The organism is Pleomorphomonas diazotrophica, assembly GCF_002844595.1.
GTDB lineage: Bacteria > Pseudomonadota > Alphaproteobacteria > Rhizobiales > Pleomorphomonadaceae > Pleomorphomonas > Pleomorphomonas diazotrophica.
The window spans coordinates 1-44,906 of record NZ_PJNW01000010.1; the positions used below are offsets into that span (position 1 = coordinate 1).

53 protein-coding genes are annotated in these 44,906 nt (G+C 65.7%); 23 read left to right on the forward strand and 30 right to left on the reverse strand.

Annotated elements, in window-relative coordinates; genetic code table 11:
- Positions 1-212 precede the first annotated feature (212 nt).
- Positions 213-485 (forward strand): usg protein, encoded by a 273-nt coding sequence (locus CXZ10_RS13160; RefSeq protein WP_101289812.1) that lies wholly within the window; start codon positions 213-215, stop codon positions 483-485.
- Between the two features lie 69 nt (positions 486-554).
- Here the strand turns inward: CXZ10_RS13160 and CXZ10_RS13165 are convergent, their stop codons facing one another.
- Both CXZ10_RS13165 and ftrA read right to left on the reverse strand, forming a co-directional pair.
- Positions 555-929 carry a VOC family protein gene (locus CXZ10_RS13165; RefSeq protein WP_101289858.1) on the reverse strand — a complete coding sequence of 125 codons (375 nt, stop codon included), beginning with the start codon at positions 927-929 and terminating at the stop codon, positions 555-557.
- Positions 930-958: 29 nt separating this feature from the next.
- Complete coding sequence (gene ftrA, locus CXZ10_RS13170; RefSeq protein ID WP_210199923.1) at positions 959-2,023, reverse strand: transcriptional regulator FtrA; 1,065 nt, start codon at positions 2,021-2,023, stop codon at positions 959-961.
- A 68-nt stretch (positions 2,024-2,091) separates the two neighbouring features.
- On the opposite strand from ftrA, the gene CXZ10_RS13175 reads away from it, so the two are divergent.
- Positions 2,092-2,490, forward strand: a complete 399-nt coding sequence (locus tag CXZ10_RS13175) for a rhodanese-like domain-containing protein (protein ID WP_101289814.1) — start codon at positions 2,092-2,094, stop codon at positions 2,488-2,490.
- Positions 2,491-2,499: 9 nt separating this feature from the next.
- Here the strand turns inward: CXZ10_RS13175 and CXZ10_RS13180 are convergent, their stop codons facing one another.
- The 4 genes from CXZ10_RS13180 to CXZ10_RS13195 form a co-directional block, all read right to left on the reverse strand.
- A complete protein-coding gene (locus tag CXZ10_RS13180) occupies positions 2,500-3,528 on the reverse strand; it encodes a L,D-transpeptidase family protein (protein WP_101289815.1) in 1,029 nt (342 codons plus the stop codon).
- 96 nt (positions 3,529-3,624) lie between these two features.
- The gene (locus tag CXZ10_RS13185) at positions 3,625-3,918 is read right to left on the reverse strand and encodes a HigA family addiction module antitoxin (protein ID WP_210199924.1); all 294 of its coding nucleotides are present in this window, start codon (positions 3,916-3,918) and stop codon (positions 3,625-3,627) included.
- A 44-nt stretch (positions 3,919-3,962) separates the two neighbouring features.
- On the reverse strand, positions 3,963-4,346 hold the full coding sequence (locus CXZ10_RS13190) for a type II toxin-antitoxin system HicB family antitoxin (protein WP_101289816.1): 384 nt from the start codon (positions 4,344-4,346) through the stop codon (positions 3,963-3,965).
- A 298-nt stretch (positions 4,347-4,644) separates the two neighbouring features.
- Complete coding sequence (locus CXZ10_RS13195) at positions 4,645-5,271, reverse strand: TetR/AcrR family transcriptional regulator (RefSeq protein WP_101289817.1); 627 nt, start codon at positions 5,269-5,271, stop codon at positions 4,645-4,647.
- 85 nt (positions 5,272-5,356) lie between these two features.
- Between CXZ10_RS13195 and gap the strand changes: the two genes are divergently transcribed.
- Positions 5,357-6,358, forward strand: a complete 1,002-nt coding sequence (gap, locus tag CXZ10_RS13200) for a type I glyceraldehyde-3-phosphate dehydrogenase (RefSeq protein ID WP_101289818.1) — start codon at positions 5,357-5,359, stop codon at positions 6,356-6,358.
- A gap of 304 nt (positions 6,359-6,662) precedes the next feature.
- Here gap and CXZ10_RS13205 read toward each other — a convergent pair whose 3' ends face one another.
- Entirely contained in the window at positions 6,663-7,313 is a 651-nt protein-coding gene (locus CXZ10_RS13205) for a TetR/AcrR family transcriptional regulator (protein WP_180335984.1), read from the reverse strand.
- 307 nt (positions 7,314-7,620) lie between these two features.
- Here CXZ10_RS13205 and CXZ10_RS13210 point away from each other — a divergent pair, with 307 nt between their 5' ends.
- Both CXZ10_RS13210 and CXZ10_RS13215 read left to right on the forward strand, forming a co-directional pair.
- Complete coding sequence (locus CXZ10_RS13210; protein WP_101289820.1) at positions 7,621-8,865, forward strand: HlyD family secretion protein; 1,245 nt, start codon at positions 7,621-7,623, stop codon at positions 8,863-8,865.
- A 56-nt stretch (positions 8,866-8,921) separates the two neighbouring features.
- Complete coding sequence (locus CXZ10_RS13215; protein ID WP_101289821.1) at positions 8,922-10,487, forward strand: DHA2 family efflux MFS transporter permease subunit; 1,566 nt, start codon at positions 8,922-8,924, stop codon at positions 10,485-10,487.
- Between the two features lie 39 nt (positions 10,488-10,526).
- On the opposite strand, the gene CXZ10_RS13220 is transcribed toward CXZ10_RS13215, so the two are convergent.
- From CXZ10_RS13220 to CXZ10_RS13240, 5 genes are all read right to left on the reverse strand, one after another.
- Positions 10,527-10,943: a carboxymuconolactone decarboxylase family protein gene (locus CXZ10_RS13220; RefSeq protein WP_101289822.1), complete on the reverse strand. Its 417-nt coding sequence runs from the start codon at positions 10,941-10,943 to the stop codon at positions 10,527-10,529.
- Entirely contained in the window at positions 10,879-11,307 is a 429-nt protein-coding gene (locus CXZ10_RS13225) for a MerR family transcriptional regulator (protein ID WP_101289823.1), read from the reverse strand. The genes CXZ10_RS13220 and CXZ10_RS13225 overlap by 65 nt, the downstream gene beginning before the upstream one ends.
- A 139-nt stretch (positions 11,308-11,446) precedes the next feature.
- Entirely contained in the window at positions 11,447-11,878 is a 432-nt protein-coding gene (locus CXZ10_RS13230; protein ID WP_180335985.1) for an SRPBCC family protein, read from the reverse strand.
- A gap of 23 nt (positions 11,879-11,901) precedes the next feature.
- Positions 11,902-12,876, reverse strand: coding sequence for a squalene cyclase (locus CXZ10_RS13235; RefSeq protein ID WP_101289825.1), 975 nt, complete (start codon positions 12,874-12,876; stop codon positions 11,902-11,904).
- 83 nt (positions 12,877-12,959) lie between these two features.
- Positions 12,960-13,742, reverse strand: a complete 783-nt coding sequence (locus tag CXZ10_RS13240) for a helix-turn-helix domain-containing protein (protein ID WP_101289826.1) — start codon at positions 13,740-13,742, stop codon at positions 12,960-12,962.
- A gap of 132 nt (positions 13,743-13,874) precedes the next feature.
- On the opposite strand from CXZ10_RS13240, the gene CXZ10_RS13245 reads away from it, so the two are divergent.
- On the forward strand, positions 13,875-14,255 hold the full coding sequence (locus CXZ10_RS13245; protein ID WP_101289827.1) for an iron chaperone: 381 nt from the start codon (positions 13,875-13,877) through the stop codon (positions 14,253-14,255).
- Between the two features lie 3 nt (positions 14,256-14,258).
- On the opposite strand, the gene CXZ10_RS13250 is transcribed toward CXZ10_RS13245, so the two are convergent.
- Complete coding sequence (locus CXZ10_RS13250) at positions 14,259-15,158, reverse strand: alpha/beta fold hydrolase (RefSeq protein WP_210199925.1); 900 nt, start codon at positions 15,156-15,158, stop codon at positions 14,259-14,261.
- 231 nt (positions 15,159-15,389) lie between these two features.
- Positions 15,390-15,782, reverse strand: coding sequence for a YybH family protein (locus CXZ10_RS13255; RefSeq protein WP_101289828.1), 393 nt, complete (start codon positions 15,780-15,782; stop codon positions 15,390-15,392).
- A gap of 75 nt (positions 15,783-15,857) precedes the next feature.
- Between CXZ10_RS13255 and CXZ10_RS13260 the strand changes: the two genes are divergently transcribed.
- Positions 15,858-16,211 (forward strand): winged helix-turn-helix transcriptional regulator, encoded by a 354-nt coding sequence (locus CXZ10_RS13260; protein WP_101289829.1) that lies wholly within the window; start codon positions 15,858-15,860, stop codon positions 16,209-16,211.
- 54 nt (positions 16,212-16,265) lie between these two features.
- On the opposite strand, the gene CXZ10_RS13265 is transcribed toward CXZ10_RS13260, so the two are convergent.
- Positions 16,266-16,703, reverse strand: a complete 438-nt coding sequence (locus tag CXZ10_RS13265; RefSeq protein ID WP_101289830.1) for an ester cyclase — start codon at positions 16,701-16,703, stop codon at positions 16,266-16,268.
- Positions 16,704-16,822: 119 nt separating this feature from the next.
- Here CXZ10_RS13265 and CXZ10_RS13270 point away from each other — a divergent pair, with 119 nt between their 5' ends.
- Entirely contained in the window at positions 16,823-17,191 is a 369-nt protein-coding gene (locus tag CXZ10_RS13270; protein ID WP_101289831.1) for a winged helix-turn-helix transcriptional regulator, read from the forward strand.
- Positions 17,192-17,252: 61 nt separating this feature from the next.
- Here CXZ10_RS13270 and CXZ10_RS13275 read toward each other — a convergent pair whose 3' ends face one another.
- Positions 17,253-17,684, reverse strand: coding sequence for a nuclear transport factor 2 family protein (locus tag CXZ10_RS13275; protein WP_101289832.1), 432 nt, complete (start codon positions 17,682-17,684; stop codon positions 17,253-17,255).
- Between the two features lie 56 nt (positions 17,685-17,740).
- Between CXZ10_RS13275 and CXZ10_RS13280 the strand changes: the two genes are divergently transcribed.
- Positions 17,741-18,361 (forward strand): TetR-like C-terminal domain-containing protein, encoded by a 621-nt coding sequence (locus CXZ10_RS13280; RefSeq protein WP_101289833.1) that lies wholly within the window; start codon positions 17,741-17,743, stop codon positions 18,359-18,361.
- A gap of 21 nt (positions 18,362-18,382) precedes the next feature.
- Here CXZ10_RS13280 and CXZ10_RS13285 read toward each other — a convergent pair whose 3' ends face one another.
- Together CXZ10_RS13285 and CXZ10_RS21820 are read right to left on the reverse strand one after the other, a co-directional pair.
- On the reverse strand, positions 18,383-18,952 hold the full coding sequence (locus CXZ10_RS13285; protein WP_101289834.1) for a dienelactone hydrolase family protein: 570 nt from the start codon (positions 18,950-18,952) through the stop codon (positions 18,383-18,385).
- Positions 18,953-19,079: 127 nt separating this feature from the next.
- Positions 19,080-20,003, reverse strand: coding sequence for an alpha/beta hydrolase family protein (locus CXZ10_RS21820; protein WP_101289835.1), 924 nt, complete (start codon positions 20,001-20,003; stop codon positions 19,080-19,082).
- Between the two features lie 138 nt (positions 20,004-20,141).
- Here CXZ10_RS21820 and CXZ10_RS13295 point away from each other — a divergent pair, with 138 nt between their 5' ends.
- Entirely contained in the window at positions 20,142-20,780 is a 639-nt protein-coding gene (locus CXZ10_RS13295; protein WP_101289836.1) for a TetR/AcrR family transcriptional regulator, read from the forward strand.
- Between the two features lie 2 nt (positions 20,781-20,782).
- Here CXZ10_RS13295 and CXZ10_RS13300 read toward each other — a convergent pair whose 3' ends face one another.
- The 6 genes from CXZ10_RS13300 to CXZ10_RS13325 form a co-directional block, all read right to left on the reverse strand.
- On the reverse strand, positions 20,783-21,415 hold the full coding sequence (locus CXZ10_RS13300; protein WP_101289837.1) for a hypothetical protein: 633 nt from the start codon (positions 21,413-21,415) through the stop codon (positions 20,783-20,785).
- A 348-nt stretch (positions 21,416-21,763) separates the two neighbouring features.
- Positions 21,764-24,136 (reverse strand): glycoside hydrolase family 3 N-terminal domain-containing protein, encoded by a 2,373-nt coding sequence (locus CXZ10_RS13305; RefSeq protein ID WP_101289838.1) that lies wholly within the window; start codon positions 24,134-24,136, stop codon positions 21,764-21,766.
- A gap of 37 nt (positions 24,137-24,173) precedes the next feature.
- Complete coding sequence (locus tag CXZ10_RS13310; RefSeq protein ID WP_101289839.1) at positions 24,174-25,292, reverse strand: ABC transporter ATP-binding protein; 1,119 nt, start codon at positions 25,290-25,292, stop codon at positions 24,174-24,176.
- Positions 25,293-25,309: 17 nt separating this feature from the next.
- The gene (locus CXZ10_RS13315) at positions 25,310-26,149 is read right to left on the reverse strand and encodes a carbohydrate ABC transporter permease (protein WP_101289840.1); all 840 of its coding nucleotides are present in this window, start codon (positions 26,147-26,149) and stop codon (positions 25,310-25,312) included.
- Positions 26,150-26,151: 2 nt separating this feature from the next.
- Positions 26,152-27,078, reverse strand: a complete 927-nt coding sequence (locus CXZ10_RS13320; protein WP_210199926.1) for a carbohydrate ABC transporter permease — start codon at positions 27,076-27,078, stop codon at positions 26,152-26,154.
- Between the two features lie 75 nt (positions 27,079-27,153).
- Positions 27,154-28,437, reverse strand: coding sequence for an extracellular solute-binding protein (locus CXZ10_RS13325; protein ID WP_210199927.1), 1,284 nt, complete (start codon positions 28,435-28,437; stop codon positions 27,154-27,156).
- A 313-nt stretch (positions 28,438-28,750) separates the two neighbouring features.
- Between CXZ10_RS13325 and CXZ10_RS13330 the strand changes: the two genes are divergently transcribed.
- The 3 genes from CXZ10_RS13330 to CXZ10_RS13340 are packed head-to-tail and all read left to right on the forward strand — an operon-like array spanning position 28,751 to position 30,310.
- On the forward strand, positions 28,751-29,803 hold the full coding sequence (locus CXZ10_RS13330) for a LacI family DNA-binding transcriptional regulator (protein ID WP_210199928.1): 1,053 nt from the start codon (positions 28,751-28,753) through the stop codon (positions 29,801-29,803).
- Positions 29,804-29,805: 2 nt separating this feature from the next.
- The gene (locus CXZ10_RS13335; RefSeq protein WP_101289842.1) at positions 29,806-30,093 is read left to right on the forward strand and encodes a helix-turn-helix domain-containing protein; all 288 of its coding nucleotides are present in this window, start codon (positions 29,806-29,808) and stop codon (positions 30,091-30,093) included.
- 28 nt (positions 30,094-30,121) lie between these two features.
- A complete protein-coding gene (locus CXZ10_RS13340; RefSeq protein ID WP_101289843.1) occupies positions 30,122-30,310 on the forward strand; it encodes a hypothetical protein in 189 nt (62 codons plus the stop codon).
- An 11-nt stretch (positions 30,311-30,321) separates the two neighbouring features.
- Here CXZ10_RS13340 and CXZ10_RS13345 read toward each other — a convergent pair whose 3' ends face one another.
- Both CXZ10_RS13345 and CXZ10_RS13350 read right to left on the reverse strand, forming a co-directional pair.
- Positions 30,322-30,753, reverse strand: a complete 432-nt coding sequence (locus CXZ10_RS13345; protein WP_101289844.1) for a PIN domain-containing protein — start codon at positions 30,751-30,753, stop codon at positions 30,322-30,324.
- Positions 30,753-30,992, reverse strand: a complete 240-nt coding sequence (locus CXZ10_RS13350) for a type II toxin-antitoxin system Phd/YefM family antitoxin (protein ID WP_101289845.1) — start codon at positions 30,990-30,992, stop codon at positions 30,753-30,755. Before CXZ10_RS13350 ends, CXZ10_RS13345 begins: the two co-directional genes overlap by 1 nt.
- A 641-nt stretch (positions 30,993-31,633) precedes the next feature.
- Between CXZ10_RS13350 and CXZ10_RS13360 the strand changes: the two genes are divergently transcribed.
- The 3 genes from CXZ10_RS13360 to CXZ10_RS13370 all read left to right on the forward strand — a co-directional run bounded on the left by CXZ10_RS13360 (position 31,634) and on the right by CXZ10_RS13370 (position 33,676).
- A complete protein-coding gene (locus tag CXZ10_RS13360) occupies positions 31,634-32,368 on the forward strand; it encodes a class I SAM-dependent methyltransferase (RefSeq protein ID WP_101289847.1) in 735 nt (244 codons plus the stop codon).
- Positions 32,369-32,515: 147 nt separating this feature from the next.
- Complete coding sequence (locus tag CXZ10_RS13365) at positions 32,516-32,998, forward strand: YccF domain-containing protein (protein WP_244617233.1); 483 nt, start codon at positions 32,516-32,518, stop codon at positions 32,996-32,998.
- A gap of 147 nt (positions 32,999-33,145) precedes the next feature.
- Positions 33,146-33,676, forward strand: coding sequence for a YccF domain-containing protein (locus CXZ10_RS13370; RefSeq protein ID WP_101289848.1), 531 nt, complete (start codon positions 33,146-33,148; stop codon positions 33,674-33,676).
- Positions 33,677-33,751: 75 nt separating this feature from the next.
- Here CXZ10_RS13370 and catB read toward each other — a convergent pair whose 3' ends face one another.
- Positions 33,752-34,381, reverse strand: a complete 630-nt coding sequence (gene catB / locus CXZ10_RS13375) for a type B chloramphenicol O-acetyltransferase (protein ID WP_101289849.1) — start codon at positions 34,379-34,381, stop codon at positions 33,752-33,754.
- A 520-nt stretch (positions 34,382-34,901) separates the two neighbouring features.
- Between catB and CXZ10_RS13380 the strand changes: the two genes are divergently transcribed.
- From CXZ10_RS13380 to CXZ10_RS13390, 3 genes are read left to right on the forward strand one after another with little or no spacing between them, the layout of a single operon-like run.
- Positions 34,902-35,228: a PadR family transcriptional regulator gene (locus CXZ10_RS13380; protein ID WP_101289850.1), complete on the forward strand. Its 327-nt coding sequence runs from the start codon at positions 34,902-34,904 to the stop codon at positions 35,226-35,228.
- Positions 35,225-35,803, forward strand: a complete 579-nt coding sequence (locus tag CXZ10_RS13385) for a DUF1700 domain-containing protein (RefSeq protein ID WP_101289851.1) — start codon at positions 35,225-35,227, stop codon at positions 35,801-35,803. The genes CXZ10_RS13380 and CXZ10_RS13385 overlap by 4 nt, the downstream gene beginning before the upstream one ends.
- Positions 35,800-36,507 (forward strand): GIN domain-containing protein, encoded by a 708-nt coding sequence (locus CXZ10_RS13390; protein WP_101289852.1) that lies wholly within the window; start codon positions 35,800-35,802, stop codon positions 36,505-36,507. The genes CXZ10_RS13385 and CXZ10_RS13390 overlap by 4 nt, the downstream gene beginning before the upstream one ends.
- Positions 36,508-36,526: 19 nt before the next feature.
- On the opposite strand, the gene CXZ10_RS13395 is transcribed toward CXZ10_RS13390, so the two are convergent.
- Together CXZ10_RS13395 and CXZ10_RS13400 are read right to left on the reverse strand one after the other, a co-directional pair.
- The gene (locus CXZ10_RS13395) at positions 36,527-37,162 is read right to left on the reverse strand and encodes a LysE family translocator (RefSeq protein ID WP_101289853.1); all 636 of its coding nucleotides are present in this window, start codon (positions 37,160-37,162) and stop codon (positions 36,527-36,529) included.
- A gap of 169 nt (positions 37,163-37,331) precedes the next feature.
- Positions 37,332-37,637: a hypothetical protein gene (locus tag CXZ10_RS13400; protein WP_101289854.1), complete on the reverse strand. Its 306-nt coding sequence runs from the start codon at positions 37,635-37,637 to the stop codon at positions 37,332-37,334.
- Between the two features lie 490 nt (positions 37,638-38,127).
- Between CXZ10_RS13400 and rpsU the strand changes: the two genes are divergently transcribed.
- The 3 genes from rpsU (at position 38,128) to CXZ10_RS13415 (ending at position 40,005) form a co-directional block, all read left to right on the forward strand.
- Positions 38,128-38,406: a 30S ribosomal protein S21 gene (gene rpsU, locus CXZ10_RS13405; protein ID WP_101289855.1), complete on the forward strand. Its 279-nt coding sequence runs from the start codon at positions 38,128-38,130 to the stop codon at positions 38,404-38,406.
- Between the two features lie 70 nt (positions 38,407-38,476).
- Positions 38,477-38,998, forward strand: coding sequence for a DUF6653 family protein (locus tag CXZ10_RS13410; RefSeq protein WP_180335987.1), 522 nt, complete (start codon positions 38,477-38,479; stop codon positions 38,996-38,998).
- A 251-nt stretch (positions 38,999-39,249) separates the two neighbouring features.
- Positions 39,250-40,005: a hypothetical protein gene (locus CXZ10_RS13415; protein WP_101289856.1), complete on the forward strand. Its 756-nt coding sequence runs from the start codon at positions 39,250-39,252 to the stop codon at positions 40,003-40,005.
- 110 nt (positions 40,006-40,115) lie between these two features.
- Here the strand turns inward: CXZ10_RS13415 and CXZ10_RS13420 are convergent, their stop codons facing one another.
- The gene (locus tag CXZ10_RS13420) at positions 40,116-42,170 is read right to left on the reverse strand and encodes a putative bifunctional diguanylate cyclase/phosphodiesterase (RefSeq protein WP_210199929.1); all 2,055 of its coding nucleotides are present in this window, start codon (positions 42,168-42,170) and stop codon (positions 40,116-40,118) included.
- A gap of 648 nt (positions 42,171-42,818) precedes the next feature.
- Between CXZ10_RS13420 and CXZ10_RS13425 the strand changes: the two genes are divergently transcribed.
- The gene (locus tag CXZ10_RS13425; protein ID WP_210199930.1) at positions 42,819-44,444 is read left to right on the forward strand and encodes a methyl-accepting chemotaxis protein; all 1,626 of its coding nucleotides are present in this window, start codon (positions 42,819-42,821) and stop codon (positions 44,442-44,444) included.
- The last annotated feature ends 462 nt before the right edge of the window (positions 44,445-44,906 follow it).

Here is a 44,906-nt window from a genome sequence, read left to right on the forward strand (position 1 = left end):
GCGAAAGCGAGGACCTCAGGACGAGAAGGCGAGGGGGCCATATCACGCTCCATCCGCACCGACACCGCCGCACTGCTTCCTTGGCACCAATGAACTGGCAGCAGACACCATAACTGAGTGCTAACTCATTGATAATACTCATGTATATTCTTGATTTTCTGCCCGCAGATTGTTAGCCTGCTCCTGTTTTTGGCGAACATGCGAGGTGCCAGATGCTGGTTTCCCCAGAGTTCCGTAAACAGCTTGAAGGCTACGGTCTGACCACTGCCGAAATCCTCTACTACCGCCCCGATGCTCCGAGCCTGCTGCAGACCTACATCTGGCAGGATCTCGATATCTTCCCTGATTTCCCGACGCTCCGGCGCTTCCTGGATTTCTGGACGCGGAAGCTCGACGGCCCCTTGCACTCGGTGCAGGTCGCCCACAACCGGCTGATCAAGCCGGCCGAGTTCGTCATGCGCGACGGGACCTATACGATCAACTGAGCCATCCGCCCGATCACCCGGTAACGCTCCGGCCAGATGCCGGGGCGTTCGCCCGCGGCCGCCGTCTTCCTACTCGGAGACGACGCAGAAGTTGTTGCCCTCGATATCCTTCAGCACGGTGTAGCCGTCGCCCTCACGGACGAAGCTGGCGCCCAGCGCCTTGAGCCGTGCGATCTCGGCGGCGGCATCCGTTGCGGCAACGTCGAAGTGAATGCGGTTGCGCTCGGGACGCGGCCCCGTTCGGAGGTGAAAGCAGATGCGCGTCCCCGGACCGACGACCATGACGCTCGGATCGGTCTCCGGCGTCAGGCCCAGCGCCGCCAGCCGGGCGATTTCCGCATCGTCATAGGGCAGGATGTCATAGCCGTCGAGCACCTCGCTCCAGAAGCGGGCCATCTTAGAGGGCACGTCGCAATCGACCACCACTTCCTTGAACCGCGCCATGACCATAGCCTCCCTGCCAATGACCGGACTCAACCGTTAAGGTCCATCACAGGGTCAGGTTTTGCAAGCCGCATGGTCTCGCTCAACCCCCGCTCCAACTTGAGAAACCGCGAACGATACTCGGTCGGCGTCAGGCCCACCTTCCTGCGGAAATGATGGCGGAGCGCATGGGCGCTGCCGAAGCCGACGGCGGCGGCCACTGCCTCGATGGCGTGATCGTGTGACGACAGCAGGTTTTTCGCCGCCTCGACGCGCTCGGAGATCAGCCAGTCGCCGGGGCTAGCGCCGGTGGATTCCTGGAAGCGGCGCAGGAAGGTACGAAGGCTCATGCGGCAGGCCCGTGCCATCGCCTCGGTCGTCCAGTCGCGGTCGAGCGTCTCGCGCATCCTGTCGAGGAGAGGCGCCACCTCACCGGTGGGGCGGGCCGGCACCGGCCGTTCGAGGAACTGCGCCTGCCCGCCGGAGCGATGGGCCGGCACCACCAGCCGCCGCGCCACCGAGTTGGCGGCCTCCGCCCCGAAATCCCGCCGCACGATCTCGATGAGAAGGTCGATGCCGGCCGCGCTGCCGGCCGAGGTGAAGACGCGGTCGTGCTCGCGATAGAGCGAGGCGGCGTCCACCGTCACCGCCGGAAAGCGCCGCTGCAAGGCCTCGGCATAGCGCCAGTGGGTGGAGACCGTGCCGCCGTCAAGAAGCCCGGTCGCCGCCAGCACGAAGGCGCCCGAGCAGATCGAGACGAGCCGCGCGCCGCGGGCATGCGCCGCCCGGAGCCGCGCGCGCAGTTCCTCCGGCACCGGCACGTCGGCGCCCTTCCAGCCGGGCACGACGATGATATCGGCCTGATCGACCGCCTCCGGCCCCTCGTCGGGCGTTATGGTGAAGCCGCCATGCGCCCTGAGCGGCCCGGCATCGATGGCCGCGCTCGAAAAGCGATACCAGGAAGGCCCCATCTCCGGCCGGTAGAGGCCGAACACCTCGGAGACGATGCCGAACTCGAAGGTACAGAGCCCGTCGTAGAGCAGCGCCACGGCGAGTGGACCTTCAGGAATGATGCAGGCGTGATCCTTTGGCATGATCTTTACGTACAATGTCATCCACGCCAATTGCAAGCCGGGGCCACCGGCGGCACGATCCTGTCATCCACTTGAGACAGGAGAGACCAATGAAATCAGCGGTGACCGAGATCCCCGCCGCGCCGAGCGACATCGCCCGCGAACATTTTTCGGCCGAGTTCACCTTCGAGACCGATTGCTGGGACGTGCATGACGCGCTGTCGAAAGGCGCCGACTTCGTGCTCATGGACGTGCGCAGCCCCGCCCTCTTCGCCAAGGGGCACGTGCCCGGCGCCATCAACCTGCCTCATGGCAAGATCATCCGCTCCAAGCTGACCGAGTGGCCGGAGGAGACGCTGTTCGTCACCTACTGCGCCGGCCCGCATTGCAACGGCGCCGCCCGCGGCGCCCTGCGCCTCGCCGACCTCGGCCGCCCCGTTAAGATCATGACCGGCGGCCTCACCGGCTGGATCGACGAGGGCTTCGAGCTGGAAACCGCTGACTCTTAATCAGCGTGATCAGCTGGCGCCGCTGGCCGTGAGCCGGGCCGGCAGGTCGGGCGTGTAGGGGTCGGCCAGCGCCGCGTCGGGCTGGCTGACCGGCGTCTTCTCCGAGGTCATCTTGGAGAGCTTCTGGACACCCTTGTCCTGGAGGATGGCGCGGAAGGCCGGGTGCATGCCGCCGTCGACATAGCTCATGGCGGGCATCGCCGGGTTGGCGGCGGCGATCGCCACGGCGGCCGCGTCGTCCTGGGCGGCCTTGGCGGCGACGGCGGCGGAGAGCGTCGCATCCGTCTGAAGCGGCGGACAGGGGGCGAGCGGGTCGGCCTCAGGATCAAGACCCTCGGCGTTGAACACGTAGCGCCGTCCGCAATAGCCAACCTGCGGCGCCTTGCGCGTCAGCTCGAAGGCGTCGCTGCCTTCCTTGAGGTTGCGCCAGAAGGGCATGTTGGGATCGTCGCGGTGCAGCGCCAGATTGGCCGGCGTCATGCGGAAGGGCAGCGCCTCCACCTGGAAGGCCGGCTGGCCGCCCTTGAAGGCCTCGCGCGCCAGGGCGTAGATCTCGAAGGCGGCGTTGTCGGTCACCGCGTAGCAACCGCGCGACGAACAGGCGCCGTGGATCATCAGCGCCGACCCCTCATAGCCGAGCGCCGCCTCCAGCCTGTTGGGGAAGCCGAGGTTGAAGGAGAGGTAATAGCGGCTGTCGGGGTTCATCTGCGACGGCGCCACCGAATAGAAGCCCTCGGGCGTCTGGCGGTCGCCTTCCGTCGTCTTCGGCCCCAGCTTTCCCGACCAGCGGCAGATCGGATAGGTCTTCAGAAGCGCATAACGGCCGGTGCGGTCCATCTTCCACAGTTCGAGCTCGCTCTCCTGCTTGAACACGCGGATCAGGATGGGCGAGGTGGCGCTCATGCCCTTGCTCGACATAGCCGAAACCAGCTTGGGCGGCAGCGGCCGCTCCGATCGCTTGAGGTCGTCTCCGAACAGCGCGCAGCCCGAGAGCGCCGCCGTGGCGAGAAGAAGGAACGCGGCCGAACGCAAATTCACGGAAACAAGCCTTTCATCAAGCCAGGCACAATCCTCGCACCCGTCGCGGACGCGCTAGCGCATCCGGCTGTGATTTGGCAACCATCGCCCGCCCGGTCAGGCCGCCTCGCAGGGCCGGATGCGCTCGAGCGCCTCGGCCATGTCCTCGGCCGCGGTCGAGAGGTCGTATTTGGACTGCATGGTCATGAACCACTGCGGATCGAAGGCAAGGTATCGACCGAGCCTCAGGGCGATGCTCGCCGACATCCCCTGCCGGCCGTTGCAGATCTCGCCCATCAGGCTGCTGGAAACGCCGATCGCTTCGGCCAGCGCCTGGACGGAGATCCCCATCGGCTTGAGGAACTCCTCCCTGAGGACGATGCCGGGATGCAGCGACATATCGCGTGGCATGGTCGTGGCCTCCTGAATGATCGTCGATGACGGAAGAGAAGGGCCTAAACCTTCAAGCTGGCGCGGATAGCCTCGGCGATCTTCTCCGAGCGGGTGGCGCCGCTGGCCCTCGCGGCGCGGTCGAGCGCGGCGAGCAGGTGCTCGTTGAGGGTGATCTGCACCGGCACGGACTTGCCCGGCAGGTCCACCGGCACGGCGGCAATGATCGCCTCGTGCAGTTCCTGGGTGCGGCGGATGTCGTCGAGCGTCCTGAGGATCGGCATCTTGCCCGCGTCGAGGTTCTTCACATGGGCGGCCAGCGCCACGGCGGCCCGGGCGATCGCGTCGTTGAGGTTGGTTGCCGCCGAATGGCAATCGGGGAAATCCGGGAAAGACACGCCAAAACTGCGGTTTTCTTCTTCATGAATCAGCGCGACGGCGTAGGCCATGTGAGCCTCCTGGCTCGGAAGTGGACAACGAATGGGGAGTTCCCGCGAAGGGAAGACGACCGCGGCGAGAAGCCAACCAACAGGGCTTCCTCGCAAAGCGAAAACCTCGGAGCCGGCAACGGCGCGCCCAGTATCGGCCCGAGACGGTTAACGGTCGCAAAACAAAGTAAACAAAATCTTAATCTGAGGCCAGAAGTCATTTTATACCGCTTCGCTTTATAAGAAAAAATACGACGGTTTCCCGGGAACCGTGGCAAGGATGTGCCAACCGAAGCGAACCGAGCCATTCGGCCGTCGCTCATGACCGGCCGGCACCCGCCGCCTTGAGCACCAGCGCCACATGTGCCCGGGCGATGGCGATGAGCTCCGGCCGGGGCGTGCCGGCGCGGGCCCGGAGCGCCAGGCTGTGCTGCAGCGCCGCCAGCATGGCCGCGAGCCCCCGGACATCGGCGTCGGCGGCGATCTCCCCCGCCTCGGCGGCGATGGTCATGCGCCGCTGGAGCAGGCTGTCGGACCTGCCGATGGCGGCGGCGAGCTCCGCCCCGATGACGGGATCGGCCGCCGCCTCGCCGGAAATGACGCTGAGCACCGGGCAGCCGAGCGGCTCGCCGTCACCCGAGAAATAGGCGTCGATGATCGCGGCGAAATAGTCCTCGAGGCCCTTTTGCAGCGACGGTTCCTCGAACAGGGCATGCCGCCGTCGCTCGGCCGTCTGCTCGGAATAGCGCGTGACGGCCCGGCGGTAGATCTCGAACTTGTTGCCGAAGGCGGCATAGAGGCTCGGCCGCGCCATCTTCGTGGCGTCCGACAGATGGTCGAGCGAGGTGGCGGTGTAGCCGCGCCGGCGGAACTCGCCGAGGGCGGCCGTCAGCGCCGCCTCCGGATCATACTCCCTGGGCCTGCCACGGGTGGGTTTGCTTTTCATTTTGTACCGCTTCGCAAAAAATTAATCGACGACCCATTTTATGCGACCTAGTATGAAAATGTGAGAGGAAAAATGGAGATTGCAAATGGCTGACAAGCTTCGCATCGGCATCAACGGTTTCGGCCGCATCGGCCGCATGGTTTTTCGCGCCGCGAGGTCCCGCGACGATCTGGAGGTGGTGGCGGTGAACGACCTGCTGCCCATCGACCACCTCGCCTATCTCCTGAAATACGACAGCGTGCACGGCGCCTTCCCCGGTACGGTGGAAACGGCGGACGGCGCCCTCGTCGTCGACGGCCGGACCGTCCTGGCCTTCGCGGAAAAGGACCCGGCGGCCCTGCCCTGGGCCAAGGCCGACGTCGATCTGGTGATCGAGTCGACCGGTCGCTTCCTGACCCTCGACAGCACTGAGGGGCACATCAAGGCCGGCGCGAAGAAGGTGGTGATCTCGGGTCCGCCCACCGACAACACGCCGGTTTTCGTCATGGGCGTCAATGCCGCCGCCTATGCCGGCGAGACGATCGTTTCCAACGCCTCCTGCACCACCAACTGCGTGGCGCCGCTCGCCAAGCTGATCAACGACCTCTACGGCCTCGAAGAGGCGCTGATGCTGACCGTCCACGCGGTCACCGCCAGCCAGAACCCCGTCGACGGCGTGGCGCGCAAGGACTGGCGCTTCGGCCGCGGCATCCTCAACAATATCATCCCAGCCACGACCGGCGCGGCGCGCATGGTGGGCAAGGTCATTCCCGAACTGAGCGGCCGCATCAACGGCATGGCGGTGCGCGTGCCGGTGGCCGACGTGTCGATGGTCGACCTCACCTGCCGCTTCCGCACCAAGGTTTCCTATGACGAGATCAGCAAGGCGATCCGCGACGCCTCGGCCGGCGCCTACCGCGGCATCCTGCAATGGTGCGACGACCCCGTCGTCTCCACCGACCTCCGCGGCAATCCCCACAGCGCCATCTTCGACGTCGCCGCGGGCATGCAGACCTCCGAGGGTCTGACCAAGCTGATCGCCTGGTACGACAACGAATGGGGCTACGCCAACCGCTGCCTCGATCTGGCAGCACACATGATGAAGTAAGGCTGATCGTGGGCGGGCTTCCTCATCAAAAGGGAGCCCGATCCCAGCCGCGCCGGCCTTTCCTGCCCAAGGTCCACCTTGAATTCACGTGTGAATTCAAGGTGGACCTCAGGCAGAACGAGGCGCAACGCCGATATCATGCTCCCGTATGAAGGGCTCCAAGGGGCTGAGCCGAAATTCGCTGGGGTGAGGCAGTTGGCGACGGCTTCGAGAACCGAAGCGGAGCGGACTTCCTGTCCGTGAGCACCGGAAGCGCAGAAGACTAAGCCAAATGCCCGCCCCAGTAGAATTTCCGGTCAGGCCCTCAGTCCCGCGCGCTGTAGTAGCTCATGAACACGTCCAGCCCATTGTCGACGATACGCTTGGCCTCCTCCGACGTCGGCCGGAGTGCGCCGCCGAACAGCGCCTTCTTCATCACCTCGGACGTACAGAGGGCGATGAAGTGGTGGGCGGCGACGGTGGGGTCGCAGGGCTTCAGGCGGCCGTCGGCCACGGCCTCACCGAACACCTCGGTCAGTCGCGTCGTGCCGCGCTCGGCGCCGGCGCGGAAGAACATGGCGCCGACGGCGGGGAACTTCTCCACCGCGCCCACCACCATGCGAATGGTCGACATATGGTTCTCGCCGGTGAGCAGCTCGTTGAAGCTGATGGCAAAGGCGCGGAGGTTCTCGCGAAAGCTTTCCGCGGTCGGCTGGAAGGCGTCGAGCGCGGCGGCCAGCTCCTGCTTCTCGTCGGTGATCAGCCGCTCGAACAGCTCGTCCTTATTGGTGAAATAGACGTAGAGCGTACCCTTGGAAACGCCGGCCGCCTTGGCGATGGCGTCCATTGAGGCGCCCTCATAGCCCTTGGCGCGGAACACCTCGCGGGCGCCATCAAGGATCTGCCGGCGTTTCTCGCTGTCCTGACCCTCACCGCCGGCCGCCGTCTCGCCGGGCCGCGCCGATACCTTGCTCATCCACCCCTGCCCTCGCGGCGCCCTGTCAGCCCGCGTTGTTTCATTGTCGGCGCCCTGGCCGGAGAGGGCCATGCTGCCTTTGGCGATCGCCGTTCACGGAAATCCGGCCGGCCGATCACGTTTTGCTGAGACTGCCCCCGAAAGGGCCAAATCGTCAACCAAGCGCCAATACTGCGATTGACCGAACGGTTCGGTCATGAGATAACACTTTCGACGCTTAGGAACAATACCTAAGACTTTCGGATTAGAGCGCCGGTAACAGACGCTCTCGCATCAAGGTCCGACGGCGGACCAACGGAGATTTCCAATGGCCAAGCGCGAAGCCAACGCCGCCCATGACAGCGACGGCTCGGAAGCCACTGTCACCCAGATCCGCCCGGCCGCCGAGGCCGCGCCCAAGCACGTCGACGAGGCGCCCGAGGCGCCGCGCCATGCCGCGGGCGACGGCAAGCCGGCCGCACAGCCGAAGAAGCCGCGCAGCGTGGTGAGCCGCCTCGTTCTCATCGCCCTTCTCGGCACCGCCGCCTGGTTCGGCGGCAAGACCGGTTATGCCTGGTGGACCGACGGCCGCTTCCTGGTCACCACCGACGACGCCTATGTCGCCGCCGACATCACCACGCTGGCCGCCAAGGCCTCCGGCTACGTCACCGAGGTGATGGTGGCCGACAATCAGGCCGTGAAGAAGGGCGAGGTGATCGCCCGCGTCGACAGCGGCGACTATGTGCTGGCCGTCGCCCAGGCCGAGAACGCGCTCGCCGGCAACCTTGCCACCATCGCCCGCATCGACAAGCAGATCGCCGCCGGCGAGGCGCAGGTGGCCCAAGCCAAGGCCGGCGTCGCCTCCGCTCAGGCGAGCCTTGAATCCAAGGACATCAACTTCGCCCGCCAGTCGACGCTGGTGACGAACAAGGTGTCGGCCCAGTCGCAGCTCGACGACGCCCGCACCGACCGCGACGCCGCCCGCGCCACCGTCGCCTCCGCCGAGGCGGCCGTCGCGGTGGCCGAGGCCAATATCGAGGTGCTCCGCGCGCAGAAGGCCGAGGCGGAAGCCACCGGCCGCACGTTGCAGACCGCCCTCGACAAGGCCAAGCGCGACCTGTCGTTCACCGAGATCCGCGCGCCCGTCGACGGCGTCGTCGGCAACAAGGCGCTGGAAGTCGGCACCTATGTGACGCCCGGCCAGCAGCTTGCCTCGCTGGTTGCCACCGGCAGCGCCCACATCGAGGCCAACTACAAGGAAACGCAGCTCGCCGAGCTCACCCCCGGCGAAACCGTTCGCATCACCGTCGACGCCCTCGGCGAGGAGGAGACCATCCTCGGCAAGGTCGAGAGCCTGTCGCCGGCCACCGGCTCGGTGTTCAGCCTGCTGCCCGCCAACAACGCCACGGGCAACTTCACCAAGGTGGTGCAGCGCCTGCCGGTGCGCATCTCGGTGCCCGCCGACGTCGCGACGAGCGGCAAGCTCCGCCCCGGCCTCTCGGTCGTGGTCGCCGCCGACCCGCGCACCGCGCCGACCAATACCCAGACGGCCGGCATCGCGCCCGCCAGCTAACCTCTAGCGTGGCCGGTCCCTGAGGGCCGGCCGCCAGCCAGCCATCGGTCACGTCCATGTCCGCCATTGCCTCGGCCGGTGCCGGCCCCACGTTCACCACCCGCCGGCTGTTCACCTTCATCTGCATGGTGTTCGGCATGTTCATGGCGATCCTGGACATCCAGATCGTCTCGGCTTCGCTCAGCGAGATCCAGGCCGGCCTCGGCGCCGCCAACGACGAGATTTCCTGGGTTCAGACCTCCTATCTCATCGCCGAAGTGATCATGATCCCGCTGTCGGGCTACCTGTCGCGCATGATCTCGACGCGCTGGATGTTCACCATCGCGGCCGGCGGCTTCACCTTCGCCTCGATGATGTGCGCCTTCTCATCCTCGATCAACGAGATGATCCTGTGGCGCGCCGTGCAGGGCTTCATCGGAGGCGGCATGATTCCCACCGTCTTCGCCTCCGCCTACACCATCTTCCCGCGCGAGAAGATGGGGCTGGTGACGCCGATCATCGGCCTCGTCGCCACCATGGCGCCGACCATCGGTCCGACGGCCGGCGGTTATCTCACCGAGCTCTTCTCCTGGCACTGGCTGTTCCTGGTCAACATCATCCCCGGCATCTTCGTGACGGTGACCAGCTATTTCCTGATCGATTTCGACGAGCCGGACTTCAGCCTGTTCAAGGTGTTCGACTGGTGGGGCCTCGCCGCCATGGCCGCCTTCCTCGGCAGCCTCGAGTATGTGCTGGAGGAAGGCCCCAGCAAGGACTGGCTGGCCGACGAGCGCATCGCGTTTCTCACCGGCGTCATGACCATTGCCGGCATCGTTTTCTTCTTCCGGGCGCTGACCCGCGAGAACCCGATCGTCGACCTCAGGGCCTTCGTCAACCGCAACTTCTCCCTCGGCAGCGCCTTCTCCTTCTGCCTGGGCATCGGCCTCTACGGCCTCACCTATCTCTACCCGGTCTACCTCGCGCGCATCCGCGGCTTCTCGGCCTTGCAGATCGGCGAGACCATGTTCGTCTCCGGCGTCGGCATGCTGATCGCCGCGCCGATCGCCGGCCGCCTCTCCACCAAGCTCGACCCGCGCGTCATGATGGCCATCGGCTTCCTGGGCGTCGCCGTCGCCACCTGGCTCTCCACCGGCTTCACCGCCGACTGGGACTTCTGGGAGCTGTTCTGGCCGCAGATCTTCCGTGGCGTGTTCATGATGATCTGCATGATCCCCATCAACAACATCGCGCTCGGCACGCTGCCGCCGGCCGAGATGAAGAACGCCTCCGGCCTCTTCAATCTCACCCGCAACCTCGGCGGCGCCGTCGGCCTCGCGCTGATCAACCAGATCATGACCAACCGCACCGATCTCCACTTCGACCGGCTGCGCGAGGCGGTCAGCATTTCGAGCTCGACGGCCATGTCGACCATCGCGGGCATGGAGCACAGCCTCTCCGAGCTCGGCAGCAATGCCCATACCGCCGCCATATCCAGGCTGACCGGCCTTGCTCAGCAGCAGTCGACCATCATGTCCTTCAACGACATCTTCCTGATGCTGACCGTGCTCTTCCTCGCCCTCATCCTCGCCATGCCCTTCGTCAAGAAGCCGGCGGCCCAGGGAGGCGGTGGCGGCGGGCACTGACGGAGGCGGACATCACCTGGGTATCGGGCGTTCGATGGATTACCCCTGCTCACCAAGAGAGAGCCCCCGGGCGGCAAAGACCTCCTTGGCCGCGAACAGGCCGTTGAGCGCCGCCGGAAAGCCGGCGTAAACGGCCATCTGAATGATGATCTCGATCACTTCCTCCCTGGTCAGGCCGACATTCAGGCCCGCCTCGATATGCACCTTCAGCTGCGGCGTGGCATTTCCCATCGCGGTCAGGGCCGCGATGGTGGCGATCTCTCGGGCGCGCAGGTCGAGGCCGGGGCGGCTGTAGATGTCGCCGAACGGAAACTCGAGAATGTAGGTTGCGAAGTCCGGGGCGATGTCCTGAAGAGCGGCGATCACCTTGTGCCCGGCCTCGCCGTCGATCTCAGCGAGCACCCGCTTGCCGCGGTCCAGCCGGCTTTCGCCGGCGTTCGGGGATTGATGCGTCATGGTCAATCTTCCTCTGTGTCGTGCCGGCATAGCCGGCAATCTTGGTGTCGAGGACGAGAAGACAGGCTTGAAGCTCCGCCACATGGGCGCGGACACGCTCGCGATGCCGTTCGAGCACCGCGCTGCGCTCCCGTTCCGTGCCGGCGCCGCGCTCCCGCAAGGCCGCGTAGAGCAGCATTTCCCGGATAGGCATCCCGGTCGCCTTGAGACGGTCGAGAAACTCCATCCAGGTCAGGATCGACGCATCGTAATTGCGTTGGCCCGATCGATCCCGGTCGGCCTGGGGAAGCAGCCCGATCCGCTCGTAATAGCGAATGGTGTAGGTCGACAGTCCCGAACGCCGTGCCAGTTCGCCGATCTTCATGGCCGCCCATCTCTCATCATGACGCATGGGAAGCTACCGGTTAGAGCGCACTCTAAGTCAACCCACTAAAAACAGAGGCGCAGACACTCGCCTCACCGGCACCTGTCTGGCGCTGGCAGGCGTCGCCGGGTGGGAGAAACTAGGCCTTCTCGACGGTTTGCTTGAGGTGGTTCAGCATCATGTCCCAGTTGGCGGCGAACTCCGCCCGGGTCTTGTCGTCGATGTCCTGATTGCCGTGGTTGAACTGGGTGAGCCGGACGGTCGTGCGGCGATCGTCGCCGGTCAGTTCATAGCGCACGGTGTGATAGTTCTCCGGTCGATCCTCCGTGCCGGACAGTTCGCTCCAGTGGGTGAACTCCAGCCGTGCCTCGGGCTCGACGGCCACGATCTCGCCCCGGTCCTGATAGGGCCGTCCCTTCCAGTTGCCAGAAAACTGGATCGGGTGCCCCACCTGCCAATCGGTCTCCACCTTGGACTGCGGAAACAGGGCGGTGTCGGGCGCCACCATCGCCTTCCAAACGGCGGCGCGCGGCGCCTCGATGAGTTTTTCGACTTCAGCGGCTTTCTTCATGGTTGCCTCCTGAGAGAGGTTTCTCAGTGGGTTTGCTCGTCCCACCATCGAAGCACCCGGAGCGCCTTGAGGGTGATCCACGGCGACGGCGAGCCGATGCCGCCGTCCATGTGGAACCAGACGCGCCCGGGCGTTTGCCATGTCACCAGCCAGCGCCCATTATCATCTCTCCTGGACCTCAATATGGCGACGGCTTCACCAAGGCGCGGATCGGGCGGCGTTCCGAACTGCCGACCGGCCTTGCGGAAATAATCGAGGGCGCGAAGGATGTCGTAGCGCCAGCGGTGGGGGTAGAGCGGCATCAGGAAGGCGGGGTCGGCGACCTCTCCGGTGGCGAGACGCCGGAACAGCCCGCGCTCCAGCAGGAACGCCTCGCCCGACCGGCGGGCCGACCGGACGGCCTCCGATCCACCGGTGGCGATCTCGTACTCCAGCAGCCCTTCGAGGACGTTGATGGTGCTGGCAAAGGACGACCGGATGGAGCCTCGGCAGCGGGCGCAGTTCCAGCCGCCATCCGGCTGCACGTCGCCGAGCAGCCTGTCGGCGATCCCCGCCACGTCGGTGCCGAAATAGGCACCGTCCGCCAACGTCCGCCCGTTGATGCATTCCTCGACCTCGCCGTCCCAGAAGGGCTGCCCGCCCTCCTCCCAACGGCAGGTCCGCCCGACCAGATCGACGGTGCGCCGGGCGCTGTCCGATGAGGGATCGAGCCCGAACTCGCGGAGCTGCGTCAGGACGAAGGAGGTCGCCGTCCACGGCTGCCCCTCCCTCCTCCACTCCGCCCCGTCGAACCCCTTCGGCACGAAGGCGCCGCCGGCCCATTGGCCATCCTCGTCCTGGTGGGACAGCAGCCGGGCGCCCCACCCCTCGGTCTCCACCTTGGCGCGCTCGGACCGCCATGCCGACTCCGGCGCGTCCAGGAGGTCGCGCATCGCCTGCCAGCGAAGCGCCGGATCGAGTTGCAGCAACCAGTCCGTGGCCGGCTCGGTCCCAGGCATCGATCACCTCCCTGTCCGCCGCTGAACCCAAACTGCGGCATGCCCGCCGACCCGTCTTGAACGATTGTGACGGGACGCCCCGACTAATGCGGATCCGGCGCATTGGCCGCCCCGCCAATGGCGCCGTCCAGGAAACCCGCCCTCACCATGTGACGCCAGGCGCCGGGAGGGGCGCCGGTGACCGATGCGATGGCACGGGTCATGTGGGACTGATCGGCGAAGCCGGTATCGGCGGCGATCTCAGCCAGCGGCTCGCTGCCCGATATCACCCGAAGCCATGCCGAGCGGGCATGCAGCTCGCCGGCGAAGGCGCGAGGCGACACCCCGAAGGCGCGCCGAAAGCCACGGGAAACCGTCTCCCGCGCCAGACCGTGAGCCCGGGCCCAGTCGTCGATGCCCACCAGTCCCGACCTCAGGTCGGCGGCCAGAAGGTCGGGCCAGTCCCAGATCGGCACCGGCTCGGGGACGGCATCATCGATGAGCTCGGCCAGCAGCCCCGTTGCGCCGCGCGGATCGCGCTCGGCCGTCCGGATGACCAGATCGATCGACGGCAGGTGGTAGACGCCGCGGAACGCCGTCTCCATCCGCCAGGGCAGGTGCAGAACATGGGCGCCGCGCGGATGGGGCGTTTCGTTGGCGTGGCGATCGAGCGCCGGCTGGACCAGCACGTCGCCCGGCTCCAGGCGCAGCCGGCCGGCGTAGCCGTTCTGCACGTCGCCTGAGGCCAAGGTGATGCTGACATGGGCACTGAGATGCCCGTGGCGGGGCGCCAGCGAACCCGTGTCATAGCGCTCGAACCCGGCGCGTCGTGCCAGCAGGTAGTCGCGTGCCGCGGTGGGGCCGGGAACCGAAATGATGGTGGTCATCCGTCAGTCCCTTGAGGTCGGTCGCAAGCGACGGTCACCGCCGTCACATGCATTCAAGACGCATTGGCGCCTGACTGCAAGACTGGCATCTCGGGCATTGCCCGATCTTGCAACTCAGGAGGCTCCCAGACCATGACCGACAAGAAACCCGGCCCGAAGGACGTCGACGCCTATCTGGCGCAACTGCCGCCACCCGTCGCGGCGGTACTCCGGGATTTGCGAGCCGCGATCCGCAATGCCGCGCCGGACGCCGAGGAGATCATGCGGATGGGCGCTCCCACCTATGTGCATCGGGGCAACCTCGTCTCCTTCGCGGCGGCCGCCAAGCATTGCTCCTTCTACGTGATGAGCCCCGGCCCCATCGCCGCGAGGGCCGATGTCCTCAAGGGCTTCGACACCGCCCCCACGGCCATCAAGTTCAAGCCGGACAATCCCTTGCCGCTGGCGCTGGTGGAGGCGATCGTGAAGGAGCGCATGCGCGAGAATGAGGCCCGGCAGCCCGCCCGTCGGTGATCATCACCGACCATCGATGAAGGCCAGCGCGGTCTCCGCCATGCGGGGATCGGCGAAGATGGTGTAATGCGTCGCGCCGGGGAGAACGGCCAGCCTGTTGGCGTTCATCGCCGAACCGTCCCAGAGCGCGTCGTGAAGGCCGCCGCCGAGAAGCGCGAAGAAGTCCACCGCGTGCGCCATCCGCACCGCGTCCCAGTCGCCGTAGATGAGGAGGGTGGGCGCCTTGATGGCGCGGATCTCGGCGGACCAGTCGTAGTCGCGCGCGTTCAGCTCGGCGATCTTGTCGAGCAGGACCGGCCAATCCTGAACGCGCGGCGCGTGAGCCGCATAGAGAGTATAGAGCGGCATTTCCTTCAGATAATCCGCGACGTCATGGGTCGTCCGCGCCATGCCCTCGAGGTTTTCCTTGTGCCAGCCGGCGCGGGAGAAGGGCGCCGATACGGCAACGAGGCGGTGGACGAGGTCGGGGTGCTGGATGGTCATCCGCATCGCCACGCCGCCGCCGATGGAATAGCCGACGAGATCCACCTTGCCCAAGTCCAGTTGAACGACGAGCGCCGCCACATCGTCGGCCATGGCCTCGAACGACAGGGGGCGCGGGATGTCGGCCGTTCCGCCGTGGCCCTGAAGATCGACGGCGATCACCTCGTGGTCGCGCGCGAGGATCGGGATGATCGGCTCGAACATGCCGATGGCGCCAAGGCCGCCATGCAGCAGGATGATGGGCGAACCCTCGCCGTAGCGCGCGTAGTTCAACACCATGCCGTTGACCTCCGCGTGGAGCATTTTGGTCGCCATCGGCAACTCCGCTGCCCCCGCCGACGGGATGGGCAAGAAAGCCGCCGACAGGCCGAGCAAGGCCGACAGAAGGGCGCGGCGCGTGGCGCGGAAAGAATACGGCATGTCCTGGATCTCCCGAGCGGTTCCGTCACGATCGTGCCGAGCGCCCTGAGCGGGCGCCGATCGGGACCTACTTTCGCCGGGGCGATGCCGCCTGTCTTGAAGCGACGTGACCTCTCCGCGATGGCATTGCCCCGCCTCCAGTCACGAGACGCAAAAGGAGGCGGAACAAGCGGGATCAGGTTGCCGATGCTTCGTCAGCCCAGTCGGCTTTTGCGTTGGCCTGGGTACCGCTCACCCTGCATTTTCAAGCAGGGACGGCAGGCTCGCGCCGGCGGCATGGTCGATCACGTAAAGCCAACGGCCGTCCGGCTGCTGGCGGATGATCTCGGCCGTACTGCCCGATGCGATCACCAGCCCATCGGGGGCAACCAGTTGCCAGTCCGCCCTGAGGAGCGCAATCCGGTCATGCTGGAGGCAGAAGTTGTTGCCCCCCTTCATCGATCCGGGAATGGCCAGCAGTTCGGTCAATAGCTTTTCGATTTCGAGCTTTCCCCGAGCCACTTTCCCTTGGTCTGCAAGCAAAGCATCCTCTTCATAGAGATCAAGAAGGTTTGCGACTTTGCCCGAGTTGAATGCTTCCATCCACACGGCATTGAAATTCTGAGGTTGGCGGACGATGTACATGTTTCTCTCCTCGCATCAGGACCCGGAGAGCAAATCACACGGAAATGCAGCTATCCAAACGGTGAGCACAGCAGGATGCATCTGTCGGACGACTATGTTTTTGATGCGCCTGCTCCCCGGGCTGCCACCGACTGCCCGGTCGAGGACTGGCTGGAGTTCCTGGGCCACCGGTGGAACGCCTCCATCTTGTGGCACCTCTCCGTCGGGCCGCGCCGCTTCAACCTTCTCGCCGAGCATCTTCCGGGCATAACGCCCAAAGTGCTGTCTGAGCGGCTGCAGGCCTTGGAGATGCGGGGCCTCGTGGAGCGGCACGAAGGCCGCACCTTCCCGCGCAGCGTAACCTACGCGCTGACACCCGACGGAGCTCAAGTCAACTCGGTCATCCAGCTTCTCGAGCCGCTGTCCAAGAGGCTGGGCGAGCGCGGTTGACGCAGCCGGACAATCCCTCGCCGGAACGGCTCCAGCGGACCGCGACCTCCGGCGTCAGCCTGCGCCTGGGCTACCGGCAAGACCCAACTGCCGCTGCAGGATGGACGCGGCGTTGTAGCAATGGAAAGAGACGACTTTTCCGTCCCTGAGGTGAAACACGTCGCAACAGGGAACATCGATGGTCTTGCCGGTTGGTGCGACCGTTCCCGCAGGCGTCATCAGCGGGCCCGTGTGCGTGCCGCGAATGGCAAGCTCGACGACGACGACGTCGCCCATCGCATAGATGCTGAAGAGTTCCCGGTGAATGTCCGGAAAGGCCTGCGCCATGCCCTGTGCCACCATGGCGATGTCCTGCCCACGAAACTCCATGTTCGTCGGGATATCCCGCACATAGGCATCGGCCGCGAAGCAGGAGACGAACCGGGCCACATCCAGGCTCTCACCCTCTGCCGCCGCGTATAGCTCTCTTATCCTCTGAACATCGTCTGTCATTGACGCCTCCTTGCCGAACGTTTCGACTGACCCGGCCTCTGCCGGCCAGCAACGGAAGACATATGGACGCGTACTTACTTCTTGGGTAGAACGTACCAAAATGTAAGTGTGAGTTTTCTATGGACAGACTGACGACCCAATGCGGGCTGGACGTGTCGCTGTCGGTCATCGGCGGCAAGTGGAAGCCCCTGATCCTCTATCATCTTCAGGACGGCCCGACCCGGTTTTCCGAGATCCGCAGACGCGTCGGCGGCATCAGCGAGAAAGTGCTGATGCAGCAGTTGCGTGAGCTGGTCGCGATGGACGTTCTCGTCCGCCACGATCATCAACAGGTGCCACCGGTGGTCGACTACACGCTGACACCATTCGGCAAGACGCTGGTTCAGGCTCTGGTTCCGCTCTGCGAGTGGGGCAATCGGCATCGCGCGCAAGTCACGGAAACGCTGCGGCGGGCAGCGTCCCCGGACGGTCGGACAAGGTCCGCTTGACGGCCGATGCGGAATGACCGCGAGCCTTGCTCTCGGGCTCGACGGCCATTGCTGCAAGCAATCAGCGAGCGTAAGCCCTGGCCATCGCCTCCTGGCCGCCAAGCGCCGCGATCAGGACCTGCGGGTTCCAGTAATCCTTGAAGAGGGCGATCTTGCCGTCGCGCAGATGCAGCACGCAAATATAGTGCTGATGATAGGGAAGGCCCGTTTCGGTACCCCGTCCCTCGCAGCTGGCCTCGAAGATGACGACGTCGGCCAGATCATGCACGGCTTCCAGCGTCAGTTCCCCGAAATCGAGCAGCGTCCCCAGGCGGACGGCGTGAGCGGCGATGCTGTCCTTGCCGACGAGCTGTTGCGGGGTGCCGGCGGGCGCAAAGGGATAGTGCACGACGGCATCGTCGGTAAAGAGATCGAGAAAATCGGCAGCTACCGATGCCCTCTCTCCCAAGGCTGCACAGATGAGTTCAAACAACGATGGATACTTGTTGCCCATGGCGCTTTCTCCTATGGATGGAACGGATCCGTCTCGACCACATAGGATAGTCAACGATGGAACGCAAGCGTTCCGACCAAAAAACGAGAGCGCCTTCCGGAGCGGCGGTGCAAAGCGTCGAACTCACCGAAGCGCTGTATCGTGCGTTGTTCGCCGAATGGGCTGAACACGGCTTCTCGGCGCTCAGCCTCGAAAGGGTGGCGGCACGCGCGGGGGCAGGCAAAGCCGCCATATATCGCCGCTGGCCCGGAAAGCTTCAGTTCGCGGACGAGGCCATCAACACGATAGCCCTGAGGATGGCGGCATTCGAGGACAAGGGCTCGCTTGAGGCTGACGTGAGGGCATTTCATCGCCGTCTGCGTTCGGTGTTCAGGCATCCTCTTGTTCGCCGGATCCTTCCCGACATCTATGCGGAAGTTGCCCGCTCGGAGGCAATGGAGGCGATCAGCGAGCGCGTCGCGCAGACACGACGTGACGAGGCTGCAAAAGTCATCGAACGCGCGATCGCGCGCGGAGAACTGCCGGGTGCGCTCGACCGCGAGATTGCCCTCGATTTCCTGCCTTGCTCGATCTACTGGCGGATGATGGTGACCAGACGCTCGCTACCGGATGCGCAACTGGACCTCTACGCTCAGGGGACGACGGCCGCGATCAAGGCATTGGCATCGGCACCCTGATCGGAGAGTACCGCCACCTGCCTACACCTCGCCGAGAAACCGCAGCGCCCGCGCCCAGGTCTCCTCGGTGGCGAGCCGGTGATGGTCGGGAAGGCTGGGGTCGGTGTAGAAGTGGCCGGCGCCGGGGTAGATGAAGAGCTCGGCGGCCATGCCGGCCAGTTCCGCCGCCATCTGCCAGCGCCGGAGGTCCTCGGCCGGCCAGAGATCGTCGCGCTCGCCGACATGCAACTGCGCCCGCCGTCCCGTGATATCCATGCCGCTTGGGATGTCCGCCGGGGCGTGCAACAGCAGCACGCCGGGGGTCTCGGGGCGCTCGGGCCAGACGGACGCCACCACGCCGCAGCCCATGGAAAAGCCGGCGAGAACCGTCGCGGCCGGCAGGCCCGAGAGGGCGGCTTTCGCCCGCTCGCAGATGCGATCCCAGCCGATCTCCTCGACGAGCTCCATGCCCCGGTCAACCGTATCGGCGACAGCCCCGGCGAAGAGGTCGGGCACCGACACGCTGTGCCCGGCCGCGCGCATCCGCTCGGCGGCGGCAAGCTCCACCGGCCTCAAGCCGAGCACCGAGTGGAAGAGAACCACGGACGCCATCACATACCCTCCCCGCCTCGGCCCGGACCTGGTCCGGGCGCCGCCGAAGGCCCGAAAGCTTTCATGCAGTCTGCATGCTGGCCGGGCTTTGTCCATGCAGCGTTCGGTCAGGTCGGCCTTGGGAGCGTCAGGCCATGAAGCGGGCGAACCATTCCAGCATCGGCTCGGGGTCGCGCTGGAAATAGGTGTAGCCATCCCAGCGCCGCGTCGATCCCTCGATCCACAGGAGCGTCTTGTCGGCCACCGGCAGGTTGTCGAACATGGCCTCGATGTCGCTCGGCCGCGTGTAGACGTCGTCCCGCACCTGATAGAGGAAGGTCGGAATGCCGACGCTCTTCGCCCAGGGGACCGGCGATAGCTGGTCGATGGTGAAGCTGGTTTGCAAGCGGATGCGCCGGTTCAGCTCCTCCATGTGGCTCAAGGGAATGCCGAGGCGTTCGAGCGCCCGTTCCAGCGCCACGCCGGGCGACAGCGGCTGCGGCGCCACCATGCAGCGGACGCCCTCGAAAACCTCCGGGCGGCGCGTCATCGCGAACATCGTGGCATTGCAGCCGACGCAGCGGCTGAACAAGCCGATCGTCATGCCACGCATGTCCTCGCGGCGGCGGATGTAATCGAGCGATCCCACGACATCGCGCGACTCATAGCGGCCGACGGAGAAGACGCCGCCGTTGGCGGTGCCGCTGTGCCCGAAGTTCCTGAGGTCATAGGCGAGCACGTTGTAGCCGGCGTCATGCAGGATCTTGTAGTCGGGGATGAAGTTGACCTCGAAGTCGTTGCCGGCCGAGCCGCCGAACGACTTCCAGGGCTCCAGGTGAGACGGCAGCCCCGCCCGGTTGAACCAGCGGGGATGGTTGGCGATGATCACCTTGTTCGATCCCTCGCAGGGGATGAACCACCCCTCCAGCGGCACGCCATCCTCGGAGGGAAAGAACACGTCCTCGTAGTCCAACCCCGCCTCGTCCGGCCAATGCAGGATGGGCGCCTGCGGCCAGGAGCGAAAGCCCTCGGCCATGCGTTGCAGGATGCTGTCGATCTCGTCGGGTGTCATGGTGCTCTCCGCAGTGCCCGCTGCGCATGCGGCATCGGCGCGGCCAGAGGGCGCGTCCGGCCGGCGTCAGCGGCCTTGTTTGAAATGTGATGGGCACCATTCAATATATGCGTAGATGTACCATCTGTGGATTCGCATATGCCCGCCAAGCTGCCGATCACGCTGGAGCCCCGAAAAGCGCCCCGTCAGGCCCGGTCCGAGGCGACGGTCGACGCCATCTTCGAGGCAACCGTTCAGGTTCTCATGGCCGGCAACACCCGGTATCTGACCACCACGCGCGTCGCCCGGCGAGCCGGCGTCTCCGTCGGCACGCTCTACCAATACTTCCCGCACAAGGAGGCGCTGCTCTACGCGCTGATCGGCGCCTGTCTTCAGAAGGTGGCGACCCGCGTCGAGCATGTCTGCCGGGAGCACCGGGGCATGCCAGCCGAGATGGCATCCGACGCCTTGGTGTCCGCCTACATCGACACCAAGGTGCGCGACGTCGAGACCGCGCGCGCCCTCTATCTGGCCTCGGCCGAGATCGACGTCATGGATCTGGTGAGCGCCGCCTACGGGCGCTTCCGGCAGGCCGCCGCCGGAATGTTCGCCACCGCGCCCGACGGAGGGCTTGGCGATATCGACCGGGTCTCGTTCAATCTGATCGCCATGCTGACGGGGGCAACGCGCGTCGCCGTGGAGAGCGGGCTCGACGCCCGCGACCTCCAGGGCTTTCGCGAGCAGATGATGCTCACCTGCCGGACATGCCTCCGGGGCGATCTTGCGCGCACCGGATAGGGTCAGGCCAGCGCCGGGAAACCCTGGTACCACTCTGCATGGCTGCCTCCATGGTTGTCCATGCCGGGCTTGGTCAGGCAGCCCTTGGGGTCGACGTAGCTGTCGATGCGGCGCACCGGGCTTTCGGACCAGGTGATGTTGAAGGCGGCGAGCTTGGGGAAGAAGCAGAGGGCGGAGTACGGCAGGTGATCGTGGATCCACCAGGCGAGGCCGCGCCAGTCGGCGCCCTCGGCATAGCGGTCGGCGAACCAGGGAATGACAATGCAGGCGGTGGCGCCGATGCGGCCGTTCCTGTCCCGGCGATCCCAGATATGGCCGGCGAAGTTGCTCTCGTTGGAGCCGCAGCCGTAGCCCTTCCTGCCCGCCCGCTGCTGCTCGCTGCAATAGCCGTTGACGGCGACCGACCGGAAGGCCGAGCGGATCACCACCTTGCCGAAGCTGGCCTGGAGCGGCTCCAGCAGTTCCTCGCAGAGCCGCCGGCCCACGGCGATCGCCAGGTCCGGATCGTCGGGGATGTTGGGAATGCCGTGGAAACTCGCCACCTCGCTGTGCAGGAACTCCCGCATGAAGAAGGACTTCGACAGCCGAACCCGGCCGAAATCGTCGAGCGCGGCAACGCTGGCAATGGCTTTCATCTGAGCCCCCGAGCATGTGACAATCCGCCGCATCCTGGGGAAGCGCCGCGGCAGGACCTGTCAGCACCGTCCTTGAACCCTCCCCCAAAACGCCAGCGAGGCGGACTCCGGGGGGAGGTCCGCCTCGCGTCCGACGCCGGGGGGCGTGATGCGCGGTTGGGAAGCGACCGCGCGTTCTCCGGCGGCGCGGGAGTTTTCGCCACCGGAAACCCGATGAGGCGGAGCGCATCCAGCCTCTGAAACTTTGAAATCCTCCCGCCAACTATCCTATCGAAACGATTCATTGACAAGGTGGAAGGCGTGCCGGGGAGACATCCTCCCCGGCGGCGTGGCTTTTATGTCGTACTTTTACGCAACGGAGAACCGGCTCTCCATGCGCCAGTCTTTCGGCAGCTTGCGCGTCTTGCCGGTGACCTCGACTTTCACGCGCTGGCGGATGTCGGCGCTGGAGGCGCCGAGCTGCAGCTCGTGCTCGCCCGGCTCGACGATGCGGTAGCCCTCGGGACCGGTGAAGCAGAGCATGTCCACCGGCACGGTGAAGGTGACCGTCCTGGTCTCGCCCGGCTGAAGCTCGACGCGGCCGAAGGCCTTCAGCTCCTTGACCGGCCGCACCACCGAGGCGAGGCAGTCGCGGATGTAGAGCTGCGGCACGGCGACGCCCTTGCGGCTGCCGGTGTTCTTCACCTTGAAGCTCACGGCGATCTCGCCCTTTTCCACGTCCACCTTGTCGGACGCGAGCTTCAGGTCCTCGAACTCGAAGCTGGTGTAGGAAAGGCCGTGGCCGAAGGGATACTGGCTGCCGAAGTGGCGGGCGATCGGCGTGCCCGAGCTCTTGAGCTTGTGGTTGTAGAAGTAGGGCGCGGCGCCGACGCTGCGCGGCACCGACAGCGTCAGGCGGCCCGACGGCTCCACCTTGCCCGAGAGCACGTCATAGAGGGCGTTGCCGCCTTCCTGACCGGCGAAATAGGTCCACACCTGGGCGGCGACCTTGTCTTCGAGGCCGCCGAGGTTGTACTGGCGGCCCGCCGACAGCACCACCACCACCGGCGTGCCGGTGGCGACCACCGCTTCCAGCAGCTTCTGCTGCACGCCCGGCAGTTCCAGCGTGTCGGCGTCCGAGCCCTCGCCCACCGTGCCGGTCTGGAAGATGCCCGAGAGGTCGCCGACGCAGACGATGGCCACATCCGCCGCCTTGGCCGCCTCGACGGCATCGGCGATCATGTCGGTGCGCGTCGACACCGACGACACCTGCTTGATCACCGATGTGTCGTCGACGTCGCCGGGAAACACCGGCGCGCCGGCCTTGCGCTCGTCGAGGATGTTGCAGCCGCGGGCGTAGATCAGGTTGGCGTTGCCGGCGGCGGCCTGGAAGGCGGCGCGCGGCGTCACCACCGTGGCGGCGCTCTCGTTGGAGTCCGACAGGATGAGGTGCACCGGGAAGGAATAGTCGCCGAGGAGCGCCAGCGGGTCGTCGGCCGACGGGCCGATCATCGCCACCTTCTTCTTGGGATCGAGCGGCAGGATGCCGCTGTTGGAGACGATGGTCACCGACTGCTCGGCCACCTTGCGGGCAACGGCAATGGCTTCCGGGCTCTGCAGGCGGATCGCCTTGTCGTCGGCATAGGGCTTCTCGAAGATGCCCAGACGGAATTTCTCGGTCAGCACGCGACGGACGATCTCGTCGATCTTCTCCAGCGTGATCAGGCCCCGGTCGAGCGCTTCCTTGAGATGGGTGGCGCAGTCCTCGCCCGGCAGTTCCTGGTCGAGGCCGGCGTTGAAGGAAAGCGCCGCCGCCTCGGCCTGGTTGGAGGCAAGGCCGTGGTGCTGGTAGAGCAGGCTGACGCCGATATAGTCGGCGACCACCAGGCCGTCGAAGCCCCAGTCCTCGCGCAGCACCTTGGTGAGCAGGTGCTTCGAGGCATGGCTCGGCTCGTTGTCGATGTCATGATAGGCCGGCATCACCGAGCCGGCGTTGGCCTGCTTCACGGCCATCTCGAAAGGCAGGAGGAAGATGTCGTTGAGCTCGCGCCAGCCGAGATGGATCGGCGCGTGGTTGCGGCCGCCTTCCGAGAAGGAATGGCCGGCATAGTGCTTCAGCGTGGCGAGGAAGTCGCGCTTCGGCCCCTGCATGCCGCGCACATAGCGGGTGGCCATGACGCCGACCAGATACGGATCCTCGCCGAAGGTCTCCTCGGTGCGGCCCCAGCGGGCGTCGCGGGCGACGTCGAGCACCGGAGCGAGGCCCTGGTGGCCGCCGAGCGAACGCACCTCCTCGCCGATGATCTTGCCCACTTCCTCGATCAGCTCGGGATTGAAGGTGGCGCCATAGGCGAGCGACGACGGGAACAGCGTGGCGCCGCGCGCCATCATGCCGGAGAGGCATTCCTCATGGCTGATGGCGGGAATGCCGAGGCGCGTTTCCTCGACCAGGAACTTCTGCAGGCTGTTGAGCGCGCGCACGCCTTCGGCCGGGTCGACCGAGCGGGTGCCGAGCGGCCGGGTGATCTGCCCGAGGCCCTTCTTCAGCATGTCGGTCAGCGTCGTCTCGTCCGACTGGCCGATGAAGGCATCCTGGATGCGCGGGGCGTGCTTGCCGTGCTCGTCGAGCACCAGCCACATCGCATGCAGCTGGGCGATCTTCTCGTCGATGGTCATGCGGCCCATGAGGTCGGCGACGCGATCGGCGATCGGCTTGCTGGGGTCTTTGTAAACGAGGGTCATGATGAACTCTTCGCGGCCATGCGGCCGTCCTGCTGGGTCAGATGTGGTTGAGCGCGAGGCCGTCGGCGTCGAACAGGTGGCAGCAGTCGGCCGGCGCCTGATAGGTGGCGCTGTCGCCTGCCTTGACGCCGCCATCGCCCGGCACCTTGGCGATCAGCGGCGCCGGGGTGCCGCCATCGAGATAAACGAAGCTGTATTCGCCGAAATGCTCCACCGCCGACACCTTGCGCGTCAGCGTCTGGGCGCCCGGCGCAGCAACGGGGGCGAGATGCTCGGGCCGGACGCCGAGGGTGACCGGCGCACCCGAGGCCAGCGCCGAGCCGTCCACCGGCACCACGATCTCCTCGCCGCCCTTCAGCACCACGCGGGCGCCAGCCGGCTCCTGGGCGACGAAGCTCGCTTCCAGGAAGTTCATGGTCGGCGAGCCCAGGAAGCCGGCGACGAACAGGTTGCGCGGCCGGTGGTAGAGGTCGAGCGGCTTGCCGACCTGGGCGATCGAGCCGTGCTTCAGCATGTCCTTGCCGGCATGCAGCAGCACGATCTTGTCGGCGAGCGCCATGGCTTCCGTCTGGTCATGCGTCACGTAGATCATCGACGCCGCCGGGAAGTTCCGGTGCAGCGTGGCGATTTCCGAGCGCATGTGGACGCGCAGCGCCGCGTCGAGGTTGGAGAGCGGCTCGTCGAACAGGAACACCTTGGGCTGGCGGACGATGGCGCGGCCGATGGCGACGCGCTGCCGCTGGCCGCCGGAGAGCGCCTTGGGCATGCGGTCGAGCAGCGGCTCGATCTGCAGGATGCGGGCGGCTTCCTTGACACGACGCTCGATCTCGTCCTTGGCCGTCTTCGCCTGACGAAGGCCGAAGGCCATGTTGTCGTAGACGGTCATGTGCGGATAGAGCGCGTAGTTCTGGAACACCATGGCCACCTCGCGGTCGGCCGGTTCCACCTTGTCGACCACGCGGTCGCCGATCTGGATCTGGCCGGTGTAGGCGGTCTCGAGGCCGGCGACCATGCGCAGGAGCGTCGACTTGCCGCAGCCCGACGGGCCGAGGAAGACGCAGAACTCGCCGTCGTCGATGGTGAGGTCGACCCCGCGGATGACGGGGAAGTTGGCGCCGAAGGACTTGTTGACGCCGGAGAGGGTGATCTTGGTCATGAAATGTCTCCGAAGCCTCAGCCCTTGAGCGAGCCGGCCATCATGCCCTTGACGATCTTCTCCTGCCCGAAGGCATAGGCGACGACGAGCGGCAGCGATGTGAGGGTGACGACGGTAAGGATTGCCGGAATGTTGGCGGTGTACTGGCCCTGGTAGTCCCAGATGGCGAGCGGCAGCGTGCGGGTGCCGGTCGAGGACGTCAGCACATAGGCGAAGATGAACTCGTTCCACAGCATGATGCCATTGTAGATGGCGATGGTGGAAAGTCCCGGCCCCGACAGCGGTAGGAACACCTTGAAGAAGATGGCGAAGGGACCGCAGCCGTCGAGCCGCGCCGCCTCCTCCAGCTCCTTGGGGATCTGCCGCATGAACTCGGTGAGGATGAACACCGAGATCGGCAGCGAGGTCGCCACATAGGGGCCGATCAGCGCGAACTGGCTGTCGTAGAGGCCGAGCTGGCGCGTCATCAGGTAGATCGGCACCAGGGTGATGTGGATGGGCACGATCATGCCGGCGACGATCAGCCCGAAGATCGCCTCGTTGAAGCGGAAGCGCATGCGGGCGAAGGCGAAGGCGGCCATCGACGAGATCAGCATGATCAGGAGGACCGAGATCACCACCACCATCACCGAATTCTTGAAGTAGGTGAGGAAGGGGCCGGAGAGCACGTCGTTGTAGTTGACGAGGTCCAGCGCCTCGGGCAGTGCCCAGACGGAACTCGAGAAGGACTCCTGCTGCGACTTGAAGCTGGTCATCACCATGAACAGGAAGGGCACGGTGGTGACGGCGAGCCAGAACAGGCCGAGGACGGGGACGGCGACGCGGCCGGTGGCGCGGGCGACGGGGGAACTGGCCATGGTCAGACCTCCGTCTCGTAGCGCTTGGAGAAGCGCAGCAGCACCGAGGCTATGAGTATCACGATGATGAACATGCCCGAGGCCACCGTGCTGCCATAGCCCAGCTGGAAGGAGGAAAAGACGTTGCGATACATGTAGGTGGCCATCAGTTCCGAGGCGCCCTCGGGCCCGCCGCCGGTCATCACGTAGATGAGGTCGAAGTAGCGCAGCGCGCCGATGACGGAGAGCACCACGGCGGTGCGGATCGTGCCCTTGAGGTGCGGCAGCTTCATCTTCCAGAAGATGGTGGTCTCCGAGGCACCGTCGAGCTTGGCGGCCTCCGAGATCTCGGCCGGGAAGGAGGCGAGACCGGCCATGAACAGCACCATGTAGAAGGGGATGTACTGCCAGCAGACGACGGCGATGACCGCACCGAGCGCCAAGCGCGTGTCGCCGAGCCAGTCCTGGGCGAGATAGCCGAGGCCGACGAAGTCGAGGATGGCGTTGAGCGGACCGAAGGTGACGTCGTAGAAGTATTTGAACAGGACGCCGAGGGCGACCGACGACATCAGAAGCGGCAGGAAATAGAGGATCTTGAGGATGCGCGAGCCGCGGCCGGCATTGTCGAGCACCACCGCGAGGACGAGGGCGATCGGCATCTGCACCAGCACCGAGAAGACGGCGAGCAGGATGTTGTTCCAGGCGGCTTCCCAGAACAGCGTGTCGGAAGCGAGCTTCTTCCAGTTGTCGAGCCCGACGAAGCGGGCGTCCGAGCCGAGGCCGTTCCAGTCCAGGAGCGACAGGCGGAAGCTGTCGACAAGCGGATAAAGCAGATAGACGGCCAGCATCAAAATGGCCGGGGCCAGGAAGATGGCCGGCGCCAGTGTCCTGAGCGACAGGGCCGCCCCTCCCGCTCCGCCTTCGGCGGGGCGCGTCACAATATCGGTCAAGGTCATCCTCCCGATCCAAAACTAGTAGTGCCCCGCCGGCGGCGAACCGTCGGCGGGGCTGTTCTCAGGAGGAGGTTACTTCAGCTCTGCCTTGGCGGCGGCCTCGAATTCCTCGGCCACCTGCTCGGGCGTCTTGGAGAGGCCGAACAGCGCCTGCGAGGTGTCCTTGTGCAACTCGCCGAGCTTCGGCGGCAGCTCCTGGTCCCACCAGAGCTGCACGCTCTTGGCTTCGCTGACCAGCTTGGACACGTCCTGCAGGAAGGGGTTGTCGACCTTGAGGTTCTTGATCGGCGGCAGGCGCGAGTCGGCCACGCGGCCGGCGGCGGCGATGTCGTCGGTCAGGAACTTGACGAGTTCGACGGCCTTGTCCTTCTCGGGGCAGGCATTGGTGACGGAGACGAAGTTGTCGCCGAGCGTGCCCAGGAGGTCGGACGGGTCACCCTTGCCGCCGGGAACCGACGGGAACGGGAAGAAGCCGAGCTTCTTGGCGAACTCCGGGTTCTCGTTGCCGATGGTCGACGCTTCCCAGGTGCCCATCAGCTCCATGGCGGCCTTTTCGGTATAGAGAAGGCGACGCGAACCGCCGACGTCATAGTCGAGGCCGTTGTAGCCCTTCTGGAAGGCGCCGAGGTTGACCAGCTCCTGCAGGCGCTTGCCGGCCTCGACGAACACCGGATCGGCGAACGAGCCGCCATCCTTGCGCTGGGCGGCGTTGGCGAAGGCCTCGGGGCCGCCGATGCGGTCGACGAGGTAGCCGTAGTACATCGAGCCCGTCCACTTGTTCTTGTTGGCGAGCGCGAAGGGAGCGATGTCGTTCTTCTTGAGGACGTCGATCACCTGGAGCAGTTCGTCCCAGGTCTTCGGCGGCGTCAGGTTGAGCTTCTCGAACATCTCCTTGTTGTAGAAGACGACGGCGATGGCGGTGTTCTCGGCCGGCAGGCCGTAGATCTTGCCGTCGACCGTGACGGCGCCGAAGCTGGCCGGCGCGAAGCGGTCCTTGAAGGCCGGATCCTTGTCGAGATACGGCGTCAGATCGACCACCTGGTTGGCGGCGACATACTCGCGGAACGGACCACCGCCCCAGGAGCTGAACACGCAGGGCGGCTCGTTGGCGCCGAAGGCGATCTTGATCTTGGTCTTGTAGGCATCGTTGAGGATGTGGGTATCCTCGACCTTGTAGCCCGGGTTGGCCTTCTCGAAGCGGTCGGCAGCGTCACGAATGACCTTGACCGCGCCGTCGGTGGTCTGAAGGTCCCACACGGTGATGACCTTGTCGGCCGAATGCGCCGCGAACGGAGCGATAGCGACCATGGCGGCGCCGCAAGCGAGCGCCGAAAGTTTGGAAACGAATTTAGACACCTTCTCCTCCCAAGGATCACGTTGAGCCAGAAAGCCGCATCGGTCCCCCGAAAACCGAAATCCACTTTTCGGCCGATGCTCTGGCAACGGGTGACGGCCGAACGTTAGCGCTAACGTTCTGTAGCGTCAACTCTACCAGTGGAGCGTTGACGGATGAGCTGTGGAAGCTCTTGCTGGGGCTGTGAATCTCGTCGCGCACCACCCGCATCAGGCGGTTTTCCGCGTATTTTCAACGCTGGAGAGCCGCCGGCGCAGTTGACAGCCCGCGGGGCATCGGACAAACAGTTTGTAGCCCCGGAAACCATTCGACCAAATGATGAAGCGACAGTATCCAACGTTAGCCGAGGTCGCCAAGGTTGCCGGTGTCTCCCTGATGACGGCCTCGCGGGCGATCAACAACCGCCCCGGCGTCTCGCCCGAAAAGCGCGAGGACATCCTGCGCATCGCCGACGAGATGGGCTATGTCGTCAACCGCGCCGCCCAGAAGCTGACGGGCGCCCGCACGCGCATCATCGCCGTGGTGGCCGAGCTGCACACGCCCTTCACCTCCGACCTGCTTCTCGGCATGGGCGCGGTGGCGCGCGCCGCCGATTACGAGATGCTGGTCTATTCGCTGCCGGTGCGCGACCGCCGGCCGCCGGGCTCCATCCTCGACCTTCTCCGCCAGATCGTCGACGGCGTCATCGTCATCCTGCCCTACGAGTCCGACTATCTGGAATCCATGGCCACCGCCCACATCCCCGTGGTGACCATCGAGCAGGGCACCGAGTCGGTGTTTCCCTCGGTCACCGCCGACAACTACCAGGGCGGCCTCTCGGCGCTGCAGCACCTCATCGAGCTCGGCCACCGCCGCATCGCCTTCATCTCCGGCCACGACCGGCTGACCTCGGCGCGCGACCGCCGCCGCGCCTATCACGACATTCTCGCCCAGGCCCGCCTGCCCTACGACCCCGACCTCGAGGTGGACGGCGACTTCTCGCGCAAGGGCGGCTTCGAGGCGGCGCAGAAGCTGTTGGCGCTGGCCGACCGGCCCACCGCCATCTTCGCCGCCAACGACATTTCCGCCTATGGCGCCATCGCCGCCATCCGCGAGGCCGGCCTCAGCGTGCCCGGTGACATCTCCGTCGTCGGCTTCGACGACATCCCCATCGCCTCGCAACTCCACCCCCAGCTCACCACCATCCGCCAGCCCCTCCAGCAGATGGCCCGCGCCTCCGTCAACCTCCTCCTAGCCCTCGTCGCCGGCCTCGACGCCCCGTCGGAACAGATCGTCCTGCCGACCCAGCTGATCGTTCGGGAATCGACGACGGCGCTGAAGGCGAAGAGGAAGAAGGAAGAGGCGGTGAAGGTGGGCGTTGGGAGGTAGGGATGGAAACGATCAGCGAACGCTACGCCTCCGTTTGGGATGCCATCAGCGACACGCCCGCCGAAGCTCTCGACCGGAAAATGCGCTCGGACCTGATGATCGCGCTGAAGAAAATCATCAAGGCGAAGGGCTGGACGCGGGCGGAAGCAGCCAAGCATCTGGGCGTAACCCAGCCGCGCCTTTCCGACCTTCTGCGAGGCAAGATCAGCCTGTTCGGGCTCGACAGCCTCGTCAACATGGTGGCTGCGGCCGGCCATACCGTCGACGTAAAAGTGCGAGACGCCGCCTGACGGAATGGTGGGGACGGAGGCTGCAGCCATGACGGACAAGAGCAAGAAGGCGGAGTTCCAACCCGGACGCGGCTATAGCAAGGCCGACTGGGACGCGATCTCCGACAGCCCCGAGGCGACGGACGAACAACTGGCTGACGCCAAGCCGTTCGCCGAGGTTTTTCCAGAGCTCGCCGAGAAGATGCGGCGCAGCCGCCATCCGCCAGCGCGCCCCTGACGACGCCCCCCCTACTCCGGCAGCTCCACAAACGGATCGATCCCCCTCACCGGAAACACAGCGAAGTGCTTCGTGTTCCGCGTAAGCACGACCAACCCGTTCGCCGCCGCCGTGGCGGCAATGGCGGTGTCGGCGAAGCCGGGAGCTTGGCCTGCGGCGCGGGCGAGGTCGGTGAACTCTCCGGCCTTTCGCGCTTCCGGCAGGCCGAAGGGGAGGATGCGAGCGCCGTAGAGGTGTTCCACCGCGCCCCACCAGTCTGCGAGACGATCGGCCTTGGCGGTCGAGCCCATGCGGCGGAGCTTGGCGATGCCCGCCACCACCTCTGTCGCCGTGATGGCGGAGACGTAGAGGTCCGCCGAGTGACGGTCGAGCCAGTCGACCAGGGCCGGACGGGGAACAGGCGCCGCGAGGTCCGACAGAACATTGGTGTCGACGAGATACATCAGCCGCCGAAATCCCTTGGAGGCGTTTCGTCGCGGTCGAGATCGCCGGAGACGAGGCCCGAGGAGGCCAGCAGGCGGCCGAAGGACGGCACCGACGACAGGCGCTGGTAATCCTCGAACGACAGGACGACAGCTTCCTTCCGGCCGTGCCGGGTGATGACCGAGGGCTCGCCCGCGACGGCCTGATCGACAACGGCCGACAGGCTCGCCTTCGCGTCTCTCAACTGGATTTCGCGCATTCCAAGACCTTTCGTGACTACAGTAGTCATTATAGGATGGCGGGGAGTGGCGATCAAGGATGGGCTAGCCTGCGTGAACGGGCTTCTGGGCGCGCGCCTTAGAAGGAGACACGCTATCCGTCTGTTCCATATATATAATTCTGTCATCCTGCGCGCAGGCGCAGGACCTCAGGCCGAAAGGGGCAATCGGCCGATATCGCGCTTCCATGACCGCAAAGAGGCGCCCTATATCTCCCCCTCGCTCCATCCTGCCTGAGGTTCTCTGCCTTCGCAGAGAATGACAGCTTGATGGAGAGGGGAGAGAGCTGGATAGCGCGGAACGCTCGGCGGTGCAGATACTTCCCCCTCGCCTCATCCTGCCCGAGACCCTCTGCCTTCGAGAGAGGGGACATCTTGATAGTTGAGGCGACATGCCGCCCCTCCCCTCTCCTTGACTTTGCCCCCGACCTCGTCAAACAATCGCGCATGGTCGAACCGGACACCCACATTGTCTCCCGCTTGGCCGGCATCTCCACGGTGGGGTGCCGGGGTGTCGACCACGCAAGCTGAACCAGCGGATCGCCAAACCCTGGCCTCGCCCTCACGGACGAGGTTTTTGGCGTTGGACCGTGCCTCGTCCTGTCCTATTCAAGGAAATGACCATGGCACAGAACATCTACGACAACCCCGAGTTCTTTTCCGGCTACACCCAGTATCCCCGGCAGGTGATCGGCCTCGACGGCGCCACCGAGTGGCCGACGGTGCGCGCCATGCTGCCGCCGATCCAGGGCAAGCGGGTGGCCGATCTCGGCTGCGGCTTCGGCTGGGCCTCGCGCTGGATGCGCGAGCAAGGCGCGGCCTCGGTGGCGGGCTTCGATCTTTCCGAGAAGATGATCGCCCGCGCCCGGCATGACACCGCCGATCCGGCCATCGACTATCGCATCGCCGATCTCGAAACGCTGGAGCTGCCCGAGGCGGCCTTCGATCTGGTCTATAGCTCGCTCGCCTTCCACTACGTCAAGGATATCAGGCGCCTGATGCGCACCATCCACGACGCGCTGGTGCCTGGCGGCGACCTGGTGTTCACCACCGAGCACCCGATCTACATGGCGCCGGCACAGCCGCGCTGGATCACCGAGGAGGACGGCCGCAAGTCCTGGCCCGTCAACAGCTACTCGATCGAGGGAGAGCGCCGCACCGAGTGGTTCGTGAAAGACGTGCTGAAGTACCACCGCACCATGGCCACCACCCTCAACACCCTGATCGAAGAGGGCTTCACGCTCCGCCGTCTCAAGGAGTTCGGCCCGACGCCGGAGGAGGTCCGCCGCTCTCCCGACCTCTCGGAGGAGGAGGTGGAGCGGCCGATGATGCTGCTGGTCGCGGTGCACAGGCCGTAACCGGCACCGAAGCAGTTCCGGTTTTGCGTCCGGAGCTGCGCCTTTGCAAAGACCGAGCCGCCCTTGCCGCAAGCTGGGGCAGCTCCTGATTGTCGTTTTTCCTGATCATCCCCATCTGTCGCCCCAGCGGGATCTTCCGCCTACCCCATGGGGTCCATCATGCGCTTTGCCGGCAATGCCATCTGGTTCGTGTTCGGGGGCGCCTTCACGGCGCTGTTGTGGCTCCTGGGCGCGGCGGTCTTCGCGCTGTCCATCGTCGGGCTGCCGCTGACGCGGGCGGCGATCGAGATGGCCAAGCTCAGCGCCTTTCCCTTCGGCAAGGACGTGGTCCACGTCCGCGAGCTCGACGGCAAGGGCCTGACGCCGGTCACCGCGGTCACCGGCACCGTCGGCTTCGTCTTCAACGTGCTGTGGCTCCTGACCTTCGGCCTCGCGCTCTGCCTTTCCTATCTCGTGCTCGGCGTCGTCTACTGCCTGACGATCATCGGCATTCCCTTCGGCCTGCAATGCTTCAAGCTGGCCGGCATCTCGCTGTGGCCGGTCGGCCGGCGCGTGGTCAGCATCGAGCTGGCCGACATCGCCCGCACCCACGCCGCCGAGGCGACATTCGCCCGCTACCGCACCCACTGAAGGGTGTTCGCCTAGATGCGTATTGGAGGCGATCCAATCTTAAGCTTTATCGCAACAACCACCACCCTGACGTTTCCACTCTCTTGCCAGACAACTTCGGAAATGTATCCTGCCTCCGTCAAATAGCCCTTGTGTCGGAGTGGGTTCGTGCATTTCACGGGCAGGTTCGTGTGGTTCGCGCTGGGCGGGAGCTGGACGGCGATGATCTGGCTGCTCGGTGCGGCCGTCGCTCATCTCATCGTCGGCGGGCAGCCGCTGGCCAAGGCTGCCATCGAGATGGCCGGGCTCAGCATTTTGCCCTTCGGCCGTGAGGCCGTGCATATCCGCGAGCTCGGCGGGCAGGATCCGGCGCCAACGACCACCGCCGCCCGGCTGATCGGCCCCGCCCTCAACGTGGCGTGGCTGCTGACCTTCGGCCTCGTGCTTTGCGCAGCCTATCTGGTGCTCGGCGTCCTCTGCTGCCTGACGGTGCGGGCCATCCCCCTGGGCCGCCAATGCTTCAGGCTGGCCGGCCTGTCGCTCTGGCCGGTGGGGCAGCGCGTCATCAGCACCGATCTGGCCACCGTCCCCCGGCAGCAGGCGGCGGTCGAGCGCTTCGCCCGTACCCGCCTGCTCCAGTCGAGCCAAAGCGATCGCATCGGACCGCCCCGCGACCTTCCCCCCGCGGCGGCAAACTGAAGCACGGGCGGGCGGTTCGCGCCGAGCGCGACAAAGGGCCCGCCCCGCCGGGGCGGGACAGGCGGTGCCGCCGGTCTATCGGCTGAGGACCAGCCAATAGCGATGGAGCCCTTCAACGTCGCCGCTTGTCAGAAGCGGCATGGCGCCGTGGAGCGCGTCGTCGTCCCACTCCCACCACCTCATTTCCATGAGCTGCGCGATCTGCCGGTCGTCGAAGCGTTTGCGGATCGGCCGTGCCGGATTGCCGCCGACGATTGTGTAGGGATCGACGTCGCGGGTGACGAGGGCGCGGGTGCCGATCAACGCGCCATCTCCCACCTTGACGCCGGGCATGACGATCGCCTCCGAGCCGATCCACACGTCATTGCCGATCACCGTGTCGCCCGAGGGACGATAGCCGTTCTCCGCCCCGGCGAAGGCCGGCACCTCCGGCATCCAGTAGAAGGGAAAGCTGCTGATCCAGTCGTGCCTGTGGCCCTGGTTGCCGGCCATGATGAAGGCGGCGCCGGAGCCGATCGAGCAGAAGCTGCCGATGATCAGCCGGTCGACGCCCTCGTCCGGCATCAGGTAGCGGGCGCAATCGTCGAAGCTGTGGCCGTGGTAATAGCCGGAATAATAGCTGTAGCGGCCGACGACGATGTTGGGATTGGTGACCTGCGTGTCGAGGGTCACGCCCCGAAAGGGGCTGTCGAAATAGTTGTCCATGATGACGATCTCTGAATGCGTTTGGGCATGTGCTGTCGGCGCGAGAGCCGGAGGGCTTCGCGCTCAAGCCCCGATGCCGATGCGCGGCTCGGGGAGATTCAGAGGGTTCGTCGGGTGGCCTTCACGCAAATCCTCACTCGTTGGGCGGCGATGAAGATAGGGCAATGCCGGCGGCAGCGTCCAGGCCTGTTTCCGCGCAAAGGCGACCTCACCCCTTGAATATCCGAACTCGTCACCTATCTGTCATGCTGTGCGTGTACACACACCACTGACGCTTCTGATCCTTGACCACGGATGTACTGGCACTGATCATGGAGGCGTTGGAGAGAAGGTCGGGTTCGTCCCGGCCTTTTTGCTATCTGGACTTTGGCGTCGATGACGCCGCCATTCCAAATCTTCACATCCTTTCAAAACATCACTCGCCCATCGCGTCAGCCGCCTCGCGACCACCCCCTGCACAATTGCTACCTTGCATAAACAGGTAGCTTGTTATATCTCATCCCTCGAAACAGAGGTGCCCATGGCCGACTCCATCCTGGTCCAGCTCAGAAAAGGCGCGCTCGACCTGTGCGTTCTCGCCGTGCTGTCGCGCGGGGAAAGCTACGGCTACGAGATCGCCAGCCGGCTGGTCGCCGCCGTCGGCATGGGCGAAGGCACCATCTACCCGCTGATGCGGCGCATGCAGAACGACGGCCTCGTCGCCACCCGCATCGTCGAGTCGAGCAACGGACCGCCGCGCAAATACTACCGGCTCACGCCGCTGGGCCAGTCGGTGTTCGAGGCTCATCGTCGCGACTGGCGGAGCTTTGCCGGCGCCGTCGACACACTGCTTGAGGACCTGCCATGACCAGGGACGCCTTCCTGCACATGTTGAGAGTGGAACTGGCCGGCCTGCCGCCCGCGGAGGTCGACGACATCCTCGCCGACTACGCCGCCCACTTCGCCGACGCAGAGGGACGCAGCGAGGAGGATGTGGCCGCCGCCCTGGGCGATCCGTCGAGGATTGCCCGCGAACTGCGCGCCGAGGCCGGCCTCAGGCGCCTCGAGGCCAAGTGGAGCCTCACGAACCTCGCGGGCGCCGCTGCGGCGCTGGCGGGCCTTGCGCTTCTCGACATCGTGCTGCTGCTGCCCCTCTTGCTCGTGACGCTCATCATCGCGGTCGGCCTTGCCGGCGCGCTGGCCGTCGTCGCGGTGATCGGCGTCAACACCCTGCTCGGCGCCGGTCCCCTGCCCTTCGGCGACCCGGCGATGACCGGAACGCTGGCGCGCCTTCTGATCGGCGCGGGGCTCCTGAGCTGCGTCATCGGCGGCGGCGCCTTGTTGCTCATGGGCCTCGGCACGGGCGTCCACCTGCTCGGCCGTTACGCCCGCCTGCACTTCCGCCTCGCCGACCGCGACACCCTCGGAGGACTTGGATCATGATGGGAAAACTGGCAACCGTCGCCACCGCCGGCCTCGCCGGCGGGCTCGCCCTCCTGGTGGCGGGCATCGGGCTGTCCGGCCACGGTCTGGCCGGCGCCCGGAAGCTGTGGGGCGCCCTGCCCTCGGCCTGCGGCGGGGCCACCTCCACCAGAAGCGAAGTCACCCTGCCGTTCACCCCCGGCGACAGCCTGCAGATCAACCTGCCGGCCTCGGTCAGCTACCGGCCCGGCGACAAGGCGGAAGCGATCGTCCGTGGTGATCCGGCGCTTATCGAACACGTGCGGATGGATGGCCGCCGGCTGACGCTCGACTGCGACCCCGGCTGGCGCGCATCGTCTTTCGAGGTCGCCGTGTCGGGGCCGGCGATCGCCGAATGGAAAATGCTTGGCAGCGGCGACCTGATGCTGACGGACATCAAGCAACCTCAACTGACGCTCAGCATCATGGGCAGCGCCGACATCGCCGCCACCGGCGCCGCCGGCGTCGTCTCGGTGAATATCATGGGATCGGGCTCGGCGCACCTCAAGGGCCTGACGGCCAAGTCGGCGGAGATCACCATCCGTGGCAGCGGCGACGCCGAGGTGAATGCGCAAGGAGAGGCCGACGTGTCGATCTCCGGCAGCGGCAATGTCGAGCTCGCCGGCCGGCCGGTGCTCAGGCGGTCGGAAATCATGGGCAGCGGCCGCATCACCCAGGTGGAATGACCCGCTGCCAGAGTAGAGTTCACAACTGGGCGAGGCCGCGCAGCAGCGTATAGGCGGCCACGCCCATCAGCAGCAGCCCGGCTGCCCGCCCCACCCAGACGGTCAGGCCGGGGTTGGTGACGAGTGCATCGCGGCCGCGCGCCGCCGCCAGCGCCAGACCGCCGTAGACGACGAACTGGGTGGCAACGGTCATCGCCCCCATCGCCACCGCCTGCGGCCACAAGGGGCCGTAGACCGGCGACATGAACTGCGGGAAGACGGCGAGGATGAACAGCCAGGCCTTGGGGTTCAGAAGGCAGGTGACGATGCCCTGCCCGAACACCGTGCGCGACGACTTCGCGAGGCCGCCGTCGACGCTGTCGACGACGATGGAGCTTCTGGCGAGCGTCAGGCCGATCCACATCATGTAGGCCGAGCCGGCGATCAGCATGACGCTGGAAACGGTGGGGATCAGCCGGCTGAGACCGGCCACCGCCACGGTGCCGAACAGCGTGTGACAGATGCCGCCCACCATCAGGCCCAGCGTCGCGGCGATGCCGGCGGCCCGGCCGCGCGTCAGCGCATTGGCGAGCACGAACATCATGTCCATGCCCGGCACCACGATGATGCCGGCCAGGAGGAGGAAATAAAGCCAGAGGTTTTCGCCGTAACTCATGAGCCGCCGCCGTCCCCATTGCCCAGCAGCTTGTTGCCACCGAGTCGCAAGTTGTTCCGGCTAGCTCTATAGATGCCCCTGACACGGAAGTGTCAGTGGCTTCGGCGGACGAATGAGGTTCCCTGGCGCATCCGCTTGTCCGGAAAGTCTGCAACTTTTCGGGCGAATGCTAGGCCCGCCCGAAGGTCTTGCGGATCAGCGCCACCCTGTTGACGACGGGAGGAGACGAGGCGGTGGCCGGCTCAAGGCTGTCCTGCGGCGCCACCCGCTCGTGGCGCTCCTCGTCGCTGTGGATGCGGTAATGCAACTGACCCTCCGACCAGGGCAGAACGGCGGTCACGCGGTAGACGCCGGCGGCCGAGGCATATTGGAAGCTGGGCCTCAGGAACACCCTGTCGCCGACCTTGAAGGCGGCGGGCGCAGGGCTGCGCTTCACGGGCGGGCTGGCGCGGAGAAGCATGTCGGCGGTGGTCATGGGGATTGCCTCCTTGGCGAATGGCGGATCCGACGTCGATGATCCCTCGAGAACTCTCGTGCGCGCCCCGCCTCAGCCGGCGCCTCATGGACCATCAGCGCGAATATGTCGGCAGTGATTTCGACGCAAGCTCAGGCGAATGGTCGGTTCTCCGGCCATTCAAGCGACTTCTACTGTCGTAAATTTCAGAAAAAGCTTGGCACAAGGCGCCGAAAAAACCGATTTCCGGCATTTGAAGATTTTCAGAATATGCTCTCCGGCCCAAATAAAGACAAGGCAAAGACCAGATTTATTTTCAAGAGGTGGCGTTTTGGATTGAAATATCATATAAGAACGATGTGACGTTGATCGGGGGCCCGCACCGGGAGCCCTCCATCTGTTCCGGAATTGCTCCTTGCCGTGCCGGCAACCCGCCGGTAATAGGGGACGGAACCAGTCGATCGCCTCCCTCACGGGTGGCGCCCAGCTCTCTCAAAGGATCGGATAATCCGTGCAGGTTCTCGTTCGAGACAACAACATCGATCAGGCGCTTCGCGTCCTCAAGAAGAAGATGCAGCGCGAAGGCATTCTCCGCGAACTGAAGGCGCACAGCGCCTATGAGAAGCCGTCGGAGAAGCGCAAGCGCGAAGCCGCCGACGCCGTCCGGCGCGCCCGCAAGCTCGCCCGCAAGAAAGCCCAGCGCGAAGGCCTCCTGCCGATGCCGAAGGCCAAGGAACGTCCGGCTCGCCCGCGTCCGGCCGCCATGCCGGTGACCTCTTCCGAGGCCTGATCCGGAGCCGCCCTCGCTGGGCGGCCCATCGCGGCAAGCTCGCCTCCCGCACCCTTCCGGGAATGAGGACATGAGCTTCAAGGCCATCGCGGCGATCATGGGCATGGACGACGCCACCTGGGCACGCCATGCCAATCCCTGGAGCGGCTGGTCGCGCCTCACCATCCTGCCGCTCCTGGCGCTTGCCGCCTGGAGCCGGCTGTGGATCGGCTGGTGGGCGCTGGCGCCGCTCTCCGCCGTGCTCGTCTGGGCCTGGCTGAACCCGCGCCTGTTCCCGCCGCCCCACTCCACCGACAACTGGATGTCGCGCGGCGTGCTCGGCGAGCGCGTCTGGCTCACCCGGCACGACGACCCGGCCCTCGCCCATCATCGGCCGGTCGTCAGGGCCTTGACCGCGCTCAGCACCCTCGGCGCGATCGCCCTTCTTGCCGGCCTCGCCCTCCTCGACCTCACGCTGACGCTCGCCGGCCTCGCCGTCGCCATGCTCGGCAAGCTTTGGCTCGTCGATCGCATGGTCTGGGTGCATCACGACACCGCTGGCGGCAACGTGCCGCCTGCAACCGGCAAGGCCGATGGCAACATAACTTCGTAGAATGCCGCAATTTCGCCAAACTCGCCGAAAGAAAACGCCATAAACCAGTGCCACCACTAAGCAACTCCAGCAAAAGTGGAAACCGGTTTTGCGTCCGGAGTTGCGTGGAAACAAAGAGACTGAGCAACTCCAGCAAAAGTGGGAACCGGTTTTGCGTCCGGAGTTGCGTGGAAACAAAGAGACTGAGCATGCGGGCGAACCTGAGTTCGCCAGATATGCTTTAGCCACTCGCGGTTTTCCGGGGAAATGACATGGTCGGCAGCGGTCGGTTGCGGTCTTCCGCCTCCACGGTGATCTTCTGGCAGTGGGCGCTGGGCATCGGCGTCGGCGCTGCCTGCGCCGGCGCGGTGTTCGTCATCGGCAGCCAGCACGCCGCCCCGCGTCTCGGCGTCATGACGCCCCGCCTCGCCGAGCTGTCGCGGCCGGTCGAAGCGACGGGCACCGCCACCATCGGCGGCACGCCGCTGACCACCGCCACGCTTGAGGTGCCGCTCACGCTCGACGCGCCGCCGGCGGTGATGCTGCCGCCCGAGAAGCCGGCGCTGAAGGCGCCCAAGCCCGCCGTCGCGAAGGCCGCAACACCCACCACCAGAACCTTCCGGGCGCGCGAGACCGCGCCGGCCGAGGTCGCCCACTTCGACAGCTGCCTGCCCTCCTGCGAAACGCGCGACCCGCTGGTGGCCGGCCAGACGGTCGTGGCTCCGATGGTGGCGAACCCGACGGTGGTCGTCATGGATCAGCCGGTCTTCGTGCCGGCTCCCGAGGTCGGCGCCGCGGCGCCCCTGGACCCGGGCGTTCCGATCGTCTCGGACATCCCGCCCGGCCCGGTCCCGCCGCTGCCGCTGCTCGAAGCGGTGGAGGAGCCCGTTCCGACGGCGCCACGCGGCCCCATCGGCTATGCCATCAATGGCGGCAGGTCGCTGTTCGACAAGGTCGAGCACGTCTCCGGCGCCGTCGTCACCGGCACGAGGCGGGCGGTCGACACGGCGGTCGATCTCGTCTGGTGACGGCCGAGCAACTTCACGAAAAGTGGGAACCGGTCTTCCGTCCGAAATTGCGACAAAGCAAGAGATGGAGCAGCTCCGGCAAACCGGCTTCCGTGTTTGCCGGAGCTTAGCTACTCGGCCGACTCCTTCCAGCGTTCATCGGCGCTCGCCCCGCCCATCTGCTCGACGAGCATCGCCTCGAAGGCTTCGGCCGACACCGCCTGCGAGAACAGATAGCCCTGCGCGTAGTCGCAGCCGATGGACTTCAGCACGTTGCGCTGCCGCTCGGTTTCCACCCCCTCGGCCACCACCGTGAGGCCGAGGCGGTGGGCCATGACGATGATCGCCTCGCAGATGTCGAGGCCGGCGCCTTCGAGATTGGCGACGAAGGACCGGTCGATCTTCAGCGTGTCGATGTCGAACTTCCTGAGATAGGCGAGCGAGGAGTAGCCGGTGCCGAAATCGTCGATGGCGATCTCGATGCCGGCATCGCGGAAGGCGATGAGGTTGGCGAGCACCAAGGGCTCGGCGTTGAGCAGCAGGCCCTCGGTGATCTCGATGCAGATGGCCGAACCGTCGAGCCCCTGCCGCGACAGTTCCTGCACCCAGCCGATGCCGTCGAAGGCGGCGCTGCGGAACTGGGCCGGCGACTGGTTGACGGCGATCTGGAAGTCGGCCACCCCGAGGCGCCGGCAGCGCGCCACCTCGGCGATGGCCTGCCGCGCCACCCAGTCGTCCACCGGCACGATCAGCCCGGCCTCCTCGGCCAGCGGCACGAAGGTGCCGGGGCTGACGAGGCCGCGCGTCGGGTGGTTCCAGCGCAACAGCGCCTCCGCCTTGACGATCCGCCCGGTCTTGAGGTCGATCACCGGCTGGTAGTGGACGACGAACTGCTGCTCGGCCAGCGCCTGCCTGAGATCGGTGGCGAGGCGCATGCGGGTGTTGGCCGCCCTCTGCAGCACCGGCGTGAAGAAATGCAGGCAGTTGCGGCCGAAGCCCTTGGCGGCATAGAGCGCCTGGTCGGCGTTGCGGAACAGCTCCTCCAGCGACTGCGTGTCGCCGGGATAGAGCGAGATGCCGACGCTGGCGGTGATGAACACCAGTTCGTAGTCGATCTTCACCGGCGTCTCGAAGTGACCGAGCACCCCCCGCGCGATCGCCTCCACCTCGGAAGCGTCGGCGACGTCGGTGAGGATCAGCGCGAACTCGTCGCCGCCGATGCGGGCGATGGTGTCGCCCGGCCGCTCGCTTTCCCTGAGGCGCGCCGATATCTTGGCGAGCAGCCGATCGCCCGCCGAATGGCCGAGCGTGTCGTTGACCTCCTTGAAGCGGTCGAGGTCGATGAGCAGCAGCGCCATGGTCTTGCCGCTCTCGGCCGCCTGCCTCGCCCCCTGGGCCAGCCGGTCGCCGAACATATGCCGGTTGGGCAGGCCGGTGACGGAATCATAGTTGGCCTGCCAGCGGATGATGTCCTCGGCCGACTTGCGGGCGGTGATGTCCGAGAACACCACGACGTAGTTCTTGACCTGCCCGAGGGCGTCCTTGACGACGGTGACGGTGGTTTCCCTGAGATAATGCTCGCCCGACTTGCGCTGGTCCCAGAGCTCGCCAGCCCACACGCCCTCCGCCTCCACCACCCGGGCGATCTCGGCATAGAAGGCCTCGTCGTGCCGCTCGGACCGGAACATGCGGGGATTGCGGCCTTCCACCTCGGCGAAGGTCCAGCCGGTGAGCCGCGTGAAGGCCGGGTTGACGGCGATGATTCGCTGATTGGCGTCGATGACCATGATGGCCTCCGACGTCGTCTGGTAGACGGTGGCGGCGATGCGCTCCTGCTCCTGCGCCTTCTTCTGGTCGGTGATGTCCAGGACGTAGACCAGCCGGTAGGGCCGGCCGTTGCCCGAGGGGAACGACACCGAGCTGGCCCAGACGACGCGGCGCTCGCCATCGCGCCGCACCACGTTCCACTCGCCGCTGAAAGGCGCGCCGGCATTGAGGAAATCCTGGTGGCGGATCATCACCGCCGCCTGGCTCTCGCCGGGAAAGATCATCATGAAGTTGCGGCCGATCATCTCCTCGTCGGCATAGCCGTAGATCTCGGCATAGGCCGGATTGACGGAGATGTAGTGGCCGTCATAGTCGATCACGGCGATGCCGACCGGCGCACGACTGAGAATCGCTCGCATCAGGCGGTCTGGGTCACGGTCCTCTGCTTGCCTCATGTCAGACCGCCCCCGCGCCTGAAGGTGTTATTCGATTGTAGGCAGCCCCCATACGATCCGTGTACGCCTTTGATTTTCCTCTGAAAGGATTCCAAATTTTCTGATTCGACAAGTATTGCCAGTTTTTACCATGGCGGTAGCGCGGCGCATCTTCTTCAGTAAAAGTAGAATGGCCCATTCACCCGGTCAGGGCGCGCAGCGCCGCAACAAGCGTCGGTTCACCGCCAGAACGCCCGCAGCCGAATACATCGGAGAAACGGGACAAAACCGCGCATCGCGCGGGATTGGAGCGCCCGTGAAGGCAATTGTGCCAAGCCAATCAACGGCATCGGCGATGCCGAAACGCATGGGTGAGCCGGCGAGTTCATCTTGATGAACTTGGATTATTCCCGAAATGACATTAGACCAATTGCGTAACATAGGTAAAACTCGCAGAAAATTTATCTCTCATCTTAGTCCCTTGTTAACGGCACTTTCCCAAAATTTGTCATCCAGACCGGGCTACCACCAAAAAGTGCAGCCTGAACTGTGGAGGGCGGTATTTTGTCTTACGCAAATTTGTCAATATTGGCAAAAGTTTCGGGGCTACTGGTACTTCTCGGGATCGGCGCCTTGGCCGGCGGCGGCTATGCAGGCTATCAGATGGTCGCCATCGACGATGCCTACGGACAGCTTCTCACCGGGCGTTCGGCGGCCAGCCTCTACTTCTCCCGGTCCAACCGGGCGGTGTCCGACCTCGCCACCAGCCTCTACTGGAACGCCGCCGCGACCAGCGAGGAGGACAACCGCGCCGCCGCCACAGCCCGCACCGCCGCCCTCGACGACATCGAAAAGAACATGGGCCTTGCCATCGCGGCCGCGCCGGAGAAGAAGGCCGAGCTGGAGGGCATCATGTCCTCGGTCAAGGCGCTCATGACCGGCGCCTGCGGCGAGGTGGTCAAGCTGTCCCAATCGACGGATGACGCTGCCAACGCCAAGGCGCTCGGTCTGCTGACCGCCGAATGCCACCCGGCCGTCGCCGCCGTGCAGAAGACGTCGGTCGCCATCAACACCACCCTCATCGGCGAGACCCAGGCGATCAGCGACGCCAACACCGCGGCGTCCTGGCGGGCGGTGTGGATGACCCTCGGCTTCATCGTCCTGACGGTGGCAGCCGTCATCGCCCTCGCCATCTTCCTGCTGACCCGCGGCGTGACGCGGCCGATCGGTCGCATCGTCGACGCCATGCACCTGATGCAGGGTGGCCGCTATGACATCGGCATCGACGGCCTCGGCCGCAAGGACGAGGTGGGCGAGATCGCCGGCGGGCTCGAATCCTTCCGCCTCAGCCTGATCGACGCCCAGGCCGCCCGCAAGGCGCAGGAGGCGGCCAAGGCCGCCGAGGACGCCGCCATGCGCAAGCGGTCCGAGATGGCGGAACGCTTCGTCAGCCGCATGCAGGAACTGGCTTCCGGCTTTGGCTCTTCGTCGATGGAGGTGGCCGACGCCGCCCGCAGCCTGTCGGCCACCGCCGAGGAGACCGCCCGCCAGGCGCAGGCGGTGACCGGCGCAGCCGAGGAGGCGGCGACCAACGTGCAGACGGTGGCCGCCGGCACCGAGGAGCTGTCTGCCTCGATCCAGGAAATTTCCAAGGAGATCAGCCACTCCTCCGTCATCGCCCGCGAGGCGGCCAAGGAGGCGGAGACCAGCTCGCAGAACGTCCAGACGCTGTCGCAGGCGGCCCAGGAGATCGGCGAGGTGGTGACGCTGATCAGCACCATCGCCGCCCAGACCAATCTCCTGGCGCTGAACGCCACCATTGAAGCCGCCCGTGCCGGCGAAGCGGGCAAGGGCTTCGCGGTGGTCGCGGCCGAGGTGAAGCAACTCGCCGACCAGACCGCCAAGGCCACCAGCGAGATCGGCAGCAAGATCACCGAGATCCAGGCCGCCACCGGCCATACGGTGGAGGCCATCTCGCGCATCGTCAGGACGGTCGGCAACATCCAGGAATCGTCGGCAGCCATTGCCGGCGCGGTGGAGGAACAGGGCGCCGCCTCGGCCGAGATCGCCCGCAACACCCAGCGGGCGGCGACCGGCACCACCGACGTCACCTCCAACATCACCGGCGTCAGCACCGCCGCCGAACTGACGGGCGCCGCCTCGACGCAGCTGATGACGCTGTCCGAACGGCTGAACGAGCAGTCGGGCTCGCTGCAACAGGAAGTCGCCGACTTCGTGAAGAGCCTCAACGCCGCCTGAGACGAACAGGAGATCTAGCCGGACGGCCCCGCCACCCCAGCCGCCCGGTTATGAGGAACCCCGCCGCTAGTGGTTCGATTCCGACATTTGCCTCCGCTTGATACTAACCTCGGAGCAAATGTCGGAATCAAAAGAACCACTAGCAAGTTTTTGTTTCTAGTGGAGCTTTTGAATTTGACATTTGAGCTGGAGCCTTATGTCGAGCGGGACTCAAATGTCAAATTCGCTCCACTAGCGGGGTTTTTCGTGGCTGGTGGACCAATGCCGCGTCGCTGAAGAGGACCCAGTTGCCGGCGTCCTCGCAACTACGGATGCCAGACCGGTGCCCGCTTTGGCTCTACGGCATGCACACATCTGCGCTGAGGGGACCTCAGGACAGCGGAGCGCGGCGGATCAGGCTGACACGGCTTTTTGAGCGTGATATGGGCCGCTCGTTTCATTCTGCCCGAGGTACACCGTGCA

Bases quoted from the DNA above. Each gene is read 5' to 3' on its own strand.
- CXZ10_RS13160 (WP_101289812.1), top strand. From the start codon at position 213: ATGCTGGTTTCCCCAGAGTTCCGTAAACAGCTTGAAGGCTACGGTCTG.
- CXZ10_RS13165 (WP_101289858.1), bottom strand. From the start codon at position 929: ATGGCGCGGTTCAAGGAAGTGGTGGTCGATTGCGACGTGCCCTCTAAG.
- ftrA (WP_210199923.1), bottom strand. From the start codon at position 2,023: ATGACATTGTACGTAAAGATCATGCCAAAGGATCACGCCTGCATCATT.
- CXZ10_RS13175 (WP_101289814.1), top strand. From the start codon at position 2,092: ATGAAATCAGCGGTGACCGAGATCCCCGCCGCGCCGAGCGACATCGCC.
- CXZ10_RS13185 (WP_210199924.1), bottom strand. From the start codon at position 3,918: ATGCCACGCGATATGTCGCTGCATCCCGGCATCGTCCTCAGGGAGGAG.
- CXZ10_RS13190 (WP_101289816.1), bottom strand. From the start codon at position 4,346: ATGGCCTACGCCGTCGCGCTGATTCATGAAGAAGAAAACCGCAGTTTT.
- CXZ10_RS13195 (WP_101289817.1), bottom strand. From the start codon at position 5,271: ATGAAAAGCAAACCCACCCGTGGCAGGCCCAGGGAGTATGATCCGGAG.
- gap (WP_101289818.1), top strand. From the start codon at position 5,357: ATGGCTGACAAGCTTCGCATCGGCATCAACGGTTTCGGCCGCATCGGC.
- CXZ10_RS13205 (WP_180335984.1), bottom strand. From the start codon at position 7,313: ATGAGCAAGGTATCGGCGCGGCCCGGCGAGACGGCGGCCGGCGGTGAG.
- CXZ10_RS13210 (WP_101289820.1), top strand. From the start codon at position 7,621: ATGGCCAAGCGCGAAGCCAACGCCGCCCATGACAGCGACGGCTCGGAA.
- CXZ10_RS13215 (WP_101289821.1), top strand. From the start codon at position 8,922: ATGTCCGCCATTGCCTCGGCCGGTGCCGGCCCCACGTTCACCACCCGC.
- CXZ10_RS13220 (WP_101289822.1), bottom strand. From the start codon at position 10,943: ATGACGCATCAATCCCCGAACGCCGGCGAAAGCCGGCTGGACCGCGGC.
- CXZ10_RS13225 (WP_101289823.1), bottom strand. From the start codon at position 11,307: ATGAAGATCGGCGAACTGGCACGGCGTTCGGGACTGTCGACCTACACC.
- CXZ10_RS13230 (WP_180335985.1), bottom strand. From the start codon at position 11,878: ATGAAGAAAGCCGCTGAAGTCGAAAAACTCATCGAGGCGCCGCGCGCC.
- CXZ10_RS13235 (WP_101289825.1), bottom strand. From the start codon at position 12,876: ATGCCTGGGACCGAGCCGGCCACGGACTGGTTGCTGCAACTCGATCCG.
- CXZ10_RS13240 (WP_101289826.1), bottom strand. From the start codon at position 13,742: ATGACCACCATCATTTCGGTTCCCGGCCCCACCGCGGCACGCGACTAC.
- CXZ10_RS13245 (WP_101289827.1), top strand. From the start codon at position 13,875: ATGACCGACAAGAAACCCGGCCCGAAGGACGTCGACGCCTATCTGGCG.
- CXZ10_RS13250 (WP_210199925.1), bottom strand. From the start codon at position 15,158: ATGCCGTATTCTTTCCGCGCCACGCGCCGCGCCCTTCTGTCGGCCTTG.
- CXZ10_RS13255 (WP_101289828.1), bottom strand. From the start codon at position 15,782: ATGTACATCGTCCGCCAACCTCAGAATTTCAATGCCGTGTGGATGGAA.
- CXZ10_RS13260 (WP_101289829.1), top strand. From the start codon at position 15,858: ATGCATCTGTCGGACGACTATGTTTTTGATGCGCCTGCTCCCCGGGCT.
- CXZ10_RS13265 (WP_101289830.1), bottom strand. From the start codon at position 16,703: ATGACAGACGATGTTCAGAGGATAAGAGAGCTATACGCGGCGGCAGAG.
- CXZ10_RS13270 (WP_101289831.1), top strand. From the start codon at position 16,823: ATGGACAGACTGACGACCCAATGCGGGCTGGACGTGTCGCTGTCGGTC.
- CXZ10_RS13275 (WP_101289832.1), bottom strand. From the start codon at position 17,684: ATGGGCAACAAGTATCCATCGTTGTTTGAACTCATCTGTGCAGCCTTG.
- CXZ10_RS13280 (WP_101289833.1), top strand. From the start codon at position 17,741: ATGGAACGCAAGCGTTCCGACCAAAAAACGAGAGCGCCTTCCGGAGCG.
- CXZ10_RS13285 (WP_101289834.1), bottom strand. From the start codon at position 18,952: ATGGCGTCCGTGGTTCTCTTCCACTCGGTGCTCGGCTTGAGGCCGGTG.
- CXZ10_RS21820 (WP_101289835.1), bottom strand. From the start codon at position 20,003: ATGACACCCGACGAGATCGACAGCATCCTGCAACGCATGGCCGAGGGC.
- CXZ10_RS13295 (WP_101289836.1), top strand. From the start codon at position 20,142: ATGCCCGCCAAGCTGCCGATCACGCTGGAGCCCCGAAAAGCGCCCCGT.
- CXZ10_RS13300 (WP_101289837.1), bottom strand. From the start codon at position 21,415: ATGAAAGCCATTGCCAGCGTTGCCGCGCTCGACGATTTCGGCCGGGTT.
- CXZ10_RS13305 (WP_101289838.1), bottom strand. From the start codon at position 24,136: ATGACCCTCGTTTACAAAGACCCCAGCAAGCCGATCGCCGATCGCGTC.
- CXZ10_RS13310 (WP_101289839.1), bottom strand. From the start codon at position 25,292: ATGACCAAGATCACCCTCTCCGGCGTCAACAAGTCCTTCGGCGCCAAC.
- CXZ10_RS13315 (WP_101289840.1), bottom strand. From the start codon at position 26,149: ATGGCCAGTTCCCCCGTCGCCCGCGCCACCGGCCGCGTCGCCGTCCCC.
- CXZ10_RS13330 (WP_210199928.1), top strand. From the start codon at position 28,751: ATGATGAAGCGACAGTATCCAACGTTAGCCGAGGTCGCCAAGGTTGCC.
- CXZ10_RS13335 (WP_101289842.1), top strand. From the start codon at position 29,806: ATGGAAACGATCAGCGAACGCTACGCCTCCGTTTGGGATGCCATCAGC.
- CXZ10_RS13340 (WP_101289843.1), top strand. From the start codon at position 30,122: ATGACGGACAAGAGCAAGAAGGCGGAGTTCCAACCCGGACGCGGCTAT.
- CXZ10_RS13345 (WP_101289844.1), bottom strand. From the start codon at position 30,753: ATGTATCTCGTCGACACCAATGTTCTGTCGGACCTCGCGGCGCCTGTT.
- CXZ10_RS13350 (WP_101289845.1), bottom strand. From the start codon at position 30,992: ATGCGCGAAATCCAGTTGAGAGACGCGAAGGCGAGCCTGTCGGCCGTT.
- CXZ10_RS13360 (WP_101289847.1), top strand. From the start codon at position 31,634: ATGGCACAGAACATCTACGACAACCCCGAGTTCTTTTCCGGCTACACC.
- CXZ10_RS13365 (WP_244617233.1), top strand. From the start codon at position 32,516: ATGGGGTCCATCATGCGCTTTGCCGGCAATGCCATCTGGTTCGTGTTC.
- catB (WP_101289849.1), bottom strand. From the start codon at position 34,381: ATGGACAACTATTTCGACAGCCCCTTTCGGGGCGTGACCCTCGACACG.
- CXZ10_RS13380 (WP_101289850.1), top strand. From the start codon at position 34,902: ATGGCCGACTCCATCCTGGTCCAGCTCAGAAAAGGCGCGCTCGACCTG.
- CXZ10_RS13385 (WP_101289851.1), top strand. From the start codon at position 35,225: ATGACCAGGGACGCCTTCCTGCACATGTTGAGAGTGGAACTGGCCGGC.
- CXZ10_RS13390 (WP_101289852.1), top strand. From the start codon at position 35,800: ATGATGGGAAAACTGGCAACCGTCGCCACCGCCGGCCTCGCCGGCGGG.
- CXZ10_RS13395 (WP_101289853.1), bottom strand. From the start codon at position 37,162: ATGAGTTACGGCGAAAACCTCTGGCTTTATTTCCTCCTCCTGGCCGGC.
- CXZ10_RS13400 (WP_101289854.1), bottom strand. From the start codon at position 37,637: ATGACCACCGCCGACATGCTTCTCCGCGCCAGCCCGCCCGTGAAGCGC.
- CXZ10_RS13410 (WP_180335987.1), top strand. From the start codon at position 38,477: ATGAGCTTCAAGGCCATCGCGGCGATCATGGGCATGGACGACGCCACC.
- CXZ10_RS13415 (WP_101289856.1), top strand. From the start codon at position 39,250: ATGGTCGGCAGCGGTCGGTTGCGGTCTTCCGCCTCCACGGTGATCTTC.
- CXZ10_RS13420 (WP_210199929.1), bottom strand. From the start codon at position 42,170: ATGCGAGCGATTCTCAGTCGTGCGCCGGTCGGCATCGCCGTGATCGAC.